The organism is Bacillus nakamurai (genome assembly GCF_001584325.1).
Classification (GTDB): Bacteria; Bacillota; Bacilli; order Bacillales; family Bacillaceae; genus Bacillus; species Bacillus nakamurai.
Genome location: NZ_LSAZ01000011.1, coordinates 56,479 through 114,149 on the forward strand (window position 1 = coordinate 56,479; position 57,671 = coordinate 114,149).

At 45.5% G+C, this 57,671-nt stretch carries 56 protein-coding genes, 1 pseudogene and 1 other annotated feature (1 of these 58 running past the window's edge); of the genes and pseudogenes, 48 read left to right on the top strand and 9 right to left on the bottom strand.

Annotation, left to right across the window (positions count from 1 at the left end):
* The first annotated feature begins 40 nt into the window (after positions 1 to 40).
* The 9 genes from AXI59_RS06940 (at position 41) to AXI59_RS06975 (ending at position 9,194) form a co-directional block, all read left to right on the top strand.
* The gene (locus AXI59_RS06940) at positions 41 to 1,027 is read left to right on the top strand and encodes a class I SAM-dependent methyltransferase (protein WP_061523097.1); all 987 of its coding nucleotides are present in this window, start codon (positions 41 to 43) and stop codon (positions 1,025 to 1,027) included.
* A gap of 310 nt (positions 1,028 to 1,337) precedes the next feature.
* On the top strand, positions 1,338 to 2,525 hold the full coding sequence (locus AXI59_RS06945; protein WP_061527744.1) for an acetate kinase: 1,188 nt from the start codon (positions 1,338 to 1,340) through the stop codon (positions 2,523 to 2,525).
* A 99-nt stretch (positions 2,526 to 2,624) separates the two neighbouring features.
* Complete coding sequence (locus tag AXI59_RS06950) at positions 2,625 to 3,137, top strand: MogA/MoaB family molybdenum cofactor biosynthesis protein (protein WP_061523095.1); 513 nt, start codon at positions 2,625 to 2,627, stop codon at positions 3,135 to 3,137.
* Positions 3,138 to 3,289: 152 nt separating this feature from the next.
* Positions 3,290 to 4,501, top strand: a complete 1,212-nt coding sequence (locus AXI59_RS06955; RefSeq protein ID WP_061527745.1) for an argininosuccinate synthase — start codon at positions 3,290 to 3,292, stop codon at positions 4,499 to 4,501.
* Complete coding sequence (gene argH, locus AXI59_RS06960) at positions 4,498 to 5,874, top strand: argininosuccinate lyase (RefSeq protein ID WP_061523093.1); 1,377 nt, start codon at positions 4,498 to 4,500, stop codon at positions 5,872 to 5,874. The genes AXI59_RS06955 and argH overlap by 4 nt, the downstream gene beginning before the upstream one ends.
* 73 nt (positions 5,875 to 5,947) lie before the next feature.
* Positions 5,948 to 6,079 carry a hypothetical protein gene (locus AXI59_RS20620; RefSeq protein ID WP_268250555.1) on the top strand — a complete coding sequence of 44 codons (132 nt, stop codon included), beginning with the start codon at positions 5,948 to 5,950 and terminating at the stop codon, positions 6,077 to 6,079.
* A 131-nt stretch (positions 6,080 to 6,210) separates the two neighbouring features.
* Positions 6,211 to 6,978, top strand: a complete 768-nt coding sequence (locus tag AXI59_RS06965; RefSeq protein WP_061527779.1) for an SDR family oxidoreductase — start codon at positions 6,211 to 6,213, stop codon at positions 6,976 to 6,978.
* 63 nt (positions 6,979 to 7,041) lie between these two features.
* Positions 7,042 to 7,728 carry a metal-dependent hydrolase gene (locus tag AXI59_RS06970; RefSeq protein ID WP_061523092.1) on the top strand — a complete coding sequence of 229 codons (687 nt, stop codon included), beginning with the start codon at positions 7,042 to 7,044 and terminating at the stop codon, positions 7,726 to 7,728.
* Between the two features lie 146 nt (positions 7,729 to 7,874).
* Entirely contained in the window at positions 7,875 to 9,194 is a 1,320-nt protein-coding gene (locus tag AXI59_RS06975) for a CBS domain-containing protein (protein ID WP_061523091.1), read from the top strand.
* 28 nt (positions 9,195 to 9,222) lie between these two features.
* Here the strand turns inward: AXI59_RS06975 and AXI59_RS06980 are convergent, their stop codons facing one another.
* Complete coding sequence (locus AXI59_RS06980) at positions 9,223 to 9,525, bottom strand: YtpI family protein (protein WP_061523090.1); 303 nt, start codon at positions 9,523 to 9,525, stop codon at positions 9,223 to 9,225.
* A 118-nt stretch (positions 9,526 to 9,643) separates the two neighbouring features.
* Between AXI59_RS06980 and AXI59_RS06985 the strand changes: the two genes are divergently transcribed.
* Positions 9,644 to 10,585 (top strand): DHH family phosphoesterase, encoded by a 942-nt coding sequence (locus AXI59_RS06985; protein ID WP_061523089.1) that lies wholly within the window; start codon positions 9,644 to 9,646, stop codon positions 10,583 to 10,585.
* 17 nt (positions 10,586 to 10,602) lie between these two features.
* Here AXI59_RS06985 and AXI59_RS06990 read toward each other — a convergent pair whose 3' ends face one another.
* The 3 genes from AXI59_RS06990 to ytrH all read right to left on the bottom strand — a co-directional run bounded on the left by AXI59_RS06990 (position 10,603) and on the right by ytrH (position 11,738).
* Positions 10,603 to 10,794, bottom strand: a complete 192-nt coding sequence (locus tag AXI59_RS06990) for a YtzJ family protein (RefSeq protein WP_061523088.1) — start codon at positions 10,792 to 10,794, stop codon at positions 10,603 to 10,605.
* A 105-nt stretch (positions 10,795 to 10,899) separates the two neighbouring features.
* A complete protein-coding gene (ytrI, locus tag AXI59_RS06995; protein WP_061523087.1) occupies positions 10,900 to 11,403 on the bottom strand; it encodes a sporulation membrane protein YtrI in 504 nt (167 codons plus the stop codon).
* A complete protein-coding gene (gene ytrH / locus AXI59_RS07000) occupies positions 11,400 to 11,738 on the bottom strand; it encodes a sporulation membrane protein YtrH (RefSeq protein ID WP_061523086.1) in 339 nt (112 codons plus the stop codon). The genes ytrI and ytrH overlap by 4 nt, the downstream gene beginning before the upstream one ends.
* A 145-nt stretch (positions 11,739 to 11,883) precedes the next feature.
* Here ytrH and dnaE point away from each other — a divergent pair, with 145 nt between their 5' ends.
* The 7 genes from dnaE to AXI59_RS07035 all read left to right on the top strand — a co-directional run bounded on the left by dnaE (position 11,884) and on the right by AXI59_RS07035 (position 22,187).
* Positions 11,884 to 15,222 (top strand): DNA polymerase III subunit alpha, encoded by a 3,339-nt coding sequence (dnaE, locus tag AXI59_RS07005; RefSeq protein ID WP_061523085.1) that lies wholly within the window; start codon positions 11,884 to 11,886, stop codon positions 15,220 to 15,222.
* A 143-nt stretch (positions 15,223 to 15,365) separates the two neighbouring features.
* Positions 15,366 to 16,598: an NADP-dependent malic enzyme gene (gene ystJ, locus AXI59_RS07010; protein WP_061523084.1), complete on the top strand. Its 1,233-nt coding sequence runs from the start codon at positions 15,366 to 15,368 to the stop codon at positions 16,596 to 16,598.
* Positions 16,599 to 16,929: 331 nt separating this feature from the next.
* A complete protein-coding gene (gene accD / locus AXI59_RS07015; protein WP_061523083.1) occupies positions 16,930 to 17,802 on the top strand; it encodes an acetyl-CoA carboxylase, carboxyltransferase subunit beta in 873 nt (290 codons plus the stop codon).
* Positions 17,787 to 18,764: an acetyl-CoA carboxylase carboxyl transferase subunit alpha gene (gene accA, locus AXI59_RS07020; protein WP_061523082.1), complete on the top strand. Its 978-nt coding sequence runs from the start codon at positions 17,787 to 17,789 to the stop codon at positions 18,762 to 18,764. The genes accD and accA overlap by 16 nt, the downstream gene beginning before the upstream one ends.
* A gap of 182 nt (positions 18,765 to 18,946) precedes the next feature.
* On the top strand, positions 18,947 to 19,906 hold the full coding sequence (pfkA, locus tag AXI59_RS07025) for a 6-phosphofructokinase (protein ID WP_061523081.1): 960 nt from the start codon (positions 18,947 to 18,949) through the stop codon (positions 19,904 to 19,906).
* A 31-nt stretch (positions 19,907 to 19,937) separates the two neighbouring features.
* A complete protein-coding gene (gene pyk / locus AXI59_RS07030; protein ID WP_061527746.1) occupies positions 19,938 to 21,695 on the top strand; it encodes a pyruvate kinase in 1,758 nt (585 codons plus the stop codon).
* A gap of 108 nt (positions 21,696 to 21,803) precedes the next feature.
* Positions 21,804 to 22,187 (top strand): FxsA family protein, encoded by a 384-nt coding sequence (locus AXI59_RS07035; protein ID WP_061523079.1) that lies wholly within the window; start codon positions 21,804 to 21,806, stop codon positions 22,185 to 22,187.
* A gap of 32 nt (positions 22,188 to 22,219) precedes the next feature.
* Here AXI59_RS07035 and ytvI read toward each other — a convergent pair whose 3' ends face one another.
* Positions 22,220 to 23,335: a sporulation integral membrane protein YtvI gene (ytvI, locus tag AXI59_RS07040; protein WP_061527747.1), complete on the bottom strand. Its 1,116-nt coding sequence runs from the start codon at positions 23,333 to 23,335 to the stop codon at positions 22,220 to 22,222.
* Positions 23,336 to 23,432: 97 nt separating this feature from the next.
* On the opposite strand from ytvI, the gene AXI59_RS07045 reads away from it, so the two are divergent.
* From AXI59_RS07045 to coaE, 10 genes are all read left to right on the top strand, one after another.
* Positions 23,433 to 23,897, top strand: a complete 465-nt coding sequence (locus AXI59_RS07045; protein ID WP_061523077.1) for a DUF441 domain-containing protein — start codon at positions 23,433 to 23,435, stop codon at positions 23,895 to 23,897.
* 333 nt (positions 23,898 to 24,230) lie between these two features.
* Positions 24,231 to 25,349, top strand: coding sequence for a citrate synthase (gene citZ, locus AXI59_RS07050; RefSeq protein ID WP_061523076.1), 1,119 nt, complete (start codon positions 24,231 to 24,233; stop codon positions 25,347 to 25,349).
* Positions 25,350 to 25,509: 160 nt separating this feature from the next.
* A complete protein-coding gene (gene icd, locus AXI59_RS07055; RefSeq protein ID WP_061523075.1) occupies positions 25,510 to 26,781 on the top strand; it encodes an NADP-dependent isocitrate dehydrogenase in 1,272 nt (423 codons plus the stop codon).
* 45 nt (positions 26,782 to 26,826) lie between these two features.
* Positions 26,827 to 27,765: a malate dehydrogenase gene (gene mdh / locus AXI59_RS07060; RefSeq protein WP_061527748.1), complete on the top strand. Its 939-nt coding sequence runs from the start codon at positions 26,827 to 26,829 to the stop codon at positions 27,763 to 27,765.
* 216 nt (positions 27,766 to 27,981) lie between these two features.
* A complete protein-coding gene (locus AXI59_RS07065; protein WP_061523073.1) occupies positions 27,982 to 28,701 on the top strand; it encodes a response regulator transcription factor in 720 nt (239 codons plus the stop codon).
* A complete protein-coding gene (pnpS, locus tag AXI59_RS07070; protein WP_061527749.1) occupies positions 28,694 to 30,433 on the top strand; it encodes a two-component system histidine kinase PnpS in 1,740 nt (579 codons plus the stop codon). The genes AXI59_RS07065 and pnpS overlap by 8 nt, the downstream gene beginning before the upstream one ends.
* Positions 30,434 to 30,677: 244 nt before the next feature.
* A complete protein-coding gene (gene polA, locus AXI59_RS07075; RefSeq protein WP_061527750.1) occupies positions 30,678 to 33,320 on the top strand; it encodes a DNA polymerase I in 2,643 nt (880 codons plus the stop codon).
* 24 nt (positions 33,321 to 33,344) lie between these two features.
* A complete protein-coding gene (gene mutM / locus AXI59_RS07080; protein WP_061523070.1) occupies positions 33,345 to 34,175 on the top strand; it encodes a DNA-formamidopyrimidine glycosylase in 831 nt (276 codons plus the stop codon).
* A gap of 133 nt (positions 34,176 to 34,308) precedes the next feature.
* Complete coding sequence (gene ytaF / locus AXI59_RS07085) at positions 34,309 to 34,941, top strand: sporulation membrane protein YtaF (RefSeq protein ID WP_061523069.1); 633 nt, start codon at positions 34,309 to 34,311, stop codon at positions 34,939 to 34,941.
* 15 nt (positions 34,942 to 34,956) lie between these two features.
* Positions 34,957 to 35,550 (top strand): dephospho-CoA kinase, encoded by a 594-nt coding sequence (gene coaE / locus AXI59_RS07090; RefSeq protein ID WP_061527751.1) that lies wholly within the window; start codon positions 34,957 to 34,959, stop codon positions 35,548 to 35,550.
* Between the two features lie 39 nt (positions 35,551 to 35,589).
* Here the strand turns inward: coaE and AXI59_RS07095 are convergent, their stop codons facing one another.
* Together AXI59_RS07095 and AXI59_RS07100 are read right to left on the bottom strand one after the other, a co-directional pair.
* The gene (locus tag AXI59_RS07095; protein WP_061527752.1) at positions 35,590 to 36,432 is read right to left on the bottom strand and encodes an aldo/keto reductase; all 843 of its coding nucleotides are present in this window, start codon (positions 36,430 to 36,432) and stop codon (positions 35,590 to 35,592) included.
* 53 nt (positions 36,433 to 36,485) lie between these two features.
* On the bottom strand, positions 36,486 to 37,685 hold the full coding sequence (locus AXI59_RS07100) for an MFS transporter (RefSeq protein ID WP_061527753.1): 1,200 nt from the start codon (positions 37,683 to 37,685) through the stop codon (positions 36,486 to 36,488).
* Between the two features lie 185 nt (positions 37,686 to 37,870).
* Here AXI59_RS07100 and AXI59_RS07105 point away from each other — a divergent pair, with 185 nt between their 5' ends.
* From AXI59_RS07105 to thrS, 9 genes are all read left to right on the top strand, one after another.
* Positions 37,871 to 38,257, top strand: coding sequence for a winged helix-turn-helix transcriptional regulator (locus tag AXI59_RS07105; RefSeq protein WP_061523065.1), 387 nt, complete (start codon positions 37,871 to 37,873; stop codon positions 38,255 to 38,257).
* A gap of 208 nt (positions 38,258 to 38,465) precedes the next feature.
* The gene (locus AXI59_RS07110; protein WP_061523064.1) at positions 38,466 to 39,488 is read left to right on the top strand and encodes a glyceraldehyde-3-phosphate dehydrogenase; all 1,023 of its coding nucleotides are present in this window, start codon (positions 38,466 to 38,468) and stop codon (positions 39,486 to 39,488) included.
* Positions 39,489 to 39,726: 238 nt separating this feature from the next.
* Complete coding sequence (gene speD, locus AXI59_RS07115; RefSeq protein ID WP_003223584.1) at positions 39,727 to 40,107, top strand: adenosylmethionine decarboxylase; 381 nt, start codon at positions 39,727 to 39,729, stop codon at positions 40,105 to 40,107.
* 247 nt (positions 40,108 to 40,354) lie between these two features.
* Entirely contained in the window at positions 40,355 to 40,813 is a 459-nt protein-coding gene (gene nrdR, locus AXI59_RS07120) for a transcriptional regulator NrdR (protein ID WP_061523063.1), read from the top strand.
* Between the two features lie 111 nt (positions 40,814 to 40,924).
* Entirely contained in the window at positions 40,925 to 42,334 is a 1,410-nt protein-coding gene (gene dnaB, locus AXI59_RS07125) for a replicative helicase loading/DNA remodeling protein DnaB (RefSeq protein ID WP_061527754.1), read from the top strand.
* Positions 42,335 to 42,358: 24 nt separating this feature from the next.
* Entirely contained in the window at positions 42,359 to 43,294 is a 936-nt protein-coding gene (gene dnaI, locus AXI59_RS07130; protein ID WP_061523061.1) for a primosomal protein DnaI, read from the top strand.
* A gap of 34 nt (positions 43,295 to 43,328) precedes the next feature.
* The gene (locus AXI59_RS07135; RefSeq protein ID WP_061527755.1) at positions 43,329 to 43,970 is read left to right on the top strand and encodes a TVP38/TMEM64 family protein; all 642 of its coding nucleotides are present in this window, start codon (positions 43,329 to 43,331) and stop codon (positions 43,968 to 43,970) included.
* A gap of 65 nt (positions 43,971 to 44,035) precedes the next feature.
* Complete coding sequence (gene ytxC, locus AXI59_RS07140; protein WP_061527756.1) at positions 44,036 to 44,866, top strand: putative sporulation protein YtxC; 831 nt, start codon at positions 44,036 to 44,038, stop codon at positions 44,864 to 44,866.
* A gap of 408 nt (positions 44,867 to 45,274) precedes the next feature.
* Positions 45,275 to 47,206, top strand: coding sequence for a threonine--tRNA ligase (gene thrS / locus AXI59_RS07145; RefSeq protein WP_061527780.1), 1,932 nt, complete (start codon positions 45,275 to 45,277; stop codon positions 47,204 to 47,206).
* 187 nt (positions 47,207 to 47,393) lie between these two features.
* Here the strand turns inward: thrS and AXI59_RS07150 are convergent, their stop codons facing one another.
* The gene (locus AXI59_RS07150) at positions 47,394 to 48,182 is read right to left on the bottom strand and encodes an HAD family hydrolase (RefSeq protein WP_061527757.1); all 789 of its coding nucleotides are present in this window, start codon (positions 48,180 to 48,182) and stop codon (positions 47,394 to 47,396) included.
* A gap of 184 nt (positions 48,183 to 48,366) precedes the next feature.
* On the opposite strand from AXI59_RS07150, the gene AXI59_RS07155 reads away from it, so the two are divergent.
* The 8 genes from AXI59_RS07155 to AXI59_RS07190 all read left to right on the top strand — a co-directional run bounded on the left by AXI59_RS07155 (position 48,367) and on the right by AXI59_RS07190 (position 54,283).
* Positions 48,367 to 50,148, top strand: a complete 1,782-nt coding sequence (locus AXI59_RS07155) for a sensor histidine kinase (protein ID WP_061527758.1) — start codon at positions 48,367 to 48,369, stop codon at positions 50,146 to 50,148.
* Positions 50,126 to 50,860 carry a LytR/AlgR family response regulator transcription factor gene (locus tag AXI59_RS07160; RefSeq protein WP_061523056.1) on the top strand — a complete coding sequence of 245 codons (735 nt, stop codon included), beginning with the start codon at positions 50,126 to 50,128 and terminating at the stop codon, positions 50,858 to 50,860. Before AXI59_RS07155 ends, AXI59_RS07160 begins: the two co-directional genes overlap by 23 nt.
* Before the next feature lie 130 nt (positions 50,861 to 50,990).
* Entirely contained in the window at positions 50,991 to 51,431 is a 441-nt protein-coding gene (gene lrgA, locus AXI59_RS07165) for an antiholin-like murein hydrolase modulator LrgA (protein ID WP_061523150.1), read from the top strand.
* Positions 51,432 to 51,443: 12 nt separating this feature from the next.
* Complete coding sequence (gene lrgB / locus AXI59_RS07170) at positions 51,444 to 52,127, top strand: antiholin-like protein LrgB (protein WP_061527759.1); 684 nt, start codon at positions 51,444 to 51,446, stop codon at positions 52,125 to 52,127.
* A 521-nt stretch (positions 52,128 to 52,648) separates the two neighbouring features.
* Positions 52,649 to 52,779: a sequence feature (ribosomal protein L20 leader region), on the top strand.
* Between the two features lie 57 nt (positions 52,780 to 52,836).
* A complete protein-coding gene (infC, locus tag AXI59_RS07175; RefSeq protein WP_010886591.1) occupies positions 52,837 to 53,358 on the top strand; it encodes a translation initiation factor IF-3 in 522 nt (173 codons plus the stop codon).
* Positions 53,359 to 53,370: 12 nt separating this feature from the next.
* Positions 53,371 to 53,571 (top strand): 50S ribosomal protein L35, encoded by a 201-nt coding sequence (gene rpmI, locus AXI59_RS07180; protein ID WP_003152493.1) that lies wholly within the window; start codon positions 53,371 to 53,373, stop codon positions 53,569 to 53,571.
* Positions 53,572 to 53,602: 31 nt separating this feature from the next.
* The gene (gene rplT / locus AXI59_RS07185; RefSeq protein ID WP_003152495.1) at positions 53,603 to 53,962 is read left to right on the top strand and encodes a 50S ribosomal protein L20; all 360 of its coding nucleotides are present in this window, start codon (positions 53,603 to 53,605) and stop codon (positions 53,960 to 53,962) included.
* 54 nt (positions 53,963 to 54,016) lie between these two features.
* Entirely contained in the window at positions 54,017 to 54,283 is a 267-nt protein-coding gene (locus tag AXI59_RS07190; protein ID WP_061523053.1) for a DUF1294 domain-containing protein, read from the top strand.
* Between the two features lie 16 nt (positions 54,284 to 54,299).
* Here AXI59_RS07190 and AXI59_RS07195 read toward each other — a convergent pair whose 3' ends face one another.
* Positions 54,300 to 54,692, bottom strand: coding sequence for a hypothetical protein (locus AXI59_RS07195; RefSeq protein WP_061523052.1), 393 nt, complete (start codon positions 54,690 to 54,692; stop codon positions 54,300 to 54,302).
* Between the two features lie 181 nt (positions 54,693 to 54,873).
* On the opposite strand from AXI59_RS07195, the gene AXI59_RS07200 reads away from it, so the two are divergent.
* From AXI59_RS07200 to AXI59_RS07215, 4 genes and pseudogenes are all read left to right on the top strand, one after another.
* Positions 54,874 to 55,959: a M42 family metallopeptidase gene (locus tag AXI59_RS07200; protein WP_061527760.1), complete on the top strand. Its 1,086-nt coding sequence runs from the start codon at positions 54,874 to 54,876 to the stop codon at positions 55,957 to 55,959.
* 156 nt (positions 55,960 to 56,115) lie between these two features.
* A pseudogene (locus AXI59_RS07205) lies at positions 56,116 to 56,274 on the top strand (arabinan endo-1,5-alpha-L-arabinosidase); the annotation flags it as partial.
* A 563-nt stretch (positions 56,275 to 56,837) separates the two neighbouring features.
* A complete protein-coding gene (locus AXI59_RS07210; protein ID WP_061527762.1) occupies positions 56,838 to 57,380 on the top strand; it encodes a PadR family transcriptional regulator in 543 nt (180 codons plus the stop codon).
* A gap of 31 nt (positions 57,381 to 57,411) precedes the next feature.
* A protein-coding gene (locus AXI59_RS07215; protein ID WP_061527763.1) for an MFS transporter crosses the window boundary here: on the top strand, positions 57,412 to 57,671 show its 5' end (the start). 1,456 nt of this gene lie beyond the right edge of the window; only the first 260 of its 1,716 coding nucleotides appear in the window; it begins with the start codon at positions 57,412 to 57,414; the stop codon falls past the right edge of the window.

Consider the following 57,671-nt stretch of genomic DNA (forward strand, 5'->3'; position numbering starts at 1 on the left):
TGCTGCCGCGGAGCTCTTTTCATGGCAAGGAGGAAACAGAATGCAAAACGACCATGTCGGTCAGATTTATGAACTTTTAGATAAAGCGGCTCAAGTCATCGCTGACGGCTTGCAGCTGTCATACATTGAAGGGCTTGCAGAAGCGGGAGAAATGTATTTTCTTGAAAAAACCGAACAGCTCCCGGTGCAAGAAAAACATGCCGAACAGCTTCAAAATCTGCTGGAAAAGGCGGATTTCAGAACGTATGAACATGAATGGGTGCGTAAAGCATTTCAGCTCGCCATCTTAAAAGGGCTGAAAGATAAATCTCATCCGAACAGGCAAATGACCCCCGATACGATCGGCCTTTTCATCAGCTACCTGATGAATAAATTCACAGGCGGCCAAAAGGGCTTGACACTTTTAGATCCCGCTTGCGGCACCGGAAATCTCCTGCTCACAGCGGCAAATCAGCTTTCTGACAAAATGGCAAAAAGCTTCGGGATTGAAATTGATGATGTCCTGTTAAAGATTGCTTACGCTCAGGCAAACCTGCAGGAAAAAGAGATGGAGCTGTTTTGTCAGGACAGCCTTGAGCCGTTATTTATCGATCCCGTTGACACGGTGATTTGTGATTTGCCCGTCGGCTATTACCCGAATGATGAAGGAGCTGCCGCGTATGAGCTGAAAGCGGATGAAGGGCACTCATTTGCTCACCATTTGTTTATTGAACAAAGCGTCAAGCATACAAAACCGGGCGGATACTTGTTTTTTATGATACCGAACCATCTGTTTGACAGTGCTCAAAGCGATAAGCTGAAGCAGTTTTTTGCAGAAAAAGTCCATATCAACGCACTCCTTCAGCTGCCGGCTTCCATGTTTAAAGATGAGGCCCAGGCAAAAAGTATTTTAATTTTGCAGAAAAAAGGAGAAACTGCAAAGCCGCCGAAGCAAACGCTTCTGGCCAGTCTGCCTTCCTTTGCGAACAAGCAGGCCATGCGGGATATGATGGCAAAATTGGATCAATGGTTTCAAAATGAAAAATAAGCGATAAATAAACAGTTTAAGGGATGTACCCTTAAACTGTTTTGTTTTTTTAAATGAATGGAAAACATATGATCAACACAAATTAAGGAAGAAAAGAAAAAATTCTTCAGGCCGTCCGATCCATATGGCATAGCAAATATTTATCAGAAAATATCGACTTCATATTGTAAGCGGTACCAAACAGGATGTTGACTTGAAATGCTGAGTTGACAATGTTTAAATGGAAAAGTCAGATATTTTTTGGACTCATTTAAGGGTCTGGGAAAAAAGAACGAAGTAACGAAGAAGAATTTTGATAGGAGCGTCATTTATGTCTAAAATTATTGCAATTAACGCAGGAAGCTCATCTTTAAAATTTCAGCTTTTCGAAATGCCTTCAGAACAGGTGTTAACAAAAGGTTTAGTAGAACGGATCGGTATCGCCGATAGCGTTTTCACCATCACTGTTAACGGCGAAAAAAATACAGAAGTAACAGATATTCCGGATCATGCGGTTGCAGTAAAAATGCTGCTTCACAAACTGACTGAATTCGGCATTATAAAAGATTTGAATGAAATTGACGGAATCGGCCATCGTGTCGTTCACGGCGGAGAAAAATTCAGTGATTCTGTCTTACTGACAGATGAGACAATCCGTGAAATCGAAGACATTTCAGAACTTGCGCCGCTTCACAACCCGGCTAACATCGTCGGCATTAAAGCCTTCAAAGAAGTGCTTCCGAATGTGCCTGCAGTGGCAGTGTTTGATACGGCGTTCCACCAAACGATGCCTGAGCAGTCTTACCTGTACAGCCTGCCTTACGAATACTATGAGAAATACGGCATCCGTAAATACGGCTTTCACGGCACATCTCACAAATATGTTACACAGCGCGCTTCTGAACTTCTTGGCCGTCCGCTTGAAGATTTGCGCCTGATTTCCTGCCACCTCGGAAACGGTGCAAGTATCGCAGCCGTTGAAGGCGGAAAATCGATTGATACATCAATGGGCTTCACACCGTTAGCCGGTGTGGCGATGGGAACACGTTCAGGAAACATCGACCCTGCTTTAATTCCGTATATTATGGAAAAAACAGATCAGACTGCTGATGAAGTATTAAACACATTAAACAAAAAAAGCGGACTGCTTGGCGTGTCCGGTTTCTCAAGCGACCTTCGCGACATAGTCGAAGCATCTAAAGAAGGCAATGAGAGAGCGGAAATTGCGCTTGAAGTGTTCGCGAGCAGAATTCATAAATACATCGGTTCTTATGCTGCGAGAATGAGCGGTGTTGACGCGATTATTTTCACTGCCGGTATCGGTGAAAACAGCGTTGAAGTCAGAGAACGCGTACTTCGCGGCTTAGAATTCATGGGTGTTTATTGGGATCCTGCACTGAACAATGTACGCGGCGAGGAAGCGTTTATCAGCTATCCTCACTCTCCTGTAAAAGTTATGATCATTCCGACTGATGAAGAAGTCATGATCGCGCGTGACGTTGTCCGTTTAGCACAATAATCATCAAAAAAGCACATCCTCCGGGTGTGCTTTTTTATTGAATGCCGTAACAGAAAACGTTACGATATTTTCATACATAATCGGTTAAGAGGTGAAAACATGAGCGTGCATGAACATAAACAGGAAGCTCCTGCAACCGTTCGCTGCAAGATCATTACCGTCAGCGACACGAGAACGGAAGAGACAGACAAAAGCGGGCGTATGATGATGGATTTGCTCAAAGCGGCAGGATTGGAAACGGTCGCTTATGAAATCGTAAAAGACGAGAAAGATGAATTGCAAAAAGCCGTTTTATCCGGCTGTATGGATGAATATACAGATGCGGTGCTGCTGAACGGAGGGACAGGCATTGCAAAAAGGGATGTCACAATCGAAGCGGTCACGCCGCTGTTTTCAAAAGAACTTCCCGGCTTCGGCGAGCTGTTCCGGATGCTGAGTTATACAGAGGATATCGGCTCGGCCGCCATTCTGTCCAGAGCGGCCGCGGGAGTTATTCATAACACCGCAGTCTTCTGCACGCCGGGCTCTTCCGGCGCCGTGAGGCTTGCAATGAATAAGCTGATTATCCCCGAATTGCCCCACGTTATCAGAGAGATTCAAAAAGACTTATAAATCAATAAAGAAGGCTGTGCTTCACTCATAAAAATGGGTGAAGTTTTTTTTATAAAAAGCTTGAAAAAACAGAATTTACTTGTTACAGTGTATACATACAAAATGCATTTTTATTAATTTAAACTAATTTTTATACAAAAGGAGCTTTTAACATGGCAGATCAAAAAAAAGTTGTATTGGCATATTCAGGAGGGCTTGATACCTCTGTAGCGATAAAATGGCTTCAAGAGCAGGGATACGATGTTGTAGCTTGCTGCTTAGATGTAGGTGAAGGAAAGGATTTGGCATTTGTTCAGCAAAAAGCGCTGGAAGTAGGCGCGTCAAACTCATACGTTATTGATGCAAAAGAAGAATTCGCTCAAGATTACGCGCTCATTTCTATGCAGGCTCACACGATGTACGAAGGGAAATATCCGCTCGTATCTGCCTTATCCCGCCCGTTAATCGCGAAAAAACTCGTCGAAGTGGCGGAAAAAGAAAACGCAGTGGCGGTAGCGCACGGCTGCACGGGTAAAGGAAACGATCAGGTCCGTTTTGAAGTATCCATTAAATCATTAAATCCTGATCTGGAAGTCATTGCTCCGGTTCGTGAGTGGCAATGGTCGCGTGAAGAGGAAATTGAATACGCTGCAAGCCGCGGGATTCCGATTCCGATCAATCTTGACAGCCCTTATTCGATTGACCAGAACCTATGGGGCCGCGCCAATGAGTGCGGGATATTAGAAGATCCGTGGGCGGCGCCGCCTGAAGGGGCATACGACCTGACAGCGCCTCTTGAAAACACACCGGATGTTCCGGAGGTCATTGAAATCGCGTTTAAAGCAGGTGTTCCCGTCTCAATCGACGGCGTGTCCTATCCGCTTTCCGACTTGATTCTTAAGCTGAATGAGACAGCCGGTAAACACGGTATCGGACGTATCGACCATGTGGAAAACCGCCTTGTCGGCATTAAGTCCCGTGAAGTATACGAGTGCCCGGGCGCCATGACGCTGATTACGGCGCACAAAGAGCTTGAGGATTTGACGCTGGTCAAAGAAGTGGCCCATTTCAAACCGGCAATCGAACAAAAACTGTCTGAAATCATCTACAACGGTTTATGGTTCTCACCGTTAAAAGACGCGCTGCTTGCTTTCTTAAAAGAAACACAAAAACATGTCACAGGCGTTGTGCGTGTCAAGCTGTTTAAAGGCCACGCCATTGTAGAAGGGCGTAAGTCGGAATTTTCTCTGTATGATGAAAAGCTTGCCACATATACAAAAGACGATGCCTTTGACCATCACGCAGCAATCGGCTTTATCGAGCTTTGGGGACTGCCGACCAAAGTGAACAGCATCGTAAATAAGAAGGAGCAGATTAAAGCATGAAAAAGCTTTGGGGAGGCCGGTTTCAAAAAACACCGGAAAAATGGGTCGATGAGTTCGGCGCGTCTATCACATTCGACCAAAACCTAGTCAGAGAGGATATTACAGGGTCTCTCGCCCATGCGGCAATGCTGAAAAAATGCGGCATCCTGACGGAAGAAGAAGAAAGCATAATCCGTGAAGGGCTGCAAACGCTCCTGCAAAAAGCAGAAGATGAGACGCTGGAATTCTCAGTTGATTATGAGGATATCCATTTAAATATTGAAAAAATGCTGATCGATGAAATCGGACCGCTCGGCGGCAAGCTTCATACCGGAAGAAGCCGGAATGACCAGGTGGCGACAGATATGCATTTATACTTGAAAAATCATGTCTCTCACATCATCGGGCTGATCGAACAATTCCAGCACGCGCTGATTGAAAAAGCAGAAGCCAATATTGAGACGATTCTGCCGGGTTACACGCATTTGCAGCGCGCCCAGCCGATTTCATTCGCCCATCATCTGCTTGCTTATTTTTGGATGCTGGAACGGGATAAAGAGCGATTCCGCGATTCCATGAAGCGGATTAACAAATCGCCGCTCGGCTGCGGGGCCCTTGCCGGAACCACGTTTCCGATTGACCGCACCTATTCAGCGGAGCTTCTCGGATTTGATTCCATTTACGAAAACAGCTTGGATGGCGTCAGTGACAGAGACTTCATTTTAGAGTTTTTAAGCAGCAGCAGCATGCTGATGATGCATCTTTCCCGCTTCTCTGAAGAAATCATCCTCTGGTGCTCACAGGAATTTAAATTCATCGAGCTGGATGATACGTACGCGACGGGCAGCAGCATGATGCCTCAAAAGAAAAACCCTGACATGGCGGAGCTGATCCGCGGAAAAACAGGCCGTGTTTACGGCGATATGATGGGGCTGTTTACAATCATGAAAGGACTGCCGCTCGCTTACAACAAAGATTTGCAGGAAGACAAGGAAGGCATGTTTGATACTGTGAAAACAGTCGAAGGAAGCCTTCAGATTTTCACAGGCATGATTCAAACGATGACTGTGAACAAAGACACGATGAAACAGGCAACGAAACAAGACTTTTCAAACGCGACTGAACTTGCGGACTATTTAGCGAAAAAGGGCATGCCGTTCAGGGAAGCTCATGAAGTGGTCGGAAAGCTTGTGTACACCTGCATTGAAAAAGGCATCTATTTAAGCGACATGGCGTTTGAAGATTTCCTTCAGGCCAGCAGTCTCTTTGAGGAGGATATTTACACTGTTCTCGATCCTTACCATGCAGTGGAAAAAAGAATGAGCGCCGGCGGAACGGGCTTTCAACAGGTAGAGCAGGCACTCGTAAAAGCAAAAGCTTGCGCAGGTTGTTAATATGTTAAAATTTCCTTCATAATTTCCCGTCATACAAGACACCCTACATCTATACTGATGGGAGGTAGAAGGCATGCGCAAAGAACAAGAACGTTATATTTATGATGAAAAAGAAAGCGAAGAAACGGCCCGGCTCATTTCAGAGGCATACCAAAGCGGTTATGTCGGAATGGAGGAAGCCGCCGCTTCGCCTTCTGAAGATTAAGCTGTCTGGACAGACGGCTTTTTTTTCGTCCAAGTGAAGTGCAAAAAAGTGATATTGCCGCCTGTTTATAGTAAAGTAGAGGGAGAAATGACTTAATGGAAGCGGCGACGTTGCCTGGGGAGGGTATTCATGTGCGACATGCTTTAATTACTGCCGGTACAAAGGGATTAGGCCGGAAAGTGACTGAAATGCTGCTGGAAAAAGGCTTCTCCGTCACGGTGAATTACAGACAGGACGAAGAAGCAGTCGCTTGTCTGAAGGCTGATTATCCCCAGTGCCATGACAGACTGCAATTCGTAAAGGGTGATGTCACCCGAAAGGATGATCTGATGCGGATTGCCGATGCAGCCCTTCAGCGGTTTGGGAGGATTGACATCCTTATAAACAATGCCGGGCCGTACATATTTGAGCGAAAAAAGCTTGCCGATTACTCAGATGAGGAATGGTACGGCATGCTGGAAGGAAATTTAAGCGCTGTTTTTCATTTGTTTAAAGCGGTCATTCCCGTTATGAGAAAACAGCGGTTCGGCCGGATTATTACATACGGCTTCCAAGGGGCTGCCCATGCGCCCGGCTGGCTTCACCGATCCGCTTTCGGAGCTGCAAAGGTCGGCTTAGCTTCGCTGACCAAAACCATTGCGATTGAAGAGGCTGAATCCGGTATTACGGCCAACATGGTCTGTCCGGGTGATATCGTAGGGGACATGAAGGAAGCATCCATAGAGGAAGCGAGACTGAAAATCGGCAAGGAAAATACGCCGATAGGAAGATCCGGAACCGGGGAAGATATTGCGAGAATCATCGCATTTTTATGTGAGGAAGACTCCGATCTTATAACCGGAACCGTCATTGAAGCCACAGGGGGGCTTAATGTGATTAACAGGCATCAATCCTTGTAAGTTTTTCGGCTTGTCAAAAAGGGAACTTGATAAACACAAAATTTTTAATGAGGTGAAAAACCGATGAAAGTGACGTATTACGGACATTCTGTCATTCATGTGGAAACAAAAACGCATAACATTATTTTCGATCCGTTTTTAACCGGAAACAGCCTGACTGACCTGAAGCCGGAAGAGGTCAAAGCGGATGTGATCCTGCTCACTCACGGGCACAATGACCATGTCGGAGATACAGAGCAAATTGCCAAACAAAATGATGCGCTTGTCATCGCACCGAACGAGCTGGCTGTTTATCTCGGCTTTAAGGGTTTAAATGTTCATCCGATGCATATCGGCGGCTCGCGCCAATTTGATTTCGGCAAAGTTAAACTGACGCAGGCGTTCCACGGATCAGCCGTCACTGATGAAGAAAATAAAACCATCACATACACGGGAATGCCATCGGGAATTTTATTGACAATCGACGGAAAAACCATTTTCCACGCCGGTGATACGGCGCTGTTCTCCGATATGAAATTGATCGGGGAATTAAACCACATTGATCTGGCCTTTCTGCCGATCGGCGACAACTTCACGATGGGGCCGGAGGACGCGAAGCTTGCAGCTGAATGGCTGAGAGCGAAACAGGTGGTTCCCGTTCATTACAATACTTTCCCTGTCATTGAGCAAGACCCTGACGCTTTCGCTGAAAGCCTGCCGGGCGGCGTCGGCAAAGTCATGGCGGCCGGCGAGTCAATTGAGCTTGTCTGACGTCTGAACGAACATAAACTGACCTTCTGAATCAACGCATTCAGAAGGTTTTTTGGTGAGGCCGTCTTTTTTCGGACGCCTCATTGCGAATGAATCCCCCGTACCCTTATAATAAAAACAGAAGACTGTCCTTAGAGGTGAAAGGCTTGGCAACAAAGCATGAACAAATACTATCTTACATAGATTCGCTGCCTGTCGGTGAGAAAATTTCGGTCAGAAGAATTGCAAAAGAGATGAAAGTCAGTGAAGGAACGGCTTACAGAGCCATAAAGGAAGCCGAAAATAAAGGCTTTGTTTCCACGATTGAACGTGTGGGGACGATCCGCATTGAACAGAAGAAAAAAGAAAATATTGAAAAGCTGACATACGCAGAGGTTGTCAATGTAATAGACGGCCAGGTGCTCGGCGGACGGGCGGGCCTCCATAAAACATTAAATAAATTTGTGATCGGAGCGATGGAGCTTGACGCGATGATGCGCTATACGGCGGCGGGGAACCTATTAATTGTTGGAAATAGAATCAACGCCCACCGTCAAGCGCTTGAGGCAGGCGCGGCTGTATTGGTAACCGGCGGCTTTAACACCGATGACAGCATCATTCAGCTTGCCGATGAATTGGAGCTGCCGATTCTATCCACGAGCTATGATACCTTTACGGTTGCGGCGATGATAAACCGGGCAATCTATGACCAGCTGATTAAAAAAGAAATTGTGCTTGTGGAAGACATTTTGACGCCGGCAGAAAGAACGGTCACGCTCTCTCCTAAGGATAAGCTGGAAAAATGGTACGAAAAAAACTTTGAAACCGGCCACGGCCGCTTTCCGGTCATCGATCAGCATATGAAAATTCACGGGATTCTGACTTCAAAAGATATCGCCGGACATGACCGGTCTGTGCCGATTGAAAAAGTAATGACGAAAAATCCGGTCACAGTGATCGGAAAAACGTCGGTTGCCTCGGCGGCTCAAATGATGGTGTGGGAAGGAATCGAAGTGCTTCCGGTTACTGACGGGCATCACAGGCTGATCGGCATGATCAGCCGTCAGGATGTCTTAAAAGCGCTTCAAATGGTTCAAAAGCAGCCCCAGGTCGGGGAAAAGCTCGATGATATCGTTTCAAGAGGATTTAAAGATGAGGAAGATGATAAACAGACTCCGGCTGTCTATCAATATGAGGTAACGCCGCAAATGACCAATCAGCTTGGGACGATCTCTTACGGGGTGTTTACGACCATTTTAACGCAGGCCGCCAGCCGGTTTTTGCGCTCGCGCAAACGCGGAGAGCTGGTGATTGAAAGCATTACGATTTTCTTCTTAAAGCCCGTCCAGATGGAATCTGTCATTGAAGTAAAACCGCGCATTCTCGAAGCCGGCCGAAAGTTCGGAAAAATGGAAGTGGAAGTGTCAAGCCAAAGCGGCATCGTATCAAAAGCGATGCTGATGGTGCAGCTGATGGAGAGAAGTTAAGGGACGCTGTCAGGTCCCTTGGCCTTCATTACGCGTGGTCCCTCTCCGCTTCTTTTGCATGGATGGGTTCATAATGTTTATAGGCTTTATACCCAGCCCATGCGCTGCCTGCCCCTATTAAAATGAAGACGCCGCCGATGACGAGGGTTAAGACTGAATGAAATAAAATCATTTGGTTTATCCCGTACAGCAGCACCAGCGCGCCTAACGCCATACTAGATTTAGCCGAAAAACATTCCTTTTCCAGCGCCCGTTTTGTCCGAACGCCCTTTACTTTGTAATAGATGTAAAAGCAGGCAGAAAGCCCGATGAGAAAAACAAAAACCAGCATAAATGAAATCCTCCATTGTATGAGTTTACGAAACCGTTACACCTGTCTTGCCGAAAGATTTTCCTTTTCCGTAAGCAAAGAGTATGATTAAATGAATAAAAACAAAAAGGAGTAAAAGATGAAATCCGAACTGATCAGAACCATATCATTATATGACACCATTATCTTACATAGACATGTGAGGCCTGACCCAGACGCTTACGGATCACAGTGCGGCCTTACGGAAATCCTGCGGGAAACGTATCCTGAAAAAAATATTTTTGCCGTCGGACAGCCTGAGCCGTCCTTGTCTTTCTTATATTCCCTCGATGAGGTGGATGACGAAACATATAAAGATGCTCTTGTCATCGTATGTGACACCGCAAATCAAGGGCGTGTCGACGATCAGCGCTACCATTCCGGCGCAAAGCTCATGAAAATAGATCACCATCCAAATGAAGATCCGTATGGCGATCTTATATGGGTCGATACGAATGCAAGCTCCGTAAGCGAAATGATCTATGAACTGTACCTGGAAGGAAAGCAGCACGGCTGGAAACTGAACACGAAAGCAGCTGAGCTGATCTACGCGGGTATCGTCGGTGATACGGGACGCTTCTTATTCCCGAACACAACAAAAAAGACATTAAAATACGCGGGAGAGCTCATTGAGTTCCCATTTTCATCCTCGGAGCTATTTAATCAATTGTATGAAACAAAATTGAATGTGGTGAAGCTGAACGGCTTTATTTATCAAAATGTGTCATTGTCTGAAAACGGCGTTGCTTCCGTTTTCATTAAGAAAGACATACTGGAGACATATGGGACAACCGCTTCTGAAGCGTCGCAGCTTGTCGGAACGCTTGGAAATATTTCAGGTATTCGCGCATGGGTGTTTTTCGTAGAAGAAGACGATCAAATCAGAGTCCGGTTCCGCTCAAAAGGACCGGTCATTAATGGAATTGCCCGAAAATACAATGGCGGGGGGCATCCGCTCGCAGCCGGCGCGTCCATCTACAGCTGGGACGAAACCGAGCCGATTTTGGCTGATCTGGAAGAGTTATGTAACGAACACAAGTAGAGGGGAGACCCTCTTTCTTAGTGTTCATCTGTCAAGGGGATGAACCAGCAGCCGAATTCAGTCAGGTCTTCATAGACGCGGAGATTATAGATTTGGAGTTCTTTTTTTATGAGGGAAGCGAGTGTGTCTGTTTCTGCATATGCGGAATAGCCTTGTTTGATTCGGTCTGCGTGATCCTTTGCTAATCGTCGTTCACTAAAAACCTCCATTTTCCCTTCCTCCCTTCAGATTCATTGAAAATGTCTCACTTACAGTTTATAAAAAAGCGGAGAAAAAAGCGACAGATCTTTGGAAAATTTTTAAAAATGACATATTTACGTCGCAAAAGAAATATTAATTTCGACAGACAATCTCGTGTAAATCGTCAGTTCTTTCACCTCAGCTTTGTATTCCTTCTCATTTATGGTGTACACTTTGTTTTCAATCGTCCGTTTTAAAAGCTCCTTTGTTTTATACACACTTTCAATATCTTTTGTGATGACCTCAGAGATATTATCTTTTACATGCTCTTCGAATTTCATTTTGTCAGGCTGCGAAATTTTATATTTTTCGCCGTTAAGCAGTTTAATATCAACACTTTGGATCAGCAGCCTTTTTTTATTGTCTTCATTTAATTTATGAAGATCTTCCTGATAGATGGAAATCTGAGTCTTTAAATCTCGCATATGCTCCTGCTGTTTTTCGATTATCGTCACCTGCTCTTCCTGAAACGTTCCGTATGTAAACAGGAAAAACAGCCAGCTGACTGCGGCGCCGCACATCATCCCCGCAAAAAAACGCTGCCACCCCGGTTTTTTATAATACTCGGGAATTCTCATGAAATATTCTCCTGGGTCAGCCATGAAATAATCAGCCAGCCGGTTTGGGCGCCGCCCATGGCTGAGATGATCAAAAGAAGCTGTTTGAAAATGTCTCGCGTATTCCCTTCTAAAATTCCTCTTTCAAAGCTGTACACCGCGTCAAACGTCCCTCCGATGGCCGCAACGAGCGCCCAGATTTTCAGCCTGTTCGCCAGTTTCGTAATCGCTGTAAGCGGAGCCTCGCCTGATAAATAAGCGCCGACGCCGCCGATCAGCGCACCGCCGAACAAAACACCGAGCGCGATAAAATAACTATTAATGAAATTTGCCATAAAGCCCGCTTCCTGATCCATATTCACACCACCTCACCTTACTATCATATTGAAGGACACGGACAAGTATGATGATGAGTCAAAAAAGAACATTTGTTTCTTATGAAAACCCGTCTTATAATGTAGAAAGACAAAAATGAACGTATACGAGAAAGGGGTGGCGGCTTTGTCTTTTGTTCACCTGCAAGTACATAGCGGCTACAGTCTGTTAAACAGCGCCGCTTCTGTGAAAGAGCTTGTCAAAGAGGCCGGCGCGCTCGGGTATTCATCTTTGGCGCTGACTGACGAGAATGTCATGTACGGCGCCATTGAGTTTTATAAAGCGTGCAAGGCAAACGGAATCAAGCCGATTATCGGGCTGACGGCATCTATTTACACGGATGAATCCGAACTTGAAGCCTTCCCGCTTGTTCTTTTGGCGGCGACCAATGCCGGTTATCAAAACCTGCTGAAGATTTCAAGCGCGCTGCAATCCAAGTCAAAAGGCGGCATTAAACAAAAATGGATGAAAAGTTATCATGAGGGGCTGATCGCCATTACGCCCGGTGAAAAAGGGTATATTGAAACCTTGCTGCAAGCGGGGCAGTTTGAAAAAGCGGCTCAAACCGCTGAAGAATTCCGGGCGCTGTTTGGAGAAGGACGGTTTTACTTAGGGTACCAGCCGTTTAAAGACAATGAGACATTATCAGAAGATATTCTCCGGCTGTCCAGAGAAACGGAAATCGCTGTCTGCGCAACCGGGGATGTTCATTATATACGTAAAGAAGATCAAGATGCCTACCGCTGTCTTTGTGCCATTAAAGCCGGGGAAAAATGGGCCGATCTCAGCGGGGGGATGCCCGGCTTACATTTAAGATCGCCTGAGGAGATGAGGGAGCTTTACGCCGAGCATCCGGAAGCGCTGGAGGCATCAGCACATATCGCAAAGCAGTGCCATGTCGATGTCAGCCTCGGACAGACACGGCTTCCGTCATTTCCGGCGCCGAACGGAAAATCTGCGGATGATTATTTGGCGGACGTATGCTTTGAAGGGCTGCGCCGCCGTTTTGCATCCCCCGATGATCGCGCCGTCCGCCGGCTGGAATATGAGCTGGATGTCATCAGGCGGATGAGATTCAGCGATTACTTTCTCATCGTATGGGATTTTATGAAATACGCGCATGAGCAAGGAATCGTAACCGGGCCTGGGAGAGGGTCTGCGGCAGGCTCGCTTGTTGCTTACACCCTTTTCATTACAGATGTTGATCCGCTGAAACATTCTCTGCTGTTTGAGCGGTTTCTTAATCCTGAGCGAATCAGTATGCCGGATATTGATATTGATTTTCCCGATACAAGAAGGGATGAGGTCATCCAATATGTGCAAAAGAAATACGGCAGCATGCACGTGGCTCAGATTATTACCTTCGGAACACTTGCGGCAAAGGCTGCTTTAAGAGATACCGGGAGAGTCTTCGGAATCAGCCCGAAAGAAGCCGATCAGCTCGCCCGCCTGATTCCGTCAAAACCCGGCATGACGCTGGAGGAGGCAAGGCGACAGTCCGCACAGCTGAACCAGCGGCTTTCTGACTCCGGCGTCCTTGCCAAAATATTTCAAATCGCCAAGAAAATCGAAGGCCTTCCGAGGCATACGTCTACACATGCGGCAGGCGTCGTCCTCAGCCAAGAGCCCCTTTCTGAGATTGTTCCCCTTCAGGAAGGCCATGAAGGCGTATACTTAACGCAGTATGCGATGGATCATCTGGAGGATCTCGGCCTTTTAAAAATGGACTTTTTAGGCCTGCGTAATCTCACGCTGATCGAATCGATTAAAACGATGATTGAAAAAGAGACAAATACTAAAATAGATTTTTCTAGGATTTCCTATCAAGATGAAAAAACCTTCACATTGCTTTCAAAAGGCGATACGACAGGGATTTTTCAGCTTGAATCGTCAGGAATGAGGAGCGTGCTGAAGCGCCTTAAGCCAACAAGGCTTGAGGACATTGTTGCGGTTAATGCGCTGTACAGGCCGGGCCCGATGGAAAATATCCCGTTATTCATCGACCGGAAACACGGGCGGGCGCGTGTAGAGGTTCCGCATGAAGATGTAAGAAGCATCCTGGCTGAAACATACGGCGTCATTGTCTATCAGGAGCAGATTATGATGATCGCATCGCGCATGGCGGGTTTTTCTTTAGGCGAGGCGGACCTGCTCAGACGGGCCGTCAGCAAAAAGCAGAAGGACATTCTGGACAGGGAGCGAAGCCATTTTGTTGAAGGGTGCTTAAAAAAGGAGTATTCTGTAGTCACTGCAAACGAGGTCTACGATCTGATTGTGAAATTCGCAAACTACGGATTCAACAGAAGCCATGCTGTAGCATACAGCATGATCGGTTATCAGCTCGCGTATTTAAAGGCGCACTATCCTTTATATTTTATGTGCGGGCTTTTGACGAGCGTTATCGGCAATGAGGACAAAATATCGCAATATCTGTACGAAGCGAAGGGGAGCGGGATTGAAGTCCTTCCGCCGTCAGTGAACAGCAGCAGTTTTCCGTTCACGGTTGAAAACGGAGCCGTCAGATACAGCTTGCGCGCCATTAAAAACGTAGGTGTCTCGGCAGTGAAAGATATTTATAAAGCAAGAAAACATAAACCGTTCGAGGATCTTTTCGATTTCTGCTTTCGCTTACCTGCAAAAAGTGTAAATCGAAAAACCATCGAAGCCCTTATATTTTCTGGTGCCATGGACGAATTCAATCAAAACCGCGCGACCTTGCTTGCCTCCGTTGATGTGGCTTTAGAGCACGCCGAGCTTTTTCGTGCAGACGATGACCAGATGGGATTGTTTTTAGAAGAATCTTTTTCCATTAAGCCAAAATATGTAGAAGCCGAGGAATTTCCGCTTGTGGACATGCTTCGGTTTGAAAAAGAAGCCCTCGGCGTTTATTTCTCAAGCCATCCCTTGTCTGCCTTCAGGGACGGGCTGACGGTCCGGGGGGCGCTGCCGATAGCAGAAGCGCGGAAAATACCGAAGGGGCAGCTGTCCCTCGGCGCTTTGCTCGCCGGCATCAAAACGATTCGGACAAAGACAGGTCAGCATATGGCGTTTCTCACATTAAGCGACGAAACGGGAGAAATCGAAGCCATCGTGTTTCCTGACCAATTCAGAAGGCTGTCCCCGCTCTTAAAAGAAGGCGCGCTTTTATACGCGGTTGGAAAAATGGAGCAGCGGCAGGAAAAAACACAGTTCATCATTTCCGCGGCATCCATTCTGGAACAAACGGGAACTGACAAAGCGCCGTCTGTTTATATCAAAATAGAAGGCAGCCGCCACAATCAGGAACTTTTGGCAAAGATGAAGCGTATTTTACTGGAGCATAAAGGGGAAACTGGCGTGTATCTTTATTATGAGAAGCAGAAGCAGACGATCAAGCTGCCTGATTCTTTTCATATACAAGCTGACCATCAGGCGTTATACCGTTTAAAAGAGCTGTTGGGCCAGCAAAACGTCGTATTAAAATAGTGGTAACAACAATACTTTTGTTATACAATTGAAGCAATTGTGCTATCTTATTTAAAGATTCTGATATTTTTTCATCTCCAGAGATTGTACCAGTCTATGCAGCAGAATATGTAACAAAGTACTTAAAAGGAGTGTATTAAAGAATGTCATTAAGAGAAGAAGCGTTACATTTACACAAAGTCAACCAAGGAAAACTTGAATCAAAAGCAAAGGTTGAAGTAAGAAATGCGAAAGATTTAAGCCTTGCTTACTCTCCTGGTGTGGCTGAGCCGTGTAAAGAGATTTATGATGACAAAAACAAAGTATATGATTATACAATGAAGGGGAACATGGTAGCAGTCGTAACAGACGGATCAGCCGTTCTCGGACTCGGCAATATCGGGCCTGAAGCTTCACTGCCTGTCATGGAAGGGAAAGCGGTCCTTTTTAAAAGCTTCGCAGGAGTAGACGCCTTCCCGATCGCGCTTGATACAAATGATGTGGACAAAATAATCGACACGGTGAAGCTGCTTGCTCCGACATTCGGCGGCGTCAACCTTGAAGACATTGCGGCGCCGAACTGCTTTATCATCGAAGAACGTTTGAAAAAAGAAACAAATATTCCGGTCTTCCACGATGATCAGCACGGAACTGCCATTGTAACCGTTGCCGGGCTTGTAAACGCGCTGAAATTATCAGGAAAATCCATGTCGTCCATTAAAGTCGTGGCAAACGGAGCGGGAGCCGCAGGCATCGCGATCATAAAGCTTCTTTATCATTTCGGTGTTCGCGATATCGTGATGTGCGACTCAAAAGGAGCCATTTACGAAGGACGCCCTGCCGGCATGAACAGTGTGAAAAACGAAGTGGCGAAGTTTACAAACCAAGACCGCAAAGACGGTTCGCTTCAGGATGTCATTAAAGATGCAGACGTTTTTATCGGCGTTTCAGTTGAGGGCGCTTTAACGAAAGAAATGGTTGAAAGCATGGCGAAAGATCCGATCATTTTCGCAATGGCGAACCCGAATCCGGAGATCATGCCTGAAGACGCGCGCGCAGCCGGCGCAAGCGTAATCGGAACAGGCCGCTCCGATTTTCCGAATCAAGTAAACAATGTATTGGCATTCCCGGGAATTTTCCGCGGAGCGCTTGACGTTCGCGCGACTCATATTAACGAAGAGATGAAAATTGCAGCGGTTGAAGCCATTGCTTCCCTCGTTTCGGAGGAAGAATTAAGCGCGGATTATGTCATCCCGGCTCCTTTTGACAAACGTGTTGCGCCTGCTGTGGCAAAAGCTGTGGCAAAAGCGGCGATGGAAACAGGTGTGGCAAGAATCAGCGTTGATCCTGAAGAAGTCGCTGAAAAAACAAGACAGCTGACGGTCATCGGCGAATAGATAACAGATATATGAATGGCAGCGCGTTGGCAGAAAAACAACGCGCTGTTGTTTAATAAACGGACTGCTGACATTTTTTTAAGGGCAGGTCTTAAAAAAATTTCAGCAGTGTCCGTTATTTCTTTTGAAAACGCTGACAGATAAGGCTGAGCAACGTTTTTTACTGCTTTTTTAAAGCAGATATCCGCCTGTTTCAGAGCGAAAAATGTCGAATGGAGGATGACACCGTTTGACAAAAAAAGTACAATAGTTTCGGTAAAGTTATTATTAAGTCTATCTTAATCGGAAGACATGCAGTGAAGAGAACCCTTCACAAAAGGGAGGTAATCATTTGTTAAAGGATATATTCACAAAAAAGAAAAAATATGCTTCCGTGCCGTCTGAGCAGGCAAAACACGATGTTCCGGAAGGCATTATGACAAAGTGCCCCAAATGTAAAAAAATCATGCTCACAAAAGAGTTAGATAAAAATCTGCGCGTCTGCATGAATTGCGGATACCATTTCCCGATGAATGCAAAACAACGCATTGAAAGCCTCCTGGACGAAGATTCATTCGAGGAATTCAACCAGGGAATGATTTCTGAGAACCCGCTCGGTTTTCCGGGGTATTTAGAAAAAGTCGAAAAAGACCGTGAGAAAACATCCCTGAATGAAGCGGTTGTGACCGGAAAAGGGAACATCAACGGTTTCCCTGCCGTGATCGCCATTATGGATTCGACATTCCGCATGGGCAGCATGGGTTCGGTTGTCGGAGAAAAAATTACACTTGCGATTGAAAAAGCAAAAGAAGAAAAAGTCCCGTTTATCATCTTTACCGCTTCCGGCGGCGCACGCATGCAGGAAGGGGTCTTAAGCCTTATGCAGATGGCAAAGACAAGCTCTGCGTTAAAGCTGTTCAGTGAGGAGCAGGGCCTGATCATTTCAGTCATGACCCACCCGACGACCGGCGGGGTATCGGCGAGCTTCGCTTCTCTCGGCGATTATAATCTAGCTGAACCGGGTGCCTTGATCGGTTTTGCTGGAAGACGTATCATTGAACAGACGATCGGAGAAAAACTGCCGGAAGATTTCCAGACGGCGGAATTTTTATTAAAGCACGGCCAGCTTGATGCGGTAATTCATAGAAACGATATGAAAGAGAAACTCGGATTTCTGCTGGACATGCACCAAACAGGAGGTGAGCATGAGTGGCTGCAAGATTAGAATTTGAAAAACCGGTGGTTGAACTGCAAACAAAAATCGCCGAACTGAAAAAATTCACCCAAGATTCGGATATGGATTTAAGCGCTGAAATCGAAAGGCTTGAAGACCGGCTCAGCAAGCTTCAAGATGAAATTTATAAAAATCTGAAGCCGTGGGACAGAGTTCAAATCGCCCGGCTGCCTGACCGTCCGACGACGCTTGATTACATTCAATATCTGTTTACCGACTTTTTTGAATGCCACGGAGACAGAACGTACGGAGACGATGCGGCGATTGTCGGCGGAGTTGCCAAGTATCACGGCATGCCCGTAACCGTCATCGGCCACCAGCGCGGAAAAGACACGAAAGAAAACCTTGTCCGCAATTTCGGGATGCCTCATCCTGAAGGCTACCGCAAAGCGCTTCGCCTCATGAAACAAGCCGATAAGTTTAACCGGCCGATCATCTGCTTTATTGATACGAAGGGAGCATATCCTGGTAAAGCGGCTGAGGAGCGCGGGCAAAGCGAAGCAATCGCCAAAAACCTGTTCGAAATGGCCGGCCTGACAGTGCCTGTCATCTGTATCGTAATCGGAGAAGGCGGAAGCGGAGGCGCGCTGGCTCTTGGTGTGGGCAACCGCATGTTTATGCTGGAAAACTCAACCTATTCGGTTATTTCTCCGGAAGGAGCGGCATCAATTTTATGGAAAGATTCAAGCCTTGCCAAAAAAGCGGCGGAAACCATGAAGATCACTGCGCCTGACTTATTAGAATTAGGTATTATAGATCATATGATTAAAGAAGTAAAAGGCGGAGCTCACCATGATGTTAAGCAGCAGGCGGGCTATATTGACGAAACTCTGAAACAATCGTTAAAATCTCTTATCAAACTGAGCGCGGAAGAATTGATCAGCCAGCGCTATGAAAAATATAAAGCGATTGGGAAAGTTTCGGTTGAGGATCATTATATCGGGGTAAACTAAATAGACGTGAAGCCTATGGCTCACGTTTATTTTTTGTGATATTTCCTTAAATTTTATTTAAAAACAATTTATTTAATTGTATAATAGGTAAGGTTTCATGGGAGCTCAGGCGTCCCTTTTCATTGTTTTAGGGCAATGATCATGATATGTTTAACATATATATGTTCTGAGGTGAATAGGAAATGAAGCGTATAGGAGTTTTAACGAGCGGCGGGGATTCCCCGGGGATGAACGCAGCAGTGCGTGCGGTCGTGCGGAAGGCTATCTACCACAATGTAGAGGTTTACGGCATTTATAACGGTTATGCTGGATTAATCAGCGGAAAAATAGAAAAACTGGAGCTTGGCTCGGTTGGTGACATCATTCACCGCGGCGGAACAAAGCTGTACACAGCCAGATGTCCTGAATTCAAAACAGTTGAAGGCCGTGAAAAAGGAATAGAAAATTTAAAGAAACTCGGCATTGAGGGGCTTGTGGTCATTGGCGGCGACGGTTCTTACATGGGAGCGAAAAAATTAACGGAACACGGGTTTCCGTGTGTAGGTGTACCGGGTACGATAGATAATGACATCCCGGGAACAGATTTTACGATCGGGTTCGATACGGCGTTAAATACTGTCATCGACGCGATTGATAAAATCCGTGACACAGCTACGTCGCATGAACGTACATATGTCATTGAAGTGATGGGGCGCCATGCGGGTGACATTGCTTTATGGGCAGGGCTTGCCGGCGGAGCGGAATCGATTTTAATTCCTGAAGCGGACTATGATATGCACGAAATTATCGCCCGCTTAAAAAGAGGGCATGACCGCGGAAAGAAACACAGTATCATTATCGTTGCAGAAGGAGTAGGCAGCGGAGTTGAGTTCGGAAAACGCATCGAAGAAGAAACAAACCTTGAAACGCGGGTATCTGTTTTAGGGCACATCCAGCGCGGCGGATCTCCAAGCGCTTCTGACCGTGTTCTTGCAAGCCGCCTGGGCGCTTACGCAGTTGAACTTCTGCTCGAAGGAAAAGGCGGGCGCTGCGTAGGTATACAAAACAACAAGCTTGTAGACCATGATATTATAGAAATTTTGGAGACAAGACATACTATTGAACCAAACATGTATCAGCTTTCAAAGGAACTGTCTATATAAAAGCTGAAGATTTTAGAAGGAAGTGAACGAGTTGAAAAAAACAAAAATCGTTTGTACAATCGGTCCGGCCAGTGAAAGTGTTGAAATGCTTACAAAGTTAATGGAAGCGGGTATGAACGTTGCTCGTCTGAATTTTTCACACGGTGATTTCGAAGAGCACGGCGCCAGAATTAAAAACATCAGGGAAGCCAGTAAAAGGCTCGGCAAAAACGTAGGAATTCTCCTTGATACGAAAGGCCCGGAAATCCGTACGCACCAAATGGAAAACGGCGCGCTTGACCTGCAAGCGGGAAATGAAATTATCGTTTCAACAAAAGAAGTTCTGGGAACACTCGAAAAATTCTCAGTATCTTACGAAGGCTTGGCAGAAGATGTGCAAAAAGGCTCTATCATTCTTTTGGATGACGGATTAATCGGATTGGAAGTCATCGAATCAAATCCAGAAAAACATGAAATCAAAACAAAAATCTTAAACAGCGGTACGCTGAAAAATAAAAAAGGCGTAAACGTTCCCGGCGTCAGCGTTAACCTTCCGGGCATCACGGAAAAAGATGCAAAAGACATCATTTTCGGTATTGAGCAAGGCGTAGATTTCATCGCTGCGTCATTTGTGCGCCGTTCTACGGATGTGCTTGAAATCCGCGAATTGCTTGAAGAGCATAATGCGTCGGACATTCAAATCATCCCTAAAATCGAAAACCAAGAAGGCGTGGATAACCTGGACGCGATCTTGGAAGTATCTGACGGCTTAATGGTAGCGCGCGGAGACCTCGGTGTAGAGATTCCGGCTGAAGAAGTGCCGCTTGTGCAAAAAGAAATGATCAAAAAGTGCAATGCGCTCGGCAAACCGGTCATTACAGCGACACAAATGCTTGACAGCATGCAGCGCAACCCTCGTCCGACACGTGCTGAAGCAAGTGACGTTGCCAACGCTATTTTTGACGGAACGGATGCGATTATGCTTTCCGGTGAAACAGCTGCAGGGCAATATCCTTTGGAGGCCGTTCAAACAATGTTTAACATTGCCTCACGCACGGAAGAATCTCTGAACTATAAAGAAATTCTGTCTAGACGCAGAGATCAAGTCGGCATGACGATTACCGATGCAATCGGCCAATCTGTTGCGCACACGGCGATCAATCTGAACGCATCAGCTATCGTTACTCCGACAGAAAGCGGCCATACGGCGCGTATGATCGCAAAATACCGTCCGCAGGCTCCGATTGTGGCTGTAACAGTGAATGAGTCTGTATCACGCAAACTCGGTCTTGTATTCGGCGTATTCCCGGCAAGCGGACAAAACGCAAATTCAACAGATGAAATGCTTGAAGATGCAGTTCAAAAATCACTTGACAGCGGCATTGTCAAACACGGCGATCTGATTGTCATTACAGCCGGTTCTGTCGGTGAATCAGGCACAACGAACCTGATGAAAGTCCACACCGTCGGCAGCATTATAGCAAAAGGACAAGGTATCGGACGCAAATCAGCATTCGGCCCGGTCGTGGTTGCAAAAAATGCAAAAGAAGCTGAACAAAAAATGACAGACGGCGCAGTACTTGTTGCTTCAAGCACTGACCGCGACATGATCGCATCACTTGAAAAAGCATCAGCGCTTATTACAGAAGAAGGCGGCTTAACGAGCCATGCTGCTGTGGTCGGATTAAGCCTTGGCATTCCGGTCATCGTCGGTATGGAGAATGCGACTGCTGTTTTAACAGAAGGACAGGTTATCACAGTTGACGCTGCCCGCGGCGCAGTGTATGAAGGCCGCGCAAGCGTTCTTTAAACAGCCGCAAGAGAAGAGAGGGGAATGCCCTTCTCTTTTCGTCTTTTCGCTGTTTTTCACATTCCCACGCGGGCGGTGAACGTGCTGAGAAGTGCAGGAGGGCAGAATATGAAATACTTATTTTTACTATTTATCGTATGTCCGGCAATTGAAATCGGTCTGTTTTTGCTGGCGGGAAAATTGATCGGCATTTTTCCGACGATCCTTCTCATTATTTTGACGGGCGTTTTGGGCGCTTTGGTGGCAAAAAGACAGGGAGTCGATGTGTATCACAGGGTGCAGCGCGATCTGCAATACGGCAAAATGCCCGGAGAAGCGCTTTTGGACGGTATGTGTGTCTTTATCGGCGGTCTGCTTCTGATGATCCCCGGTTTCCTGTCTGATGTGTTAGGGGCCTGTCTCCTGATTCCGTTTATCCGGGACCGTTTTAAACCGCTCATGTTCAAATGGCTGAGAGGAATGTCGAAAAACAAGCGGAAGATTATTAAATAAAAAACGGCAGCCTGTCACAAAGGCTGCCGTTTTTATTTTGATTGAATGGTAATATAGGCCCATATTTCTTTAAGCGCGCCGGTCGTAATAAACGCCTGGATGAAGACAAGCAGCGCGGGTCCGGCAGCCAGTCCTAAAAATCCAAACAGCTTAAAGCCGGCAAACAGGGCGATTAACGTGGCAAGAGGATCAATGCCGATCGATTTGCTTAAGATTTTCGGCTCCGTCAGCTGGCGCTGAATGAGGACGACAATATATAAAATTCCGATGCCTATGGCTTGAGGGAGCTGTCCGGTAATGGATAAGTAAATAATCCAGGGAACAAACACCGATCCGGCACCGAGATAGGGAAGAAGATCTACAAGGCCGATGAAGAAGGCAATTGTTGCAGCATGCTCAATGTGTAAAAGAAAAAGCCCGATAAAGACAATGACCATCGTAAAGAGAACAAGCACGGCCTGCGCCTTAATGAAACCGGCCATCGCTTTTTTCAGCTCGCCTAAAACGGCCTTTCCGTTGGCTGAGACCCGTTCCGGAAGAATTGAATGAAGCAGCGTCTTCAGCTTATGCCAATCCTTTGTGATAAAAAAGGTCGCCAGCAAAGAGAAAATAAAGACGGCGGCCGTATTGGGAAGAACGGCAAATAATTTCGGCACCATCTCCAGAAGGTGTGACAGCATCAGTCCCGCGTTTTTAGCAGCTGTATCACCGAGCGTCTGAATATGAGTCACGATCGAAGCCTGCTGTTTGGTTTCCAGTCCGTTAAATAAGACAGTCAGCTCATGGTACAATGGCTGAATGCGGGAAGTGAACAGCTCTTCGCAATAGGTAATAAAAGCGCTGATATGGGGAGGAAGCGTTTTTGCCAAATACGCCGTTCCCGAGATGATTTCCGCTACTAGAAATGTAGCCGCGCCAAGAAGAAGCAGCAAAAAAAAGGCAAGGACAATGACTGTATTTACAGACCTGGGCATCCCCGTCAGTCTGTCCAGCCAGTCGACAAAAGGGATAATCGCGGATGAAAGAATAAGAGCGATCAGAAACGGATAAGTTAACGGAAATGAGGCGTAACCCGCAGCCAAAGCACCGCCGGCCACAGCCAGTACAAAAAGCGTGCGAAAAAAAATGGTTGCATATTGCGGATTCAAATCGATCCTCCTCTCGGTCGGCACGTCCTATTTATTTAGTTTATTCCTGAAAAAAAGGGATATGAATACAGTTATGATGAAGGAGGGTGTTTTCAGCATGTTTACACAGGCTAATTTATTTTTAATCTTATTGCTTGCTATTGCACTTATAGCTAAAAATCAATCATTGCTTTTTGCCGTCGGTTTTCTCATTGTGATTAAAGCCGTCGGGCTTGATCAAAAATTGTTTCCGGTTATTCAGTCGAAAGGAATCAACTGGGGAGTCACCGTGATTACGATCGCTGTTTTAGTGCCGATTGCAACGGGGGATATCGGCTTTAAGCAGCTTGGGGAAGCGATGAGATCGTATTACGCGTGGATTGCTCTTGGAGCCGGAATCGCCGTCGCTTTAATCGCAAAAAACGGGCTTACTCTATTGGAAAACGATCCTCATATTACAACGGCGCTTGTGATCGGGACGATACTTGCCGTCGCTCTTTTTGGCGGCGTCGCCGTCGGTCCGTTAATCGGAGCCGGAATCGCCTACTTGGCGATGCAAATCGTAAAAATATTCACTTCGTAAAGTAAAAAGCGGCCGCAAGCCGCTTTTTTTCTTGCGGAAAAAGGGGGAAAAACCGCGTAAAATCAAGAAAATTTGCGAGAAACAAAAAAAATTATAGGTAAACATTTAACAAATGTCTGATTATTGTTTATAATAAGAATAGGCTTAAACTTAAATAAGCTTATAAGAATTTGTTATGTTCCTCTATAAGCATATCGGTTATGTAACCGCAAACAGTGAAATGTAAGCATTTTCTTGAAGGGGAAAGGGAGTGTTTGCAGGACTCATTTTAAGTAAGCCGTATGTTTTATCTACTCTTTAAAGGGGAATTTTGATTGAAAAGGAGAGGTTAATATGACAGCAACACGCGGTCTTGAAGGGGTTGTAGCAACAACATCATCTGTAAGTTCTATTATTGACGATACCCTTACATATGTAGGGTACGATATTGATGACTTAACAGAGAATGCAAGTTTTGAAGAAATCATTTATTTGCTGTGGCACTTGCGCCTGCCAAATAAAACGGAACTTGCTGAACTGAAAAAACAGCTTGCAACAGAAGCTGCCGTTCCACAAGAAATCATTGAGCACTTCAAATCTTATCCCCTCAATAATGTTCATCCAATGGCTGCGCTTCGGACAGCGATTTCTTTACTCGGTCTGACTGACAGTGAAGCCGATACCATGAATCCGGAAGCGAACTACAGAAAAGCCATCCGTCTGCAGGCGAAGGTGCCGGGCATTGTCGCCGCTTTCTCAAGAATGCGCAAGGGGCTGGAGCCTGTTGAACCGAAGGAAGAGTTCGGAATCGCCGAGAATTTTCTTTATACTTTAAACGGTGAAGAGCCTTCGCCGATTGAAGTGGAAGCGTTTAACAAAGCGCTGATTCTTCACGCAGATCATGAGCTGAATGCGTCAACGTTCACGGCGAGAGTATGTGTCGCCACGTTATCCGATATTTACTCAGGCATCACTGCTGCCATCGGCGCTTTAAAAGGGCCGCTCCACGGCGGCGCCAATGAAGCCGTTATGAAAATGCTGACTGAGATCGGCGAAGTGGAAAACGCCGAACCGTATATCCGCAGCAAAATGGAAAAGAAAGAAAAAGTAATGGGCTTCGGACACCGTGTGTATAAGCATGGAGACCCGCGGGCCAAACATTTAAAAGAGATGAGCAAGCGCCTGACGAATTTAACGGGTGAAAGCAAATGGTACGACATGTCAATCCGTGTCGAAGAAATCGTGACGTCGGAGAAAAAACTGCCGCCTAACGTTGATTTCTATTCCGCATCTGTTTACCACAGCCTCGGCATTGACCATGATTTGTTCACGCCGATCTTTGCGGTCAGCAGAATGTCAGGCTGGATCGCCCATATTCTTGAACAGTACGATAACAATCGTCTCATCCGCCCTCGCGCTGATTACACGGGTCCGGATAAGCAGACATTTGTTCCGATTGATGAAAGAGCCTGATAAAACGGGAGGCTGGTGATTTTCATGTCGTTAGCCTCTTGTTAATCAAGCCTCAGATGGTTTACAATTTTGATAGAATCTTAAGAAAAATCATTTTGTTTTTTATATAAGAAAAATAAAATGTTTTCTAAATATGAACTACATACTGGGAGGTAATATTGTGTCACAAGGTGAAAAAATTACAGTCTCTAATGGAGTATTAAACGTACCAAATAACCCGATTATCCCGTTTATCGAAGGTGACGGCACAGGCCCTGATATTTGGAACGCCGCTTCAAAAGTATTGGAAGCTGCTGTTGAAAAAGCATATAAAGGCGAGAAAAAAATTACGTGGAAAGAAGTTTATGCCGGCGAAAAGGCTTATAATAAAACAGGTGAGTGGCTCCCTGCTGAGACGCTGGAAGATATCAGAGAATATTTCATCGCAATCAAAGGGCCTCTGACAACACCGGTAGGCGGCGGTATCCGTTCTCTGAACGTGGCGCTGAGACAAGAACTTGATTTATTTACATGCCTGCGCCCGGTCAGATATTTCACTGGGGTGCCTTCTCCGGTAAAACGTCCTGAAGATACGGATATGGTCATTTTCCGTGAAAATACGGAAGATATTTACGCGGGTATTGAATATGCGAAAGGTTCTGAGGAAGTTGAAAAGCTGATCAGCTTTTTACAAAATGAAATGGGCGTTAACAAAATCCGTTTCCCTGAAACTTCCGGGATCGGCATCAAGCCTGTTTCTGAAGAAGGAACAAGCCGCTTAGTCAGAGCTGCCATTGAGTATGCCATTGAAAACGGCCGTAAGTCTGTAACGCTTGTTCACAAAGGGAACATCATGAAGTTCACTGAAGGCGCCTTTAAAAACTGGGGCTATGAGCTTGCTGAAAGAGAATACGGAGATAAAGTTTTCACTTGGGCTGAATATGACCGCATTGTTGAAAAAGACGGAAAAGACGCGGCTGATAAAGCGCAAAGCGAAGCGGAAGCAGCAGGAAAAATCATCGTGAAAGACAGCATCGCTGATATTTTCCTTCAGCAGATCTTAACCCGCCCGAGCGAATTTGACGTTGTAGCGACGATGAACTTAAACGGAGATTATATCTCTGACGCTCTTGCGGCTCAAGTAGGCGGAATCGGAATTGCCCCTGGTGCAAACATCAACTATGAAACAGGACATGCGATTTTCGAAGCGACTCACGGAACGGCTCCTAAATACGCCGGACTTGACAAAGTCAACCCGTCATCAGTTATCCTTTCAGGAGTGCTGCTTCTTGAACATTTAAACTGGAATGAAGCGGCAGATTTAATCATCAAGTCAATGGAAAAAACAATTGCTTCAAAAGTAGTAACTTATGATTTTGCCAGATTAATGGACGGAGCAACTGAGGTTAAATGTTCAGAGTTCGGTGAAGAGCTTATTAAAAACATGGACTGAACCTAAAGCAGACTTCTAATGAAGCCAAAAAAGGAGAAGAGAATCATGGGAAAAACACGCAGTAAAGTTTCTGTTATCGGAGCAGGATTTACAGGAGCGACAACAGCCTTCCTTACAGCTCAAAAAGAGCTTGCGGATGTTGTGCTCGTTGATATTCCGCAATTAGAAAACCCGACTAAAGGAAAAGCGCTTGACATGCTGGAAGCAAGCCCGGTTCAAGGATTTGACGCGAAAATCACCGGCACATCCAACTACGAGGATACAGCCGGTTCAGATATCGTCGTTATCACAGCGGGTATTGCAAGAAAACCAGGCATGAGCCGTGATGATCTAGTATCTACAAACGAAAAAATCATGAGAAGCGTAACACGTGAAATCGTGAAATATTCTCCTGACTGCATCATCGTTGTATTGACAAACCCTGTTGATGCGATGACATATGCGGTTTACAAAGAATCAGGCTTCCCGAAAGAGCGCGTCATCGGCCAATCCGGAGTGCTTGACACTGCGAGATTCAGAACGTTCGTCGCGGAAGAATTAAACCTGTCCGTGAAAGATGTGACCGGTTTCGTTCTTGGCGGACACGGTGATGACATGGTTCCGCTCGTACGCTACTCCTATGCGGGCGGCATTCCGCTTGAAACGCTGATCCCGAAAGACCGTCTTGATGCGATTGTAGAGCGCACAAGAAAAGGCGGCGGGGAAATCGTCAACCTTCTCGGAAACGGAAGCGCCTACTACGCGCCTGCTGCATCACTGACGGAAATGGTAGAAGCCATTTTAAAAGATCAGCGCCGCGTGCTGCCGACGATCGCTTATTTAGAAGGCGAATACGGTCATGAAGGAATTTACTTAGGCGTACCGACGATTGTCGGAGGAAACGGACTCGAGCAAATCATCGAGCTGGAACTGACAGACTATGAAAAAGCGCAGCTGAATAAATCAGTTGAATCTGTTAAAAACGTAATGAAAGTATTATCATAAGTAAACGGGAAGGCTTCCGAAACAGAAGCCTTCCTCTTTTTACAACTAATGAAAGCGTTTTCTTTATCTTCGGCACCATTTTTTCTCTGAAAATGATCAAAAAGGCGAATTGTCTGAAAGACCGGGATTCGGTAAAATGAAATCATGAAAGGCATAAACATCACATAAAATAGAGAAAATTGGATGTCGGGGAAAATAGATAGCGGAGGGCGCAGCATGAACAAAAAAATTTTAGTTGTAGATGATGAACAATCTATCGTTACTCTTTTACAGTATAATCTGGAACGGTCCGGCTATGAGGTCATCACTGCATCTGACGGTGAAGAGGCCCTGGAGCAGGCAGAGAAAGAAAAGCCGGATTTAATCGTACTTGATGTGATGCTGCCGAAATTGGATGGAATCGACGTCTGTAAACAGCTCAGACAGCAAAAAATGATGGTTCCGATCTTAATGCTGACAGCAAAAGATGAGGAGTTTGATAAAGTGCTGGGACTTGAGCTCGGGGCGGATGATTACATGACAAAACCGTTCAGCCCGCGAGAGGTCAATGCAAGGGTGAAAGCCATTTTAAGAAGAGCTGACATTTCTTCTCTGTCGCATGACAGGGACGGTGAAAAGGACGGGCAGATTGTGATCGGTGAACTGAAAATTCTCCCGGACCATTACGAAGCGTACTTCAAGTCACAACAGCTTGAGCTCACGCCTAAAGAATTTGAACTGCTTCTGTATTTAGGAAAACATAAGGGAAGAGTGCTGACAAGAGACCTTCTGCTGAGCGCGGTCTGGAACTATGACTTCGCCGGAGACACCCGCATTGTCGATGTCCATATCAGCCATCTTCGCGACAAAATCGAATCTAATACCAAAAAACCCATTTATATTAAAACAATCAGAGGTTTGGGGTATAAACTGGAGGAGCCAAAAATGAATGAATAAAGTCCGTGTGCGTCTGTTTGCTGTACTCGTTGTGTGTATCATATTGGTTTTCAGTGTTCTCGGCCTTTTCTTGCAGCAGCTTATTTCTTCATCCGCCAAGGAAAGAACGGCGGGACAGCTTGAAAAGGAAGCCGCATACATAGCCGGACTCCTTGACACCGGCCAGGTAAACAATAAAAGAAACGAAACGGTCATTAAAGATGCCGGCCGTACATTAGATATAGACGTGTCCGTATTAAATGAAAAAGGCCGCGGTTTATATCACTCAGGCAGCCGCGCTGATGACTCGGCCATTAAGGAATTCGTGTCCCGTAATAAAAGTGCGGCCGCCATTCAGAACGGAAGCAAAGTATTTCATGGCACGGCACTTAAAAATGCGGCCGGCCAAACGACGGGATATGTGCTCGTTTCCTCGCGGATCGATAAAGGTTCGAATATCACAGAGGAAATGTGGGGCATGCTGGCAGCGAGCCTTTGTACTGCTTTTATTATTATCGTTTTCTTCTATACGAATATGACCTCCCGTTACAAAAGATCAATCGACTCCGCGACAAAAGTGGCCACTGAGCTGTCTAAAGGGAACTATGACGCCCGCTCCTACGGCGGGTACGCAAGACGCTCAGACCGTCTCGGGCGCGCTATGAACAGCCTCGCTGTCGATTTGATGGAAATGACGAGAACGCAGGATATGCAGCGGGACCGCCTGCTGACCGTCATCGAAAATATCGGCTCAGGTTTGATTTTAATAGACGGGCGAGGCTTTATTAATCTCGTGAACAGGTCATATACGAAGCTGTTCCATACAAACCCTGACCGCCTGCTTCGTCGCCTGTACCATGACGCATTTGAACATGAGGAAATCATTCAGCTGGTCGAAGACATTTTTATGACAGAAACGAAAAAATGCCAGCTACTCAGGCTCCCCATCAAAATTGAACGGCGCTATTTCGAGGTTGACGGCGTTCCGATTATGGGTCCTGACGATGAATGGAAAGGCATTGTGCTCGTGTTCCACGACATGACGGAAATTAAAAAATTGGAGCAGATGAGAAAGGACTTTGTCGCCAATGTTTCCCATGAGCTGAAAACGCCGATTACCTCCATTAAAGGTTTTACGGAAACGCTGTTGGACGGGGCGATGAAGGATGATAAGGCACTTTGTGAATTTCTGTCTATTATTCTGAAAGAAAGCGAAAGGCTCCAATCGCTCGTGCAGGATTTGTTAGATTTATCCAAAATGGAGCAGCAAAACTTTACGCTGCGCGTAGAATCTTTTGATGCGGCTAAAATCCTGCATGAAATCGAAGCGCTTCTGCAGCATAAGGCTGCGGAAAAATGCATCAGCTTCCAGCTCGACCTTCCGAAAGAGCCGATCTTTGTGGCGGGGGATGCGCACAGGCTGAAGCAGGTATTCCTGAATCTGGCGAACAACGCTTTAACCTACACGCCGGAAAAAGGTACGGTTGCGATTTCTGTAAAGGTGAGAGAATCCGATGTTGATATTGAAGTCTCCGATACAGGAATCGGAATCCGAAAAGAAGAAATCCCCCGTATATTTGAGAGGTTTTACCGGGTGGACAAAGACAGGAGCCGAAACTCAGGCGGAACGGGGCTGGGCCTTGCGATCGTCAAACATTTAATAGAAGCGCATGAAGGTAAAATAGAAGTATCAAGCGAACCGGGAAAGGGCACCGTGTTTACGGTGACATTAAAACGTGCGCATGAAGCGTGACCGGCTTTACAAAGGATTAACAATTTCTTCATGACCTGTTAAACCTATCTTGTTAGGATGTAACAGAACCCCTTCATCCAAGGAGCCAATTTTGACGGCGGGAACGTCTTTTCTTGTTCCCGTCCTTTTTTGTGTTTTCAGGCGGTTCGCTCATTTTCCTTTCAAATTGAACTTTGTTAAAATAAGAGAAGCTATGAGATTAAAACAAGAGGAAAAGGAGCTTTTGCTCTTAGGAGGATATTGAATGACGGAACGAAAAAAATTAGTGCTTGTCGACGGAAACAGTCTGGCGTACCGGGCATTTTTTGCATTACCGCTGTTAAGCAATGAAAAAGGCATTCATACAAATGCCGTATACGGCTTTGCGATGATTTTGATGAAAATGCTGGAAGATGAAAAACCGACCCACATGCTGGTGGCTTTTGATGCGGGAAAAACCACTTTCCGACACAGCACGTTTAAAGAATATAAAGGCGGAAGACAAAAAACGCCGCCGGAGCTTTCAGAACAGATGCCGTTTATCCGCGAGCTTCTGGATGCTTACAATATCAGCCGCTATGAACTTCCTGAATATGAAGCCGATGATATCATCGGAACGCTGGCCGTATCGGCTGAAAAAGACGGATTCGAGGTTAAGGTGTTTTCAGGAGATAAAGACTTAACACAGCTTGCTACCGGCAAAACAACCGTTGCCATTACGAGAAAAGGCATTACTGACGTGGAAGATTACACACCGGAGCACGTCGAAGAAAAGTACGGTCTGACTCCTTCGCAAATCATTGATATGAAGGGATTAATGGGAGATTCATCCGACAACATTCCGGGCGTGCCGGGTGTCGGAGAAAAAACGGCGATTAAGCTGTTAAAGCAGTTTCATTCCGTTGAAAAGCTGCTGGACTCCATTGATGAAGTGAGCGGAAAAAAATTAAAAGAAAAGCTTGAGGAATTTAAGGATCAAGCCTTGATGAGCAAAGAGCTGGCGACGATCATGACAAATGCGCCGATTGAAGTGAAGCTCGAAGATTTAGATTATCAAGGATTTGACCGTGAACAAGTCATTTCCGTTTTTAAAGACCTCGGTTTTAACACGCTTCTTGAGCGGCTCGGCGAGGAAAGCGGAGAAGCGGTGCAGGAGGAAGCGTTTGAGGAAGTAGACGTGGAAGAGGTCACAGAGATTACTAGTGAAATACTCGTGTCGCCGTCTGCTTTGGTCGTCGAACAGATCGGCGACAATTATCACGAAGAACCGATTCTGGGCTTCTCCATCGTGAATGAAAAGGGACTTTATTATATTCCGACAGAGACTGCCATCCAGTCCGATGTATTTAAGTCTTGGGCTGAGGACGAGTCAATGAAAAAATGGGTGTTTGACAGCAAACGGTCCGTTGTCGCTTTGCGCTGGCAAGGCATTGAACTGAAGGGGGCGGAATTTGACGCGCTCCTGGCGGCTTATATTATTAATCCGGGCAATTCTTACGACGATGTCGCCAGTGTTGCGAAGGAATACGGGCTGCACATTGTTTCAAGCGACGAAGCGTTTTACGGAAAGGGAGCAAAGCGGGCCGTCCCGGCTGAAAATGAGCTTGCCCTTCATCTCGCGCGAAAAGCGGCTGCCGTAAACAGCCTCCGGGAAAAGCTTCTGCATGATCTGGAAGAGAATAATCAGCTTGAATTGTATGAAGACCTGGAGCTTCCCCTTGCGCTTATTCTCGGAGAAATGGAATCAATGGGTGTCAAGGTGGATGTCGAAAGGCTGAAACGAATGGGCGAAGAGCTTAAGGCGAAGCTGAAAGAATATGAAGAAAAAATCCATGAAATCGCCGGCGAGCCGTTTAACATTAACTCGCCTAAACAGCTCGGCGTCATTCTGTTTGAAAAGCTTGGCCTCCCTGTTGTGAAGAAAACAAAAACAGGCTACTCCACTTCAGCCGATGTGCTTGAAAAGCTTGCTGACAAACATGACATTGTCGCTTATATTTTGCAGTACAGACAAATCGGCAAACTTCAATCGACTTACATTGAAGGGCTGCTGAAAGTCACCCGCAAGGATTCGCATAAGGTTCACACGCGTTTCAATCAAGCCTTAACACAAACGGGACGCCTCAGCTCGACGGACCCGAACCTGCAAAATATTCCGATCAGGCTGGAAGAAGGGCGCAAAATCCGTCAAGCGTTCGTTCCGTCTGAACCGGACTGGCTCATATTCGCTGCCGACTATTCGCAAATTGAACTGAGGGTGCTCGCGCACATCTCAAAGGATGAAAATCTGATCGAGGCATTTACGAATGACATGGACATCCACACGAAAACCGCTATGGATGTCTTCCATGTCGCTGAGGATGAAGTAACACAAGCCATGCGTCGTCAGGCGAAAGCGGTCAATTTCGGTATCGTTTACGGCATCAGCGATTACGGGCTTTCTCAAAATCTCGGCATTACCCGTAAGGAAGCGGGCGCATTTATTGACCGCTACCTGGAGAGCTTCCAAGGCGTCAAGGCGTATATGGAAGACTCGGTTCAAGAAGCGAAGCAAAAAGGATATGTCACGACGCTCATGCAGCGCCGGCGTTATATCCCTGAGCTGACGAGCCGCAATTTCAATCTCAGAAGCTTTGCGGAAAGAACGGCGATGAATACGCCGATTCAAGGAAGCGCCGCTGATATTATCAAAAAAGCCATGATTGATATGGCAGCCAAGCTGAAAGAAAAACAGCTGAAGGCAAGACTGCTGCTTCAAGTGCACGATGAATTAATTTTTGAAGCGCCGAAGGAAGAAATTGAAATATTAGAGAAGCTTGTTCCTGAAGTGATGGAGCATGCATTATCATTAAACGTGCCGTTAAAGGTGGACTTTGCTTCAGGGCCGTCTTGGTACGATGCAAAATAAACAGAAAAAAAGGAAGTGATGATTGTGCCGGAATTGCCAGAAGTTGAAACGGTCCGGCGCACTCTGACCGGTCTTGTGAAGGGGAAAACGATTCAATCGGCGGAAGTCAGATGGCCGAATATCATCAAAAAACCCGCCGAGCCGGAGGAATTTGCGCGGCAAATTGCAGGAGAAACGATCCGATCCATCGGAAGACGGGGGAAATTTTTGCTTTTCCGCCTGGATCATTATGTTATGGTATCCCATCTGCGGATGGAAGGAAAATACGGTCTTCACAAGGCAGACGAACCGGACGATAAGCATGTGCATGTGGTGTTCACCATGACAGACGGCACACAGCTCCGATACCGGGACGTGAGAAAATTCGGAACGATGCATTTATTTACACCGGGTGAGGAAATGAACGAGCTGCCGCTTTCGCAGCTCGGCCCTGAACCGGACGATGAAGCATTCACCAGCGCCTATTTAAAAGAGCGGCTTTCAAAAACGAACCGTGCGGTAAAAACCGCCCTGCTCGATCAAAAAACGGTCGTCGGCCTCGGCAACATTTATGTCGATGAAGCACTGTTCCGGGCGGGGATTCACCCTGAGACGAAAGCGAACACATTGTCTGTAAACCAGGTCAATAAGCTTCACACGGAAATTAAAGATACTCTTCAAGAAGCGATTGATGCGGGCGGAAGCACGGTCCGGTCCTATCTCAATTCGCAAGGGGAGATCGGAATGTTCCAGCTCAATCATTTCGTATACGGCAAAAAGGATGAGCCGTGCAAAACGTGCGGCACGATGATTTCTAAAATCGTCGTCGGCGGAAGAGGAACGCATTTCTGCGCCCGATGCCAAAAAAAATCTTAAACTGAATCTGTTCAAGCGGCGGCTGAAATAACTTTTTTGTAACACAATTGCCCCCCTTTCTCCATATATATAATGTGATTCACCCAATAGGCATTTGTCACAATTGCCCACCAACAGAAGGGGAGAAACGGATATGCAGATTGTTTCTTTGCTGCTGCTGGCTTTTGCTGTCAGCTTGGACAGTTTTTCAGTTGGATTTACGTATGGATTGAGAAAAATGAAAATCCCGTTCAAAGCGATTGCCGTCATCGCATGCTGCTCGGCCTCTGTGATGTTTATATCAATGCTGATCGGGCATTTCCTGACAAAGATTTTTCCCGTATCCGTGACAGAGAAGCTGGGCGGGCTGATTTTAGTCGGAATCGGGGCATGGGTCATCTATCAGTTTTTTAAACCGGACAAAGAACCGGATTACTTACTGCATGAAAAAACGCTACTTAATTTAGAAGTGAAATCGCTCGGGATCGTTATTCATATTTTGAGAAAGCCGACAAGCGCCGATATTGATCAATCCGGAACCATTAACGGAATCGAGGCGCTATTGCTTGGCTTCGCCTTGTCAATTGACGCATTTGGCGCCGGAATGGGCGCCGCAATACTGGGCTTTTCCCCGGTTATGATGAGCGTGACGGTTGGGGTGATGAGCTCACTGTTTGTCTCATTCGGTATTAACGCCGGGCATTTGCTGGCGAAATGGAATTGGATTGCCAAAATGTCATTTTTGCCGGGAATTCTGCTGATTTTAATCGGGATCTGGAAATTGTAAAGAGGAGTGGGCCTTTTGAGCTTAGTCATCGGTTTAACGGGAGGCATCGCAAGCGGAAAAAGCACGGTTGCGCGCATGCTGATCGATAAAGGAATAACAGTGATTGATGCGGATATTATCGCAAAACAAGCGGTGGAAAAAGGGATGCCGGCTTACCGGCAGATTATTGAAGCGTTCGGAAAAGAGATTCTGCTGGAAAATGGCGAGCTTGACAGAAGAAAGCTCGGCTCCATCGTTTTTACGAACGAACAGAAGCGGCTGATGCTAAATAAGATCGTTCATCCGGCTGTGCGCGCGGAAATGATGAAACAGCGCGATGAGGCCGTTTCTCGTCATGAACCGTTTGTTGTTTTAGACATTCCGCTTTTGTATGAAAGCGAGCTTGAATATCTAGTCGACAAAGTGATTGTCGTTACCGTAACGAAAGAGACGCAGCTCAAACGGCTGATGGAGCGGAACTCCCTTACAGAAGAAGAGGCGCTGAGCCGGATTACGTCGCAAATGCCTTTAGCGGACAAAACGAAAAGGGCAGACAACGTTATTGATAACAGCGGCAGCGTGGAGAAAACGAAACAGCAGCTCGATGATATTCTCAAGAGCTGGTCATAAACAAACACCGTTCGAGGAACCGAACGGTGTTTTTGTAATTTAAAAATCGAAATTGTCAGGGTCCGGGCCGACGCGCACATTTTCATTAAGCTCATCAATCCGTTTCATATCTTCAGCTGACAGCTCGAAATCAAAGACATCTGCATTTTCTTGGATGCGGTGTTTTTTTGTTGATTTCGGAATCGTGATGACACCGTTTTGTAAATCCCAGCGCAAAATGATTTGAGCTGCTGATTTGCCGTATGATTGAGCGAGCTCCTGTAAGACGGGATGATCAAGCAATTGGCCCTGCATTAACGGTGACCACGCTTCAAGCTGAATACCCTGTTCAGTGCAGAAGGCATGAAGATCTTTCTGCGTCAAACGCGGGTGGTACTCCACTTGGTTGATCATCGGTTTGATTTCCGCGTGTTTCATGAGATGTTCAAGATGGTGAATTTGGAAATTGCTGACCCCGATCGCTTTGACGCGTCCTTCTTGATAAAGGGTTTCAAGCGCTCTCCACGCATCAATGTATTTCCCTTCGACAGGCCAATGGATTAAATATAAATCTAAATAGTCTAAACCGAGTTTTTCTAAACTAGTGTCAAAGGCTTTTAGCGTTTCTTTATACCCTAAATCGGCGTTCCACACCTTTGATGTGACAAAAACATCTTCGCGTTTCAAACCTGATTCTTCCAGCCCTTGACGGATGCCTTCGCCGACACCTTCTTCATTTCCGTAAATGGCCGCAGTATCGACACTGCGGTAGCCGTGCCCCAGTGCCGTTTTCACCGCGTTGACGAGTTCCGCACCTTCGTCTACTTGAAAGACTCCGATACCGAACCACGGCATTTTTGTTCCGTTATGCAATGTTGCTTTTGCTTGTAAATGTGTTGTCATTTATATGTTCCTCCTATTGTTTTGTGATGGTAAATCAAAAAGCTTGAAAAAACTCACCTCCTTTCAGGAATGGTTTGATCCCGTTTCTCCAGCAGGCGGCTCCATCCGGTCAATACAACCGCACCGAGCACCATCAGCGCTCCGATCCATGCAGTGTGAATGAGGCCGATTGAGCCTGTGATCACGCCGCCGACAAAAGAGCCGATCGCAATCCCTGCATTAAAGGCGGCAATATTTAACGCCGACGCTGTATCAACGGCGCTTGGCGCAAACCGCTCGCTCAGCATGACGACATACACTTGAAGACCCGGCACATTCATAAACGCTAAGAGGCCCATACATATAATGGTGATGATCCCGGCTGCCTTAAAGGGTGCGGTAAATGTTAAGGCGAAAAGCACGACCGCTTGAATGATAAACATGTAAAACAATGCTTTCAGCGGATTTCGATTGGACAACCTGCCGCCGATCATGTTTCCGGCCGCAATCGCGATGCCGTAAATAAGCAAAATGGCTGCGACGGTTTCTTTCTGAAAGCCTGTTACTTCCTGAAGCAGCGGAGATAAATAAGTAAACACGACAAACGTTCCGCCGTAACCTAACGCAGTAATGATAAATAAAAGCAGTAATCGGCCGTTCGTGACGAGCTTCACCTGTTCACGGAACGCAGTCTGAGTTCCTTTGCGCAAATGTGACGGAATGAGCAGCGCATTTGTGATAAAGGCGATGACGCCGACCGCGATAATGACGGCAAAAGCAGTCCTCCACCCAAATTGCTGGCCGAGGTATGTGCCGAACGGAACCCCCGTAACCGTAGCCACTGTAAGCCCTGTAAACATAATGGAAATGGCGCTTGCTCTCTTATGTTCCGGCACAATATCCGCAGCGATCGTTGAGCCGATAGACATAAAAATTCCGTGGGAGAACGCCGAAATGGCACGCGCCGCCAATAAAACGCCGATCGAAGAAGCGCCTGCTGCCAGAGAATTGCCGGCGATAAAAATAAACATCACCCAGAGCAGCAGCGTTTTCCGCGACATCCCGGATGTGAGAGAAGTCAAAACGGGCGCTCCGAATGTAACGCCGAGCGCATACATTGAAACGGTCAGCCCTGCGGTTGTTACAGGGATGTGCAGATCGTGAGAAATAAGCGGCAACAGCCCCACGCTGATAAATTCAGTCGTGCCGATGGCAAAAGCGCTGACCGCCAAAGCCAGCAAGGCTGGCAAATGGCTTTTATGGTGAGAAGACATGTATTTTCCTCCTTTACACGATGGTGTATGATTGAAATGCTGCCGGGGTAAACGATATAAGTATAAGAGTACAATCCTTTTCGGCCGGCAAATGTCATTATGATTGATAGTGCGGTGAATGAAAAGAACGCACTTTTAAGTGCTATAGGCACTTTTTAGTTCCTATAGATGAGGAGGAAAAGCTGATGCAGAAGAAAAAATACAATATATCCGTAGAGGCGGCGCTTGAAGTGATCGGCGGGAAATGGAAATGTGTGATTCTCTGCCACCTCATGCGCGGGAAAAAGCGGACAAGTGAACTGAAGCGGCTGATGCCTGACATCACCCAAAAGATGCTGACACAGCAACTCCGTGAACTCGAAGCCGACGGTGTCATTAACCGAATTGTGTACAATCAGGTGCCCCCGAAAGTGGAATACGAGCTGAGCGAATACGGCCATAGTCTGGAAAGAATTTTAAATGCGCTTTGCGACTGGGGCGCGATGCATATTTCCAAACGATACGGCGAGCCGTCAGCAGTATTGCAGGACAGCATATTAAATGAGAAATTTAAAGAGCCGGGGCAAATATAAGAAAAAAGCAGGCAGCATAAGACGCTGATCCTGCTTTTTTTATTGGAGAAATATCATTTTATATGCAAAAAAGCCGATTGAACAACATATTGATCGGTATAAGGGTGGATTTTTATTAAGATGTACTGGCGGATTTCTTTTAATGTGTTATACTATATATAAATAAAAGTAAAATTAGAGTGGCATATTAAAAAGGGGTGACCTAAGCATGAAGGTAAAAGTAGCAATCAACGGGTTTGGAAGAATTGGAAGAATGGTGTTCAGAAAAGCAATGGAAGACGATCAAATTCAAATAGCAGCCATTAATGCAAGCTATCCCCCGGAAACGCTTGCTCATTTAATAAAGTATGACACAATTCACGGACGATATGATCAAGATGTTGAGGCAGCCGAAGACAGCCTCATTGTCAACGGAAAAAAAATTATGCTGTTTAATCAGAGAGATCCGAGAGAGCTTCCGTGGAAGGAATATGCGATTGACATCGTCGTAGAGGCGACAGGGAAATTTAACTCGAAAGAAAAAGCGATGAGCCACATTGAAGCAGGCGCAAAAAAGGTCATTTTAACAGCGCCGGGTAAAAATGAAGACGTTACCATTGTAATGGGGGTTAATGAAGAGCAATATAATCCTGAGGAGCATGTGATCATTTCAAATGCATCCTGTACGACAAACTGCCTTGCGCCCGTAGTCAAAGTGCTTGATCATGAGTTCGGTATTGAAAGCGGTCTGATGACGACTGTGCATGCGTATACGAACGACCAAAAAAATATCGACAATCCGCATAAAGACCTGCGGCGTGCGAGAGCGTGCGGAGAATCCATCATTCCGACATCAACGGGCGCTGCCAAAGCCCTGTCGCTTGTGCTGCCTCATTTGAAGGGAAAGCTTCACGGTCTCGCTTTGCGTGTTCCGGTTCCTAATGTGTCATTAGTGGACCTTGTCTGCGATCTGAAAACCGATGTGACGGCAGAACAGGTTAATGAAGCTTTTCAAAGAGCCGCAAGAACATCAATGTACGGCATTCTAGATTATTCCGATGAGCCGCTCGTTTCTTCGGACTATAATACAAATTCCCATTCCGCCATTATTGACGGATTGACAACAATGGTGATGGAAGACCGAAAAGTAAAGGTTCTTGCCTGGTATGATAATGAGTGGGGATACTCCTGCCGAGTCGTTGATCTCATCAGGCATGTCGCCGCGCGAATGAAACATCCGTCCGCTGTGTAGAATAAAGGTCATGGACATTTGTTAGAAAAAAACCCTTAACGGCATATTTGCAAAAAAACGCACCTTGCAAAATAAACTTAAACACAGTATACTATTTTTCGTGAACTTCTTGCTCGTGACTGCTTCGGAATTACTTAAAGGGTTAGGACCTCTCCGGACTAACTTTCCCCCGTGGTAAATAGCCGGGTCAGTTCTCGGAAATTCACTTTTTAATTCTTGTTAAGGGGGGTCCATGATTATGGAAACAATGGGGCGTCACGTCATCTCCGAGCTGTGGGGATGCGATTTTGATAAGCTGAATGACATGGATTTTATTGAAAAAACGTTCGTAAATGCTGCTCTGAAATCAGGAGCTGAAGTGCGCGAGGTTGCATTTCACAAGTTTGCACCGCAAGGCGTAAGCGGAGTCGTTATTATCTCTGAGTCACATTTAACGATTCACAGTTTTCCTGAACACGGTTATGCAAGCATTGATGTTTATACTTGTGGAGACTTAGATCCTAATGTCGCTGCTGACTACATCGCGGAGGCATTACATGCTGATACAAGAGAAAACATTGAAATACCGAGAGGAATGGGGCCTGTGCAGATTAAACAGGCACAAGCGAAAGTACTGTAATTTCAAAACGCAAACACAAGGGAGCTAAGCTAAAAAAGCCGTAACGCGCTTTGAGGCTGATGCTCCTTTTCTAATGTAAAAAACAGCATCGCTTTTTCTTTATGCATTTTTTTTGTAAAATAGAAAGAGATAAGGCCGGTCTATCGGCTCTCCCAACACATTAGGCTCATCCTAGAAACGTTGGCGGGCATTTACCGGAAGCTTGCGAACCGTATTACAGCAACGAAACAGATGGGAGCTGATCTATTTGAAATGTCCTTCATGCCAGCATAACGGTTCCCGCGTACTTGATTCACGGCCTGCGGACGAAGGAAAATCTATCCGCAGAAGGCGGGAATGCGAAGCCTGCCATTATCGCTTCACCACATTTGAGAAGGTCGAAGAGATGCCGCTTGTCGTCGTCAAAAAAGAAGGCGTGCGGGAAGAATTCAGCCGTGAAAAAATGCTCCGCGGGTTATTCAAAGCTTGTGAAAAAAGGCCCGTTCCTTTGAAAACACTTGAAGATATGTGCTTTGATATTGAAAAAGAATTGAGAAATCAAGGCGTATCTGAAGTCAAAAGCGAGCTCGTCGGAGAAATGGTGATGGACCGCCTGGCGGAGATTGACGAGGTGGCATATGTCCGTTTCGCATCCGTATACCGCCAGTTTAAAGACATAAACGTGTTTATCGACGAACTGAAAGATTTAATAAAGAAAGAACGCTAAAGAGCTAAGAGAATTTTCTGGCTCTTTTCTCATGAGCAAAATTGGCATTTGTGATAGATTAGAGAAACGGTGTAAAATGAGAGTAGAAACATATCGGAAGGTTTGAGAAACATGGCTGACTATTGGAAAGACGTATTGCCTGTAGACCCTTATACGGTCAAAAGCCGTTCGCTGCTTCAGGATATTGACAGACAAATTTTGACACAGCTGTATCAGCCGCTGATCGGTTCTTTTGCATTCTCTCTTTATATGACATTATGGGGAGAGCTTGAGCAAAACCGCCTGTGGGGCACAGAATCCACACACAGGCAGCTGATGGGAATGACGCAGTCGAATTTAAAAAAGATTCACCACGAACAGGGAAAGCTTGAAGGAATCGGCTTATTAAAAGTGTATATCCGGGAATCCGAACAAGGGGAGCGGATGTTTATCTATGAGCTTCTGCCTCCGCTCAGGCCGAATGAATTTTTTGAGGACGGCATGCTGAATGTCTTTCTTTATAATAGAGTCGGTAAAACGAAATACCAGCAGCTGAGGCAATTTTACACGCATCCGTCTGTCAGCGGCGACGCAAAGGAGATTACGCGCCCGTTTAATCATACCTTTGAATCGTTTCAGCCGAGTGAATGGAAACTGACGCCGGATATGGAGGAAACGATGGAAGTGGCCGAGGGCTCTGAATTGGCGTCTGTCGGACAAGCGCCTTCTTATACGGTGACGGAAGAAGTTTTTGACTTTGAGCTGTTTTTGGCGGGACTGTCAGAAACGATGATCCCGCGGAAAGCGATCACACAAGACGTGCGGGAGTGCATTAAAAAGCTGTCGTATTTATACGGGATTGATCCGATCTCTATGCAGCATGTCGCTATGACCGCAATTAATGAGCAAGATGTCATTTCGGTTGAAGCGCTAAGAAAAGCGGCAAGCGACTGGTACCAAATAGAACGGAACGGACAGCTTCCGGACTTAATTGATAAAGTACAGTCTGTCCGCCTGAGGGAAAACGGCGAAAAAGATAACGGGGACTCATTGGATGCGAAGCTTATTGCACAGCTTGAGACTATCTCGCCGAGAAAGCTTTTGCAAGACATTGCCGACGGCATCGAACCCTCTAAAGCCGATCTGAAAATCATAGCCGATATTATGTTTGAGCAGAAGCTTGAACCGGGCGTCACCAATGTGCTGATTTATTATGTAATGCTTAAGACGGATATGAAACTGTCCAAAAACTATATACAAAAAATCGCTTCCCACTGGGCCAGAAAAAAAGTAAAAACCGTCAGAGAAGCGATGAAGCTCGCGATTGAAGAGCATAGACAATACCTCGACTGGGCTGAAGGCAAGACAACCCGCACGGCGCAAAACAAAAAAATCGTCCGGGAAGAAAAACGCCCTGATTGGCTGGAAGAAGAGACCGGAAAGAAAACAGAAAAGCCGCTTCTTTCCGCAGAGGATCTCGAAGAGCAAAAGAAAAAGATGATGGAAGAAATGAAAAAACTGAAAAAATACTCTGCCTATTAAGACAGAGAAGCGGGGTGATGATGAATGGAACCGATCAGCCGTTCCCTTGAAGGCGTCACAAAGAGGCCTGACTTCCAAAAACGACTGGAACGAATGCAGCAGCACGTTATGGCGGATAAAGATGTCCAAGCTTTTTTGAAGGAGCAAAAAGACGTTATCGATCAAAATATGATTGATAGAGGTTTAAACAAGCTGTACGAATTCGTTCAGCAAAGCAAGAAATGTGCCTTTTGCTCGGAAGACAACCAAACGAACAACCTGCTGGAGGGCTATCATCCGAAGCTCGTCATAAACGGGCGTTCCATTGATATCGAATATTATGAATGTCCGGAAAAGAGAAAACTTGACCGGCAGAAAAAACAGCAGTCACTCATGAAAAGCATGTATATTCAGAAGGATTTGCTCGGCGCCACCTTCCAGCAAATCGACATTACCGATCCGAGCAGACTCAGCATGTTCCAGCATGTAACGGATTTTCTGAAGAGCTATAATGAAACGGGCAAAGGCAAGGCGCTTTACCTGTACGGGAAATTCGGAATCGGAAAAACGTTTATTTTAGCCGCCATCGCCAATGAACTGGCGGAGAAAGAATATTCGTCTATGATTGTGTATGTTCCTGAATTTGTAAGGGAACTGAAAAACTCGCTTCAAGACAAGTCATTGGAAGAGAAACTGAATATGGTGAAAACGACGCCGGTTCTAATGCTTGATGATATCGGAGCGGAATCAATGACAAGCTGGGTCAGGGACGAAGTCATCGGCACCGTGCTTCAGCACCGAATGAGCCAGCAGCTGCCTACGTTCTTCTCGTCTAATTTTTCACCTGACGAATTAAAGCATCATTTTACGTATTCGCAGCGGGGGGAAAAGGAAGAAGTAAAGGCGGCAAGGCTGATGGAGCGGATTTTATATTTGGCTTCGCCGATCCGCCTGGACGGAGAAAACCGACGCCAATCATAGCGTCTGGCGCCGCAAAGGGGAAGGATTTGAGGGGATGAAGAGTAAAAAGGGTGTCACATGGGCTGCGATTGCAGCGGGAGCGGGGCTTTTGTTTTGGGCAAACCGTAAATACCTGAATTTGTCGCCTAAAGACATCCGTCTCTGGGTGTTATCATTCGGTGTCTTTGCGCCGCTTGTTTTTATCGGGATTTCTGTTGTCAGGCCTTTTGTGCTGTTTCCTGTTTCAGTTGTTTCAATAGCCGGGGGATTGGCGTTCGGCCCGCTGTTTGGCACGGTGTATACGCTGGCAGGCTCAATGGGGGCTGCCGCTGTGTCTTTTTTCGCGGCGGGCTTGTTTTCGTTTAAGCGAGAGAGCCGTCACGGAAAAATGGAAACCATTCAAAAGCAAATGAAAAACAACGGCTTTTTTTATATTTTCATCCTCCGCATCTTACCGATTAATTTCGATGTGATCAGCTACGCCGCAGGCCTTTCCCGGGTCAGGCCGATGACGTATTTTTTGGCAACCGCAGCGGGCATCATTCCGGGGACAATTGTGCTGAATGTGCTCGGCGCGAGCTTTATGTCTGGAAATGCACTCACAATGTTCAGCGTAATCTGCCTGTACATCGTTTTTTTATCCCTTCCGATTATCTTTAAAAAGAAGGTGCGTCATTTGTTCGGCGGTCAAAGCTAACCTTTACGTCTATTTTAAAAGCATCCCCCATATACTTGTAACAGATGCCGTAAGGGGGGACAAATATGCTTGAAGTGACTTTTGAAGATGACCACGATACCGCCGCTTTTTTACATCTCATTCAGCAATCGGACGACCGGAGACATTTTATTGTCCGTGAAGGCATAAAAAAAGTCGGAATCGAAAGGGCTGAACCGGCTTATTCCGTTCAGCGCTTTATTGAACCGATACTGGTCAGGTTTTTTTTGGAATGTAAAGAAGACGAGCATATGCTTTCACTAATTGAAGGAACATACTGCTTCACTGATCAAGATGAACAGCAGCAAATCCTTCAGCTTGCACACAGCATTATGGAGGGTGATCTTGATGATCATCCGTTTGAGCCGAAGAAGCTGCCCCGCAAGCAGTTTATTTTAGAAGCGCTTCAAACCATTTCTTTGGACAGCGGTGTTTTTTCCGTGCGTTCGTTTCAGACATTTCGGCTCGGCGCGTACTATGAACGGCTTAGGGAATACGCGGAGGCCGCGATAGATGAATACCAGATGGAGCAGGAGTATCAAAATTTTATTCAATCATTGAGAGATTACGTGACTTCAAATCCGCCGCGAATGAAAAAAGTCCATATCGTTCATGACCGGTCATTTACGCTGTGGGAAATGCGCTTTGTTTCAGAACGGGAACAAAAAAAATACATAGACAGACGGTTTGTCCGGGATCATCCGATGTATATAGATTCCCATCTGCTTGCGCCGCTGATTTCCATTGCGCCGGAAACGGTAGAGCTCTATACGGACCGGCCGGAACACGTCATGGCCAGAACAATCCAAAATGTTTTTCAGGAACGTGTGCGCCTTTTTCCGCTGGACGAGTTTGCGAAAGAGAAGACGGAAGGCTAGACGCACGGACGGCCTTGTAAAAAAGGCAGGGCTGTCTGTGCGAAAATAGACAGAAACCGAGTTGCATTTTTCTGCAGGACATTTTATAATACATATCAGATTAATGATTGCTACACGTATTGATAAGGACATGAAGCATTGATACCGGCTTGAAAAGAGAGGAAAGCCCAGGCTGAAAGCTTTCCAGCTATGGATCATTGACTTTACCGCCTTTGAACTTCAGCTGTGAACGCCGGACTAAAGCGCCAGTAATAGCTGACGGGAACTCCCGTTACAGAGTTTAGAGCCGCAAGTGCCGGAACGACGGCCTCGCGGAAAAAAGGGTGGAACCACGATTCCGTTTATTCAACCTCGTCCCTTTCATAGGGGGCGGGGTTTTTGATATGCATAAAAAAAGGAGTGGCGAAGATGTCAGATATGATTAACATTACATTTCCGGACGGAGCAGTAAAGGAATTTCCGAAAGGATCAACAACAGAAGATATCGCGGCATCCATCAGTCCGGGATTAAAGAAGAAGTCTTTAGCCGGTAAACTGAACGGACAAGAAATTGATTTGAGAACGCCGATCAATGAGGACGGTGCCGTAGAAATTATTACAGAAGGTACAGAAGAAGGGTTGAGCATCATGCGCCACAGCACGGCTCACTTATTGGCCCAGGCGATTAAACGCATTTACAAAGATGTGAAATTCGGTGTCGGACCCGTCATTGAAAACGGATTTTATTATGACATTGAAATGGAGCAGGCGCTGACACCGGATGACCTTCCGAAGATTGAAAAAGAAATGAAACGCATCGTCGGCGAAAATCTTCCGATCATCAGAAAAGAAGTAAGCCGTGATGAAGCGAAAGCAATGTTCGCGGAAATTGGCGATAATCTGAAGCTTGAGCTGCTTGACGCCATTCCGGAGGACGAAACCGTCACTATTTACGAGCAAGGTGAATTTTTTGACCTGTGCCGCGGCGTGCATGTTCCGTCCACCGGGAAAATTAAAGAATTTAAGCTGTTAAGCCTTGCAGGCGCGTACTGGCGCGGAGACAGCAAGAATCAAATGCTCCAGCGCATCTACGGAACGGCATTCTTCAAAAAGGATGACCTGAAAGAGCATTTGCGTATGCTTGAGGAAGCGAAAGAGCGCGATCATAGAAAACTCGGCAAAGAATTAAAATTGTTCGCCAACTCTCAAAAAGTCGGACAAGGGCTTCCGCTTTGGCTGCCAAAAGGCGCGACTATCCGCCGCGTTATCGAGCGTTACATCGTGGATAAAGAGCTGAGCCTCGGCTATGAACACGTGTATACGCCTGTGCTCGGAAGCAAGGATCTGTACGAAACATCAGGGCACTGGGAGCATTATCAGGACGGCATGTTCCCTCCGATGGAAATGGACAACGAAACACTTGTGCTTCGTCCGATGAACTGCCCGCATCATATGATGATTTACAAACAAGACATTCACAGCTACCGCGAACTTCCGATCCGCATTGCCGAGCTTGGAACGATGCATCGCTATGAAATGTCAGGTGCGCTGTCAGGACTTCAGCGCGTGCGCGGCATGACGTTAAATGACGCTCACATTTTCGTCCGCCCTGATCAGATTAAAGAGGAATTCATCCGCACCGTCCGTTTGATTCAAGACGTATACAAAGACTTCGGGCTGAACGATTACACCTTCCGCTTATCTTACCGCGACCCGGAAGACACGGAGAAATATTTTGATGATGATGAGATGTGGAACAAGGCGCAATCTATGCTGAAAGCCGCAATGGATGAAATCGGCCATGATTATTATGAGGCTGAAGGCGAAGCGGCATTTTACGGCCCTAAGCTTGATGTGCAAGTGAAAACAGCGATCGGAAAAGAAGAAACATTGTCAACTGTACAGCTTGACTTCCTTCTTCCGGAACGGTTTGATCTCACTTACGTCGGCGAAGACGGCAAACAGCACCGTCCAGTCGTCATTCACCGCGGCGTCGTGTCAACGATGGAGCGTTTCGTTGCTTTCTTAATCGAAGAGCACAAAGGAGCCCTTCCGACATGGCTTGCTCCGGTTCAGTTCCAAGTGATCCCGGTTTCGCCGGCCGTGCATCTTGACTACGCGAAAAAAGTGCAGGAACGCCTGCAGCGCGAAGGCTTGCGCGTTGAGCTTGACAGCCGTGACGAAAAAATCGGCTACAAAATCCGCGAAGCGCAAATGCAAAAAATACCGTACATGCTTGTGGTCGGAGACCAAGAAGCGGAAAACGGCGCCGTAAACGTCCGGAAATACGGAGAGCAGAAATCAGAAACCGTTTCACTGGATGACTTTGTGAAAAAAGCAGTATCTGAAGCGAAAAAATAATAACTGAACGACCTAAACCCCATTCATATTGAGTGGGGTTTTTTTAAAAGACCGGAACGCCATGACCATAGTGTGCGGGGCAGAACTGCATGCGTGAAAAGCTGATGGGAAGACTCAATGAATTTCGCAGCTGAAAAAAGAAATAGATAAGGTATGTAAACTCCTTATCTATTTCTGCCGTGCAGCTCTATTCTTTTTTCTCTAGTATCGCAAACAGCTCGTGAAGATCGCCGATCACGTAATCAGGGGTTACATCCGTTTCATTTTTCTTCCCTGTCCGGTTTACCCAGACAGTCGTGATGCCTGCCCGCTTGGCGCCTAAAATATCTGTGTTGAGGTTGTCGCCGACCATAATGGCTTCCTCTTTTTTCAGCTGCAAGAGGCCCAGGCAATGTTCAAATATAGACGCATCGGGTTTTCCTTTTCCGAAAGCGCCTGAGATGACAATTTCATTAAAGTAAGGCGCAAGCTCAGGCACCCCGGCAAGCTTTTCTTTTTGCAGGCTCGGGTCGCCGTTTGTCAGCATGAGAAGCTCATAATTTCCTTTCAGCTGATCAAGCACCGCAAACGTTTCATCGTATACATACGGACGCTGCCGGCGTTCTGCCGCAAAAAACTCTGCCAAATATTCTCCGTAAGCCGGGTCGTCTATACCGACGTTTTTCAGGCCGTTTGTCCAGGCGTTTCGTCTGTACTCGGGGGCAATTTGATTCAGTTTTTTAAATCCTTCGCTGACCGGCTCGGAAAAATTCGCCCATAGCCCTTCAAACGGATTGATGCCGATCATGACCGTATAAGGATAGGTTTCGTATGACATGTATAATTCCCGGGCGGCTTTTCGAACGGCTTCTTCAAATGTGTGCGGGTCAAGGCCATATTTTTTTTCCGCTTGCAAACATGTTTCTCTGAATGTTGTTCTGACGCTTTTTTCATCCCATAACAGTGTATCGTCCAAATCAAAAAATACGGCTTTCATGATCTTCTCCTCTTTTTCATATTCTCACACTCTGCCATAAGGCTCCCGTTTATTCTACAATAGATACAAGGCCTGTTAAAGATCTGTTTTCAGATGATTTTAAAAAAACAGGCAGATTCATGTGCAGTTCTGCCTTCGGTCCGGAAACATGATAAAATAAAATTTGAAAGAACAGGTGAATGATATGCTGCATTTGATGATTATGATGCTGGAAAGAGTCGGCATTATCGTGATATTGGGGTTTGTTCTGGCCCATACCAAATTGTTCAGACAGGCGCTCCAGCATCCCGAGAGCTATAAAGGAAAAGCGGTGCTGATTTCTATCTTTTCATTGTTCAGCATCATCAGCAACTATACGGGAATTGAGATTCAGCGGAATATGATCATGAATAATGACTGGGTGTTTCAAATTGATCCGTCCGGCTCCATCGCCAATACGCGGATTATGGGCGTTGAAATCGGCGGACTTTTGGGCGGGCCGTATGTAGGAATCGGCGTCGGCTTATTGGCCGGTCTCCATCGCTTATCGCTCGGAGGCGCGACCGCTGTCAGCTGCGCCGTCTCTTCCATTTTAGCGGGAATTTTGTCCGGTTTGATCGGGCGTTATTTCAGAAAACGCTACGTGATGCCGACACCGAGAGTGGCGGCGCTTGTCGGAATCGGGATGGAGTCTTTGCAAATGCTTCTCATCCTGCTTTTGGCCAAGCCGTTTTCCGATGCCTGGACGCTTGTGAGTATGATCGGCATCCCGATGATATTGATTAACGGGTCAGGGAGCTTCATTTTTCTCTCCATTATTCAATCCATCATCCGCAAAGAAGAACGGGCGAGAGCGCTTGAAACCCACAGGGTGCTGATGATTGCCGACCAGACGCTTCCGTTTTTCCGCCAAGGGCTGAATGAAAGCTCCTGCAAAAGCGTGGCGTCCATTATTCACGAACAAACGGGGACGGACGCGGTATCGCTTACGGACAATGAAAAAATTCTTGCGCATGTCGGTGCAGGTGCTGATCACCATATCCCGTCAAAAAGCCTGATTACGGGCTTATCTAAACGGGTCATAAAAACAGGCCATATTATGAAAGCGACATCAAAGGAAGAAATTGAATGCACGCACAGCCAATGCCCGCTGCATGCGGCCATTGTATTGCCCCTCACGTCAAACGGCAAAACGATCGGCACATTGAAAATGTATTTTAAAAGCCCGTCCGGTTTAAGCCAGGTAGAGGAGGAACTCGCCGAGGGTCTGGCTATGCTGTTTTCCACCCAGCTTGAGCTTGGCGAAGCGGAGCTGCAAAGCAAGCTGCTGAAGGATGCAGAAATTAAGGCGCTTCAAGCACAGGTGAATCCGCATTTTCTGTTTAATGCGATTAACACGATTTCTGCCCTTTGCCGTACGGATGTGGAGAAAACCCGTAAGCTTCTCCTGCAGCTCAGCGTCTATTTCCGTTCCAACCTGCAAGGCGCAAGGCAGCTGCTCATCCCGCTTTCCAAGGAGCTGAACCATCTGCACGCTTACTTGTCATTAGAGCAGGCCCGTTTTCCCGGGAAATATAAAATCGGCCTGGATATAGAAAATGGCTTGGAGGAAATCGAAATTCCCCCCTTTGTGCTGCAAATCCTTGTGGAAAATGCGCTCCGCCACGCTTTTTCAAAGAAACAAGACAGCTGCGTTGTCAATGTCCGCGTGGTGTCCGACGGTCCGTCAGTCTTGATGCAGGTGGCGGATAACGGACGGGGAGTGGACCCGGAGTTGTTATCTGTCCTCGGAAACCGTCCGCTTCCGTCTAAAGAAGGGACGGGGACGGCGCTTTACAACTTAAATCAGCGGCTGATCGGTTTATTCGGCCAAAAAGCCGCTCTGCAAATGAAAAGTGAGGTCGGCAAAGGGACAGAAGTATCATTTGAGCTGCCCTTGAAACTGATGAATAAAGGAGAAGAACATGCTGAAGGTGTTAATCGTTGATGATGAAATGCTGGCAAGAGATGAATTAGCCTACTTGCTCAAGCGGACAAATGAAGTAAGTGAAATAAACGAGGCGGAAAATATAGAATCCGCTTTTGACAGCATGATGGATCAAAAACCGGATTTACTGTTTTTAGACGTTGATTTGTCAGGAGAAAACGGATTTGACATCGCCAAGCGGCTGAAAAATATGAAAAACCCGCCGGCTGTCGTGTTTGCCACAGCGTATGACCAATTCGCTTTAAAAGCCTTCGAAGTGGATGCGCTTGATTATTTAACAAAACCTTTTGATGAGGAAAGAGTGCGGCAGACGATCAGAAAGTTTAAAAGAGTTAAGCAGGATAAGGCAGGGGCCGCCGCTGAGCAGTCCGCCGCTTCCGGCCCCCATAAGCTGGCTGTATCTGCCGGCGAATCAATTGTGATTTTAGATACAAAGGATATTATTTTTACAGGGATGGAGGACGGGCACGTATCCGTCAAAACCTTTGCCGCCTCTTATTCTGTTCATGAAACCTTGGCGGTTATTGAGAAAAAACTGCCTGATACGGATTTTATGAGAGTGCATCGCGCCTTCATCGTTAATACGGAGCATATTACAGAAATTCATCCATGGTTTAATTCGACGTACAATCTCATCATGAAAGACGGCTCGAAAATCCCCGTCAGCCGTACATACGCAAAGGACTTAAAGAAGCTGCTTCATATTTCATGAAGCGGCTTTCTGCATTTCACCAGCCGTTTTTTGCATTTCGGAATGAATATCCTGCCATTTAAAATGAAAGCGCTTTATGCGTGTTTTTCTCTTTTATAATGAAGGCAACAAAGAGAAAGAGGTGAAGAAAATGAGTGCGAAAAAAGTGTATGGATTTTTGACACAAGCATTTATTTTTGCCGTAATTATGCTGATATCTAATGGGATTGCAGCGATTGTCCCCATTCCTATACCCGCTTCTGTCGTAGGTTTGGTGTTATTATTTGTCCTCTTATGCCTGAAAGTGATTAAGCTTGAACAAGTAGAAACGCTGGGAACATCATTAACGTCACTGATCGGATTTTTATTTGTCCCGTCGGGCATCTCCGTGATGAATTCACTTGGCGTCATGCAGCAGTACGGCGTGCAAATCGCACTCGTGATTTTACTCGCTACCATTATTCTTCTGGGAGCGACCGGTCTTTTTTCTCAATTTATTCTGTCTGTCAGCAAAAAACGTCAAAAGGCTGCTCCGGCTGAACAAGCAGGGGTGCGCCATCCCAATCAAGAAAAAGAGCTTGTGCAGCATTAGGAGGGAAAACGGATGAGTCCATATTTCGGTATTGTCGTTTCACTTGCAGCTTTTGGCATCGGTACTTTTTTATTCAAGAAAACGAAAGGCTTTTTCCTCTTCACCCCGCTGTTTGTCGCGATGGTGCTGGGAATCGTCTTTCTGAAGGTCGGCGGTTTTTCATATGATGATTATAAAAGCGGCGGAGACATTATTAAGTTTTTCCTGGAGCCGGCGACCATCGCTTTCGCCATTCCTTTGTATAAGCAAAGAGACAAGCTGAAAAAGTATTGGTGGCAGATCATGTCGTCCATCATTGTCGGATCTGTCTGCTCAGTTACTATCGTTTATTTGATCGCAAAAGGCATCAATCTTGACGCGGCTGTCATGAAGAGCATGCTTCCGCAAGCGGCGACAACGGCAATTGCCCTGCCTTTGTCAAAAGACATCGGCGGCATCAGCGACATCACCGCCTTTGCCGTTATTTTCAACGCCGTTATCGTATACGCCCTCGGCGCTTTATTCTTAAAACTGTTTAAAGTGAAACATCCGATCTCTAAAGGATTGGCCCTGGGCACATCAGGACATGCGCTCGGTGTGGCTGTCGGAATTGAGATGGGTGAAGTAGAAGCGGCAATGGCAAGCATTGCGGTTGTAGTTGTCGGAGTTGTAACGGTGCTGGTCATTCCGGTGTTCGTTCAATTCATCGGAGGATAAGCCAAGGCGGAAGCCTTGGCTTTTTTTACGGCGGGTCTTCCGGATCAATATAACCTTTTTTTAGCTGCTGCTTTTTGTCTTTGTTTTACTTCTTTCACTTGCTTCTTTTTAAATTCAATCGCGAGAAGACTCTGCATCTGTTTCTTTTGTATGGCAGGCTTTAGTTTTTTTATCTCTTTTTCAAGCTCGTTTGTACGAAGGTCTCCCTGGGTCTTTATTTTCGCCTCAGCCGGCTAATATCTCGAAAAGCAGGGTCGGTAAAAGAATTGGTTTGGTTTTGTATCTATCCTTTTCTCCCTCTTTATAACTCTTTTCTCTTTTTCTATACGGAGATATAGGGGGAAAGAGTTATCAGAAACAGTGTTTCAAGTGAAAATGCAGTGATTAGTAGGACCATAACATAATTTCACTTTTTCCTTGCGCTCACCACAACACCGTGTTAAAATGAAAAAGTTGATCCGGAGAAGTCATTCTTGACTAACGTTCCGGTATTGTGTAGAATAGTTACTGAATTGAATATAAATCACAAGCAGAAGCACCCGCTTCTCACCTGATTGACACATTCATGTAGTTGGCAGGTTGACCGTACATTTTTATTTATGCAGATGTTCGTAGTGTGGGTGTGTTATCATGCCCGCACTTTTTGTTTGCCTGCAGAATGCAGTCAAAAGCGTTGTGAATCAATTCGAAGAAACTATGGAGGTGGCTCATTATTAGCAAAGATCAATTGGTTAATGAGGGTATCCGTGCACGTGAAGTCCGCTTAATCGGACAAAATGGCGATCAGCTTGGCATCAAGTCCCGTCAGGAAGCACTTGAAATCGCCGGTCGCGCAAATCTTGACCTTGTGTTAGTTGCAGCAAATGCAAAACCGCCTGTATGCCGTATCATGGACTACGGAAAGTTCAGATTCGAGCAGCAGAAAAAGGAAAAAGAAGCACGCAAAAATCAAAAAATCATTAACTTAAAAGAAGTTCGGTTAAGTCCGACGATCGATGAGCATGACTTTAACACGAAGTTGCGCAATGCGATTAAATTCCTTGAAAAAGGCGATAAAGTGAAAGCTTCTATCCGCTTTAAAGGACGCGCAATCACTCATAAAGAAATCGGCCAGCGCGTATTGGACCGTTTTTCTGAAGCATGTGCGGAAGTTGCGACAGTCGAAACAAAACCAAAAATGGACGGCCGCAGCATGTTCTTAATGCTCGCGCCGAAAAACGAAAAGCAATAAGGAGGAAATCCCATGCCAAAAATGAAAACTCACCGCGGATCTGCTAAACGTTTTAAAAAGACAGGTTCTGGGAAGTTAAAACGTTCTCATGCATACACAAGTCACTTATTCGCCAACAAATCCCAAAAGCAAAAGCGTAAGCTTCGCAAGGGTGCTATTGTCAGCGCAGGAGACTTCAAACGCATCAAACAACAGCTTGCTAACATCAAGTAATCGGACAAGGAACAATTAGGAGGGAAATCTAATGCCAAGAGTAAAAGGCGGAACTGTTACACGTAAGCGTCGTAAAAAGGTTCTTAAACTAGCAAAAGGTTATTTCGGTTCAAAACATACATTATACAAAGTAGCAAACCAGCAGGTCATGAAATCTGGAAACTATGCATTCCGTGACCGTCGTCAGAAAAAACGTGATTTCCGTAAGCTTTGGATCACTCGTATCAACGCTGCTGCACGTATGAACGGTCTTTCTTACAGCCGTTTAATGCACGGTCTTAAGCTTTCAGGTATCGAAGTAAACCGTAAAATGCTTGCTGATCTTGCTGTAAACGATCTTACTGCTTTCAATCAGCTTGCTGATGCTGCTAAAGCTCAATTAGATAAGTAAGCCGCAAAAACCGCTCTCTCCGGGAGCGGTTTTTTTACGTAAAGGGTGAAACAAATGGCTGTTTTTATATATGCGGTATTAATTAATGGATATGGCTTTTGGATCATGGGCGCTGATAAACGAAGAGCAGAGCAGCACAGGTGGAGAATATCAGAAAAGCGGATATGGCTTGCCGCCGCCATGTTCGGATCACTTGGCGTATGGCTCGGCATGCACGCCTTCAGGCATAAGACGAAGCACAGATCTTTCGTATACGGCGTGCCGCTGCTTTTTTTCGCGGAATCGGCACTTGTGCTGCTGTATATCATCAATAGGAAATAAAAAAGCAGGAGAGCACTTATCGCTCGCCTGCTTTTTTTGCCTTTTTTATCGGCTGGTCCCAATCAATCTTGCAATTCGGATAACGCTCCAATACCTTTTTTTCGACCTCTTCAAAATCGTCTGCAGAAAAGCCGCTCAGCTTTTCTGGAGCTTCGGTCCATACAAATATGGTATGGATAAACAGCGGGTGGTCTTTGGAAGGAATGTGCTTCTCTCCTTCAAAGAGCACTCCTTTATAAGTAAGCTGGAGATTTTTTCGCGTGTTTTTTTGTTCATCAAAAAAGTAAAAGTTTTCTTTAGATTGAGCCAGTTTGAGCCTTCTTTTCGGATTTGAATAAAATTTTACCGCCATGTAAAGAAAATAAACAAGAAGGGCAAGCAAAAGAATTCTGAATAATATAATAGCCATTTGTGTGAAGGCACCTCCTCATATTGTCATGATCTGATGTAATACGAAAAACAAAACAAAAGGTTTCATTTTTTTAAAAAGAAATATGTAAAACATTTACCCGATTTTCAGGCGATTTAATCGTATGGTTCCGCATTGGTTCTGTATAATAAGAAGAGTAATGAAAAAAAGGAGGTTTATGATGAAAAAATTAGATGAAACGTTAACCATGCTGAAAGCGTTAACTGATGCCAAAGGTATACCGGGAAATGAGAGAGAAGTAAGACAAGTGATGAAATCATACATAGAACCATTTGCCGATGACGTCACGACCGATCGTCTCGGAAGCTTGATCGCCAAAAAAACCGGACAGGAGAACGGACCGAAAATTATGATCTCCGGCCATTTAGATGAAGTCGGTTTTATGGTGACGCAAATCACTGATAAAGGGTTTATCCGTTTTCAAACCGTCGGCGGCTGGTGGTCTCAGGTCATGCTGGCTCAGCGCGTCACCATCGTCACGAAAAAAGGCGACATTACGGGGATTATCGGATCGAAGCCCCCTCATATATTACCGCCTGACGCCAGAAAAAAAGCAGCAGATATTAAAGAGATGTTTGTGGATATCGGAGCAGCAAGCCGTGAAGAGGCAATGGAATGGGGCGTTCTCCCGGGAGACCAAATTGTTCCGTATTTTGAATTTACGGTGATGAACAATGAAAAACATCTGCTGGCGAAAGCATGGGACAACCGTATCGGCTGTGCGATTGCGATTGATGTATTAAAAAACCTGAAAAACAGTGACCATCCGAATGTCGTCTATGGCGTAGGTACGGTTCAGGAAGAAGTTGGACTCCGCGGAGCAAAAACAGCAGCACACACCATTCAGCCTGACATCGCGTTCGGTGTGGACGTCGGGATTGCCGGAGATACGCCGGGCATTTCTGAAAAAGAGGCGCAAAGCAAAATCGGCGAAGGGCCGCAAATTATTTTATATGATGCCTCAATGGTGTCCCATAAAGGGCTTCGCGATCTCGTTGTGAATACGGCGGAAGAAACAGGAATTCCTTACCAATTTGATTCCATTGCCGGCGGGGGAACAGATTCCGGTTCCATTCATTTAACCGCAAACGGAGTGCCTGCGCTCTCTATTACGATTGCAACGCGTTACATTCATACACATGCTGCTATTTTGCATCGTGATGATTATGAGAATACGGTCAAACTGATTACAGAAGTCATTAAAAAATTGGACCGGGAAACGGTCGATCGTATTACATATCAATAAAGATACGGAAGAATCTGCTTTTTTACAGCGGATTCTTTTTTTGTCTGTACAAATATCAACGGCGCGGCTACAATAGAAAAGAAACAGAAAAATCAGATAAACAAAGGAGAAATCGATATTTTGTAAACGCTTTATTAAAAAGGGGGGATTAGCAAAATGAAAAAAAGATTCAAGCGCATCATCCGTTTTTCGTGTGCGGCATTTACAGCCGGTTTGCTGCTGATGTCTGCGCCACCAGAATCGGCAGCATTTTGGCGGGCATCAAATGAATTGCTTCACGATCCGACGACGGCGAAAAGAACGAAATGTTATTTTGTATTGAAGTGCAACCAAGTGTTCATATGTTATCGTGTGTCAGTTTTATATTATTAAATTATATATAGGTATATTCATGTGTTTGAGCTACGTTAAGTTGAATTGTTATAGAGAAACTTAACATAGAAAGGTATTTTTCATTTTTTTTGTAAATCAATTAGTATCTAAAGAACAAAAGTTCAAAGTGTTGCTTTGGATTTATATAACAGCATTTAAGGATCAGTTTCTAACAGATGAATATTTAATGCTTTTTACTTGATTTTAAAAGAGAACTATGGATTATTAATTAATGATAGTATAATTATCCTTTCTATGGCAGTCATTCTATTGAAAGATGACCATCCAATATAGGCTATATTAAATATTTTATTATAATTAGACCTCATTCATATGCATTTGAATGAGGTTATATTTTTACACTTGATTAAATTAAAAATAAACGCATTTTACAAATTTGAAAAAAATTGATATAATCAAAATTGTTATTAACAATATTAATATTAATTTTGTTAATATTAATGAGCGTTCACAATCAATTTTTATAAAGATAAGGAGTGTTAGTTGTGAAAGGGAGAGATGTTATTTTAGGTGTTTTAATGAAGAAAAAAATGTCAGGATATGACATCAAACTTGTTTTTGAAGATGTTTTCTCTCATTTTTTTGATGGAAGCTTTGGAATGATTTATCCCACTTTAAGGCAATTAGAAAAGGAAGGGAAGATAAAAAAAGAGATTGTAACTCAAGATGATAAGCCTAATAAAAAGTTATACTCCATTACAGAAGAAGGCGTAAAAGAATTTCATCATTATTTAGAAACAAAAGTAGAAAAAGATATTTTGTGTTCTGATTTTTTAATGCGTATGTATTTTGGTGAATATAAAGATTTATCAACAATAAAAAAATGGATAGAGGATGAGATAGTAAGGAAAGAAAAAAATATAGAGGATCTTCGTTCTAAATATGGTACATGGAAAAAAGGATTGACATTTGCCCAGGAAATTTGTTTAGATGTCGGAATTTCACAGTATCAAGCACAAGTTATAACTTTAAAAGAAAAATTAGCACAACTTGTTTTATTAGAAGAGAGTGTAATGTTAAAGGAGTAAACGAAATTAAACTAAAAATGGGGGATTGTACATGGAACAAAAAAAAGGATTAAAAATAGTTTTTTTGATGTGTTTAGGTATTTTTCTTTGCATGATAGATACTACTATTATGAACATTGCGCTACCAGCAATACAGTCAGATCTAAATACGTCTTTAGAAAAAATGTCGTGGATATTAAACATATATACGATGTCTATTGCTGTGTTTGCTATTCCTTTAGGACGTATAGCTGATATTTTTGGTAAAGCAAAAATTTACATAATTGGTTTATTTATTTTTGGATTAGGTTC

Bases quoted from the DNA above. Each gene is read 5' to 3' on its own strand.
- AXI59_RS07195 (WP_061523052.1), bottom strand. From the start codon at position 54,692: ATGGCTATTATATTATTCAGAATTCTTTTGCTTGCCCTTCTTGTTTAT.
- pnpS (WP_061527749.1), top strand. From the start codon at position 28,694: ATGAATAAAGTCCGTGTGCGTCTGTTTGCTGTACTCGTTGTGTGTATC.
- thrS (WP_061527780.1), top strand. From the start codon at position 45,275: ATGTCAGATATGATTAACATTACATTTCCGGACGGAGCAGTAAAGGAA.
- lrgA (WP_061523150.1), top strand. From the start codon at position 50,991: ATGAGTGCGAAAAAAGTGTATGGATTTTTGACACAAGCATTTATTTTT.
- AXI59_RS06950 (WP_061523095.1), top strand. From the start codon at position 2,625: ATGAGCGTGCATGAACATAAACAGGAAGCTCCTGCAACCGTTCGCTGC.
- rpmI (WP_003152493.1), top strand. From the start codon at position 53,371: ATGCCAAAAATGAAAACTCACCGCGGATCTGCTAAACGTTTTAAAAAG.
- AXI59_RS06970 (WP_061523092.1), top strand. From the start codon at position 7,042: ATGAAAGTGACGTATTACGGACATTCTGTCATTCATGTGGAAACAAAA.
- AXI59_RS07100 (WP_061527753.1), bottom strand. From the start codon at position 37,685: ATGTCTTCTCACCATAAAAGCCATTTGCCAGCCTTGCTGGCTTTGGCG.
- mdh (WP_061527748.1), top strand. From the start codon at position 26,827: ATGGGAAAAACACGCAGTAAAGTTTCTGTTATCGGAGCAGGATTTACA.
- AXI59_RS07190 (WP_061523053.1), top strand. From the start codon at position 54,017: ATGGCTGTTTTTATATATGCGGTATTAATTAATGGATATGGCTTTTGG.
- AXI59_RS06940 (WP_061523097.1), top strand. From the start codon at position 41: ATGCAAAACGACCATGTCGGTCAGATTTATGAACTTTTAGATAAAGCG.
- ytxC (WP_061527756.1), top strand. From the start codon at position 44,036: ATGCTTGAAGTGACTTTTGAAGATGACCACGATACCGCCGCTTTTTTA.
- AXI59_RS07135 (WP_061527755.1), top strand. From the start codon at position 43,329: ATGAAGAGTAAAAAGGGTGTCACATGGGCTGCGATTGCAGCGGGAGCG.
- rplT (WP_003152495.1), top strand. From the start codon at position 53,603: ATGCCAAGAGTAAAAGGCGGAACTGTTACACGTAAGCGTCGTAAAAAG.
- AXI59_RS07110 (WP_061523064.1), top strand. From the start codon at position 38,466: ATGAAGGTAAAAGTAGCAATCAACGGGTTTGGAAGAATTGGAAGAATG.
- AXI59_RS07095 (WP_061527752.1), bottom strand. From the start codon at position 36,432: ATGACAACACATTTACAAGCAAAAGCAACATTGCATAACGGAACAAAA.
- speD (WP_003223584.1), top strand. From the start codon at position 39,727: ATGGAAACAATGGGGCGTCACGTCATCTCCGAGCTGTGGGGATGCGAT.
- argH (WP_061523093.1), top strand. From the start codon at position 4,498: ATGAAAAAGCTTTGGGGAGGCCGGTTTCAAAAAACACCGGAAAAATGG.
- polA (WP_061527750.1), top strand. From the start codon at position 30,678: ATGACGGAACGAAAAAAATTAGTGCTTGTCGACGGAAACAGTCTGGCG.
- lrgB (WP_061527759.1), top strand. From the start codon at position 51,444: ATGAGTCCATATTTCGGTATTGTCGTTTCACTTGCAGCTTTTGGCATC.
- AXI59_RS07045 (WP_061523077.1), top strand. From the start codon at position 23,433: ATGTTTACACAGGCTAATTTATTTTTAATCTTATTGCTTGCTATTGCA.
- ytrI (WP_061523087.1), bottom strand. From the start codon at position 11,403: ATGAGAATTCCCGAGTATTATAAAAAACCGGGGTGGCAGCGTTTTTTT.
- AXI59_RS07065 (WP_061523073.1), top strand. From the start codon at position 27,982: ATGAACAAAAAAATTTTAGTTGTAGATGATGAACAATCTATCGTTACT.
- AXI59_RS07200 (WP_061527760.1), top strand. From the start codon at position 54,874: ATGAAAAAATTAGATGAAACGTTAACCATGCTGAAAGCGTTAACTGAT.
- ystJ (WP_061523084.1), top strand. From the start codon at position 15,366: ATGTCATTAAGAGAAGAAGCGTTACATTTACACAAAGTCAACCAAGGA.
- AXI59_RS07160 (WP_061523056.1), top strand. From the start codon at position 50,126: ATGCTGAAGGTGTTAATCGTTGATGATGAAATGCTGGCAAGAGATGAA.
- dnaB (WP_061527754.1), top strand. From the start codon at position 40,925: ATGGCTGACTATTGGAAAGACGTATTGCCTGTAGACCCTTATACGGTC.
- AXI59_RS06990 (WP_061523088.1), bottom strand. From the start codon at position 10,794: ATGGAGGTTTTTAGTGAACGACGATTAGCAAAGGATCACGCAGACCGA.
- AXI59_RS07155 (WP_061527758.1), top strand. From the start codon at position 48,367: ATGCTGCATTTGATGATTATGATGCTGGAAAGAGTCGGCATTATCGTG.
- dnaI (WP_061523061.1), top strand. From the start codon at position 42,359: ATGGAACCGATCAGCCGTTCCCTTGAAGGCGTCACAAAGAGGCCTGAC.
- ytrH (WP_061523086.1), bottom strand. From the start codon at position 11,738: ATGGATCAGGAAGCGGGCTTTATGGCAAATTTCATTAATAGTTATTTT.
- ytaF (WP_061523069.1), top strand. From the start codon at position 34,309: ATGCAGATTGTTTCTTTGCTGCTGCTGGCTTTTGCTGTCAGCTTGGAC.
- AXI59_RS07035 (WP_061523079.1), top strand. From the start codon at position 21,804: ATGAAATACTTATTTTTACTATTTATCGTATGTCCGGCAATTGAAATC.
- pfkA (WP_061523081.1), top strand. From the start codon at position 18,947: ATGAAGCGTATAGGAGTTTTAACGAGCGGCGGGGATTCCCCGGGGATG.
- AXI59_RS06955 (WP_061527745.1), top strand. From the start codon at position 3,290: ATGGCAGATCAAAAAAAAGTTGTATTGGCATATTCAGGAGGGCTTGAT.
- AXI59_RS07105 (WP_061523065.1), top strand. From the start codon at position 37,871: ATGCAGAAGAAAAAATACAATATATCCGTAGAGGCGGCGCTTGAAGTG.
- AXI59_RS06980 (WP_061523090.1), bottom strand. From the start codon at position 9,525: ATGCTGGTTTTTGTTTTTCTCATCGGGCTTTCTGCCTGCTTTTACATC.
- AXI59_RS20620 (WP_268250555.1), top strand. From the start codon at position 5,948: ATGCGCAAAGAACAAGAACGTTATATTTATGATGAAAAAGAAAGCGAA.
- AXI59_RS06985 (WP_061523089.1), top strand. From the start codon at position 9,644: ATGAAATCCGAACTGATCAGAACCATATCATTATATGACACCATTATC.
- citZ (WP_061523076.1), top strand. From the start codon at position 24,231: ATGACAGCAACACGCGGTCTTGAAGGGGTTGTAGCAACAACATCATCT.
- AXI59_RS06945 (WP_061527744.1), top strand. From the start codon at position 1,338: ATGTCTAAAATTATTGCAATTAACGCAGGAAGCTCATCTTTAAAATTT.
- AXI59_RS07150 (WP_061527757.1), bottom strand. From the start codon at position 48,182: ATGAAAGCCGTATTTTTTGATTTGGACGATACACTGTTATGGGATGAA.